Raw genomic sequence first — 57671 nt, forward strand, 5'->3', positions numbered from 1 at the left:
GGGTCTCCAGCTGAGATCAACTTACGTGCCGGTGATATCGCCAATATGGGGTTTGCCGAGGCGGCTGACATTCCTGTGGTGCTGTGCGGGGATATCGATCGCGGCGGTGTGATCGCATCGCTGGTGGGCACCCATGCGGTCCTTGAAGCTGCAGAAGTTGCACGGATCAAGGCTTTTTTGATCAATAAATTCAGAGGAGACCCCTCACTCTTTGAATCCGGTGTTACAGCCATTGAAGAGAAAACCGGCTGGAATTGCAACGGCGTAGTCCCATGGTTTGCCCAAATTATGGACCTGCCAGCAGAAGACGCGCTGGATCTTTCTATGAACGCTGACCGCGGCAAGCTCAAGGTTGCTGTTCCAGTGATCAGCCGTATCGCAAACTTTGACGATTTGGATCCGCTTCGAATGGAGGAGGATGTCTCCTTGGAGTTCATTCTTCCAGGAGAAGTTTTACCAGCTGATGCGGATGTGGTTTTGCTGCCAGGCACCAAATCTACTGTTGGAGACCTTGCGTTTTTGCGGGCGCAGGGCTGGGATATTGATCTTTATGGACACGTGCGCCGCGGCGGGCAGGTTCTTGGAATCTGTGGTGGTTATCAAATGCTTGGCAAGACAATCTCTGACCCGGATGGGGTTGAGGGCGATGTTGCAACCGTGGAAGGTCTGGGCTTGCTGGATGTGCACACCATCCTGACAGCGCAAAAAGAAACGACCCAAAAGAGCGGCGTTCATATCCCAAGCGGGCAGCGTGTTTCGGGCTATGAAATACATGTTGGACAGACAAGCGGCGCAGATTGTGCTCGGCCCTTTGTTGACTTGGGTGAGCATGTCGATGGCGCGATCTCACAAGACGGTTTGATTGCTGGTTGCTATCTGCACGGAATATTTGGTTCAGATACGTTCCGTACCGCTTTCTTGAATGGGTTTGGCGCAGCATCACAGTTGGGCTACGAGCATCGTGTGGAGCAGGCGTTGGATGCATTGGCAGAACACCTTGAAGACCACCTTAACCTTGATGAGCTTCTGGATATTGCAAGATCAAGAGTTTTATAAAAGCGCTGCTGCTGTGAGAAATACAGCCAATACCACGCATGAAATAGCCATCAATTTTAGTGCAGAATCAATATCATCTGCATTCGCGGTTTCGCGGCCCGTCGCGTTCATGAAGGGGTCTTCAACGCGATATCCATCATATTGACGCGGCCCGGCCAAAGCTATTCCCAATGCGCCTGCCATAGCAGCTTCTGGCCAGCCGGCGTTTGGGGATCGGTGGGTGTGGGCTTCTTTATGGATAGTGGCCAATGCAGCTTTGTAGGAGCAACGAGATATGTATGCAGCCAAGACAATAAGGAGGCCTGACAGACGGGAGGCAGGGAGGTTGATAAGGTCGTCAAACCGCGCTGAGGCCCAGCCAAAGTCTTCATAGGTTGCGTTTTTGTGCCCGATCATGCTGTCAGCTGTATTGACCGCTTTGTAAATAAACAAACCAGGTAGCCCAAGCGCAGCGAACCAGAAGATTGGAGCAACAACACCGTCGGAGAAATTTTCGGAGCATGACTCTATAGCTGCGCGACTGACGCCTGCTTCATCCAAGTACTCAGGATTGCGTCCCACAATCATTGAAACCTGTCTGCGCGCTTCCTGTAGGCCTGAATTTTTAAGCGCATCCCTTACTCTAGCTACATGTTGGTAAAGGCTTTTTTGCGCAATCAAAACCATGCCAATGAGAGCGATTAGGAGTTCTCCCAAAGGGACATATTCTAGCAATAACTGAAGTATGGCGCCTGAAAGTGCGGCTGTGCCTACTAATAAAACAAGAGTGAGAACACCGTTAATTTTGCGCACTCTGCGTGAATAGGCTGCCTTGTTAAAGGCATTGTCCATACATGAGATCGCCTTTCCAATCAGCGTAACAGGATGTGGCAATTTCGACCAAAGCCAGTCAGGATCGCCAATTACGGCATCGAGTAGGACCGCGAGTACGACGATCCAAAGCGTATTTTCAAAGACGAGCATGATTTTCGAGCATATTCAAAGAGGTTTTTAGTGCATTGGCAAATCTAAGGCGATTTTCTGCGCCCACGGGCAGCCCTAAACGCATCCAGTTTTTGTTATAATTAAATACACGGGTCCAGACCTGCTTTCGTGCAAGCGCTTCATGCAGTTGATGCGCTAAAGGGTACTCGATTAAGGTGTAAAGGTCGGTTTGCCCTACTATGGAGACTTGATGTTCGAAAAGCACTTGCCTGAAAAGATCTGTTTCGATTTTCAGGAGGGTACGCATCTCGGCTTGCCAAGTTATGTCAGAAAATGCGGCGTGGCCGACATCCAGAGCAGGACCAGAAATGGCCCAGCTGCCAAGTTGCTTCTGTAGTTTTTTGGTGATGCGTTGCGGCCCGACCAACGCACCAAGACGCAGCCCCGCAAGACCAAAGAACTTGCCAAAACTGCGCAGAACTAAAATTGGGAGGCTACCGAGTTCAGGAATGATCGAAGCCTCGGGATACAGATCCATGAAGGCCTCATCTACAATAAGAAAGCCGCCATTTTTCTGCTTTGATGCTGCAATCTCCAGCAATTCTTGTTTGGAAAATATGTGTCCGTCTGGATTGTTTGGGTTCACCAGTAATAGGTGGTCTGTATCGGTGTGGTGAATATCTTCGCGCCCGATGAGCTGCGTCTTTGCACCTGCAGTCTTCCAGCTCTCTTCATGGGATGAGTACGTTGGACTAACGATGGCGATTGAGGAGTTTGGAGAAAGTATTTGTGGCAATGCGGTAATGATTGCCTGTGTGCCCGGTGCTGCTGCCAGGCCAGTCTCGATTGGGACACTGTAAGCGGCGCGCGCTGAAGCGATCAGAGCTGCTTCCGCTCTTGCGTTGGGCAAGTCTGCGAGGCCGCGTGATGTTATGTGATTTAAAGCAGGGTAGGCGATAGGGTTGATACCAGTAGAAAGGTCCAACCAATCTTTTTCGGAACCGCCAAATTCGGCAGCTGCCTTTGAAAGATCTCCACCATGTTGCATACGCATCACCCCGCTCAAAACAGTGGTTATGTTTTAGCGGGGTGGCATCGCGATTGCTATGTATTGTGCTGCCAATTAGTGGGTTTCAACAGATGTTGCAAACGGTTGAGTGAGCGAGCTAGCAAGACATCGAACCTCGATTGACCTTGTTGATGTCTCCTCCTGCCCATTCCATGACCTTTGGGTCCATCGTTTTGAACCAAAGAGATGGAATCGCGGCCAAAGCAAAACAGCCAGGATATCCGCTTGGAAGGCGAGGTAAGTCTGAGAAGTTTCTCAAGGTCTGATAGGGGCGCAACGGGTTGGCGTGATGATCGGAGTGGCGCTGCAAATGAAACGTACTCAGGTTTGAGAATATATGGTTGGTGTTCCAGGAATGGCGGGGCTGACAGCGTTCGTATTTACCATTCTCATTTTTTTGGCGCAAAAGACCGTAGTGTTCTACATAGTTTGCCTGTGTTAGGCCGTACCAGCCAACGACACTTTGTATGACTAGGAACAGAAGTACTTGCCACCCAAATATTGCTGTGCAGATGGAAAAGACGATAAGTGTGAGAGCATATCCTTGAAGGATGTCATTCTTCAGCGAGAAGGTGCTGAGCCCTTTTTTCTGCAAGCGCTGTTTTTCATTCTCCCACCCTCTTGCGAAGGCGCCAGGGATTTCTCGCAGGGCAAAGGCATAGATGCTTTCTCCCATGCGAGAGCTTGCCGGATCTTCTGGTGTTGCCACATGAATGTGATGGCCGCGGTTGTGTTCAATGCAAAAGTGGCCATACCCAACCGTTGCAAGTGCCAGCTTGGCGAGCCACTGGTCTGTCTTATTGGTTTTATGACCAAGCTCATGAGCCATATTGATGGTGCCACCAGCGAATAATCCCTTTCCAAATGCGAACACGACGATCAGCCAAAGTGGAAGTTCATAAGTGCCGATGAGCCAGACAGAAGTGAATAATATGACCCACGCATAAGGGATAAGCCATCGCACCAGGCGGCTGTAGTAAGGGTCCTCTGCCATTTGTACTAGGACGTCGTCTGGTGGGTTATAGGGGTCTTCACCTAGGAGTGCGTCAAGAGCAGGGATGACGACAAAGAAGTAAATGATTGGAATGAACAGAACGGCATACGCCAAGGTGTATACATATAATGCTATCGAAACTAGGGTGATACTGCTACTGGCATATGCAATGAGCCAGTAATAGCGTTTGGCATCTTGGTATACTTCTGACTTTCCCGTGTTGTCATGTGTTTTGAAAACCATCGTCCCCTCCCAGATACAATGTTTACGTTAAGGTAATGTAGCAGTTATTCTGGGCAATTAAAATGGTGTTATTTCGGAGAGGTTGCTGGCATTTATAGTGCATTGGAATATTGCTGTGATATGAAAGTCTCGTTGTTTTATGTTTTGGTGCCCTCAGCGTTGGTGTTCTCTTCCAGTGGAAGATGACGTGACCAGGCTTTATAGCGCTTTTCCAGCTCTTCGTAGTTTTCGACGCAGCCGTTGCGAAGATCCGGGAAGTTAGGGCCGCGTTCCCATTCTCCGCGCTTAGTGCAGCGCTGCATCCAGTTTTTGCCGGAAGAAAGAAAGAGAGTTGGGCTAAGGCCCAAGGCTTTGAAGAGCCTACGTGTGACTATGCCGTGCTTCTTTAGAAGTATGTCGAGCTTTATCGCTTTGATTTTCCATGGAGTGAGTTTTATTGGGGCTGGTTTACCTGCCTCTACGATTGGAATTATCTCAGGAAGCTCTAGTCGGGATACCGGGTAAAACTCTTTGAAATTACCGGCAGATGAGGCTCGATTGGCGTTGGGTAATTTAGGGCGGTACCAGCTTGATGTTTTTTGACTTTTTGAGTCTGGGCTATCGACCTCGATAATTTGAAGCGAAAGAAGATTGCAGACAGGTTGAAAGTCTAAATTGGAGCCTTTAGGGATCAAGACAGCTCTACAATCCGGCCCTGGCTGATCAATTTGATATGCGTATTCCGCTGCTTGAGAGATAACTTTGGCGTTTAGGCGTAGCTTTGCTTCTATGCCGACCTGAAAACCATCTGTGCTCCTAACGAGCAGAATATCCCAGTTGGCCCACTCCGGGTATGCGATCCATTCCTCAGGAAGCTTACTGATAAAGTGCGTGCACATATCACTTTCTGATAGGAAGACAGCTTTGCTCCTTTTTTTCTTTCGGCGTGTTGGGGCTGAGCGTTTTTCTAGAGGCTCAATTGTATCGCTCATTTAAACCTGCCTCTAGACTGTCCGCGGTGCTGTGGTGTTTTGCCAGCTGAGTGTAATCATCAAAGCGTGCAGGAGCCATGTGGAAGCCATGTTACTGCACAGTTTCTCCTCGTTGTCCCTGAAAAGCCAAGTCTTATATGGTTGCATTGCCCAGCTGAAAGGTGCCGTTGATGGTGGCGGGGCCGCAAAGTCAAAAGATTAGTGTTGTGTATACCGCACGACGAAATTGCGCAGCATGTGCGCTGGGGCCGTTACATCCTCCCGGCGTGCAGAGGCAAGGAGGTCTTTGATTTCGCTGGGTTTAAAGTAGCTGTGGTCTTTGTACACATTTAGGCGAACTTCCAGGCCTGCGCTATCAAGCTCTGGATGGAACTGCGTTGCATAGACGTTTTTGCCATGACGGATGATCTGGAACGGGCATGCTGGGGAACTTGCCAGATGTATGCAATTAGGTGGTAAATCTTGTAGTGCTTCCTTATGGCAAACGTAGGTCTTAAAAGAGGTCGGCATGGTTGAGAGAAGGGGGTCGGAGCGCCCCTCCTGAGTGAGTGTGCAAGTCACAGCGGCGGGTTTTTCACCATACTTTGCTTTGCTGACCTCCCCGCCAAGAAAATGACCAAGAATGCCAATGCCGTAGCAACACCCAAGCAGAGGAAAATCGGTTCGGACTACGTCTGGCATCAGAGCTAGAGCAGCAGATTCGCAGCGCTGGTCGATTAGAGACTTCTTTTCATGAGGATCACTGACGCAACCTGGGCCTCCACCTAAAATTACACCTGAATATTGACCAAGGTCGATTTGGGGAGGTTTTTGAAGTTGATCCAGCCGCACGCGGTGAGTTTGGTGCGCTTTCAGCCCGGATTTGGCTAGAATAGCGAGGTATTCTCCATCAGAGGCATCGGTTTCAGGGCGCAGTTGCAATATCAGAAACGGCTTCATTTTATCGCGATCCCAACAGATTTGCTGAGCGTAATGGACCACAGGATGCTTTTAGGTTCAAGGGCTATCAGGTTTGCTCATCGGAAGAGTCAATGAGAGAGCCATCTGGTCCCCTTTAGAGCGCGAGTTGTCGCCTGCTTTGTTAGCGCTTGGGGTGCAAAGGTTCTATGCTGTTAGTGGAAAGCGCGGTAATGCACAGTACGACCATGCAGGTGCAAGGCATGTTGACTAATCGCCTTAAGATTCAAGAAGGGGAAAAAGATTGTTCGGCTGTGCTGCGCTACTGACATGATGCCCGCGCGGCTGACGAAATATGAAACATTTTGGGAAAGTTGGAGGCCTCTGCCGGAATCGAACCGGCGTACACGGATTTGCAATCCGCTGCGTCACCACTCCGCCAAGAGGCCAACAGTATGGTGTGGAACGGCTTTTCTGACATTTGAGCTTGATAGTCAAGCCGGTTATGCAACTTTCTCAGAAGTGTTTGGCAAAAGCTGTTTATAAACCGCTCTCTAGATGTGGGTTCTCAAAGTATCAGGGGCGCAATTTGAGGAGGGTGAATATTTCGCAGTCCACTTATCCTCCACCCCTGCGATAAATGATAGTATTTCTATAGGCTGGGAAGTCGCGTAAGTGCCTCATGGAGAAGCGTCATAACGCGATGAACTTCAGGTGTCCAAATATCTGCAGCCTTTGGGCGGGGCGTTCCGGGGGTGTTCTCTTTTGACGACAACTAGAAAGCGGTAATATGAGCAACACGGCACATTTAAACTTGCCGGTGATCGCGGCTGCGCAATCGCAAAAGCACGTCACACACAACGAAGCCTTAGCGCTGATTGATTTACTGGTTCAACTCTCAGTGATTTCAAATAGTGTGGGTGAGCCGCCTGCAGATCCGGTTGAGGGCGCACGCTATATTGTACCAGCGGGCGCAACGGGCGCATTTGCTGGCTATGAAAACCAGATTGCCGCTTTTGATACAGGCGCATGGCGGTTTATTGCGCCGGGCACGGGCTGGTGTGCATGGGTTGAAAGCGCCGGGGGGATGCAGGTTCATTCTAATGGCGCATGGGGCCTCTTATCGGCTGTGGCCGGGCTTGGCATAGATCCGGGCACGGGCGGGCTTGCCATTCAGCAAGAAAGAACCGTTTTAAGTGAAACGGATCACGGGGCACAAAGCCAGTTTGTCACCGTTGAAGAAGAGCTGAGCCTTGCAGGTAGCAGCGTTAACAGCACGGTTGTGATTCCTGATCGGGCATTTGTGTTTTGTGTCTCTTCGCGCACCGTGGAGGACGTCACCGGCGTGTGGCAATATCATGTGGGCATTGCCGGGGAAGCTGAAAAATTCGGCGGGTATCTTGGGATTGCAGAAGGCTCCACCAATGCAGGCGTGATCGGGCCGCAAGCCTTTTATGCAGATACGCCGATTGTGATTTCAGCGCATGGCGACACTGGGGCGTTTGTAGGTGGCAAGGTTCGCATTGCCTTACATTATTTCTTGCCGGTGATTCCGCAGGAATAAGTTGTATTTCTCGAAATATGACCGAGGCATACTAAAATATGTTGAACAGATGATGTACAGGCAGTTATCAATGGTATGTGATAGCTGGATAGCTTGGGAGGGAGAATTGCTGCATCACGTTGAGATCTATGTTTCTGATATTGAACGTAGTCATGCGTTTTGGAAACCGCTGTTTTCCCTTGCTGGCTATAAGGAAAGTGGGCGGTGGGGTGATGGCTTTACTTTTGAGAGCAGTAAGGGGGCTTACCTCACATTTGTGCAGGTTGCAGAGAAGTACGCGATACATCCTTATCACCGCTGTGGTGTTGGTTTGAATCACCTCGCATTTTCAGTGGTTGATCGAGCACGGGTAGATAGAATTCGGACTCATTGCTTGGAGTTGGATATCCCACTACTTTATGAGGATCGCTACCCTTTTGCTAATGGCGGAACAGATTACTATGCTGTGTTTCTTGAAGATCCCGACCGGATCAAAATCGAATTTGTCGCAAGATCAAGCGATAGATAAACAAAGTTGATGGATTGACAACGATTCTCTGACTGGCCGCTTAGCGGCTTTTTTTGTATCTACCGGGGGCCTTTGGCTCCCGTTTTTCGTTAGGGGGCAGGCATGAAAGATACCTTTCAATTGATTGTCTTGGACTTGCTTGGAAGTGAGGGCGGGTTTGCAAACAGATCGCGCAAAGCAGATCCGGGCGGCCCAACCAATTTGGGCATTACGCAGGCGATTTTGGAGGCCTGGCGCGGTCGTCCTGTGAGTGTGGAGGAGGTCAAAAACTTAAGCCGTGAGGAGGCTTTGAAGATCTACCGCGCGCAATACTGGGATAGCGTGAAGGGCGATCAGTTGCCGCGTGGGCTCGATTATGCCGTGTTTGACTTTGCGGTGAATTCGGGGCCTGTACGGGCCGCAAAGACCTTGCAGAAAATCCTTAAGGTCAAGGTTGATGGGGTTATCGGCCTGAAAACATTGCGAGCTGTAAAGGCGCACACTGTTACGTCTTTGATTAACCTGCTTTGCGCTGCGCGCCTCAAATTCATGAAACGGCTGAAGAACTGGCAGTTTAATAAAAATGGCTGGTCGCGGCGTGTGCGCCATGTGCAGGAAAGATCTTTAGAGCTTGCCAGCAACGTAACTCTAAAACGTGCGCCAATGCCTGTTTTGGATGCGCAGGTAAACGAGCAGGGGGCCAAAGCGCTTGACGAAGAAACCAGCGCGTTTAGTGCATGGCTTAGCCCTGACGGGATCACTCGTGCAAGCATGGCAGCTTCTGGCTTGTCTGGCATTTTAGCTGGTTCCGGCCCTCTGCAATGGGCCTTTGCGCTTGCTCTGGTGGTAAGCGTTGGGGTTGCCGGTTATCTGCTGATTACCAAAGAGCGGGCGGCTTGATATGGGAGCCGCTCTATCATTCTTGATTGGCACAAAAGCAGGGCGGGCGGTTGCGGCCGTTCTGCTTTTGTTGGTGCTTGCGGTCATTGCTTATCACCAGATCAAGCAAGGAGCGTTTATCGAGGCAGAGCATGAGGCTTTGCAAGGGACTGTGAACGCGGAACGGGAAAGGACGCAGGATGATGCCTATTTGCAGGGCCTTGAAGATTACAATTTGTGTCTTGAGTACCTTCGCAATTCCGGGATGCAACACACTGAGTGCGAACAATTGCGCGGGGTTCACAAAGAATAACCTTAGCGCGGCCGGGTTTGTTGCTTTAGTGAAGGCTGACCGCGCTGGGGCTGAGCGGGTAAGTGCTAATGACCGAAACGGACAGAGGCAGGGCTGTTGGAAATGACGGATTTTATTTTAGAGATATTCCACCGCCTGCAACTTTGAAAAACGGCAATCATTTTTGTTTTTGCCTTGATTGGTGCGTTGCTTCAAGAGGCAGGTTTTTGGCAATGAGTGGTTGCAATATCATGGCGTTTACGCTGGTTTCTCCTAGGCATTATTTGCATAGGGGAACTCTGGTGGCCGGTATCCGTTTAGCATCCATTCGAGCACACGGCAGGCGATGGGATTAGGCGGTCGCTTGCCACTTGTGTCCTCCCATCTGCGAACAGTGTGTTGATCAGTGTTTAAGATGCGACCTAGATCGCGCTGAGATAATTCTAGCTTTAACCGCGTTGCCTTGAATTCTGCCGGAGACATTGATTTACTCGCCTGCTTTGCCATTTGTCTCAGCATAGGGCGGCCGCAATGAGTGGTACAGCTATGAAAGTTCATGTTTAAGCCTTTTGCAGTTATCCGTTAAGTCGGGTGGTTGGGGGGCTTCTACTTCACACTTGGTGAGCGCAGGAGCAGAGCGCGCGCGGACCTTCTGCTTTTTTTGATCGTTATGGCTTACATCAAATCGGGTAGTCGGCGTTTGAAGATGTTGCGCAAGAAAACGTTACAGCGGAAGGCGAAAGGAAGAAGAACGACGCCTATTTGCAGGGCTTCAGGGGTTTCTGTGATGTTTTGGGGGCGATCGAATTTTACTCCGGGGAGCATTGATGTATAGGGTTCTGAAAACTATCAGGAATAATTGAGAGCTTGGGTGCTTTATCGTGTCTCCTCTGTTCGCGACCGTTGAAAAAGATTGTATTTGTGCTCCAAAATTCAAAAATGGAAAAACAACAGAGGGTACTCTTTACTTTTAAGCATGTGGCAGCTTGTGTTTACGGCGGTTGAGCGATATTTCTCAGCCAAAGAATCTTGCGAGACAGTGAGGACAGGATGGTCAATTTCGCGGAACAAAGAACTCTGATGGTCGACAATCAGCTGCGGACCAATGATATTACGGATCTGCGCATTATTGGCGCCATGGGTAAGGTGCCTCGCGAAAAGTTCGTTCCTGAAAAGTTTCAGGAATTGGCCTATATCGACGAAGACGTTTGTGTTGATGACGGCGGTGAGCGAAAAATGCTCAAGCCACACATTTTCGGTCGGCTTGTGCAGTTGGCTGAAATCTCAGACAAGGACGTTGTCCTGGTTGTGGGAGCTGCATCCGGTTACGGTGTTGCTGTTGTTTCTTATCTTGCTGAGTCTGTTGTTGGGTTAGAGGTTGACCTTGCTCTTTGCGAAGCGGCGTCTGCAAATCTTGAGCAGCTTGGTATCGAAAATGCAGCTGTGATTGATGGTCAACTCAGTGATGGTTACGCAGCTGACGCGCCCTACGATGTTATCCTTGTGAATGGTTCAGTTGATGAGCTTCCAGAAGCCCTGACTTCCCAAATGAAAGAGGAGGGCCGCTTAGTTGTGGTTGAGGGTGAGGGGAACGCAGGCGTTGCTAAGCTCTATACCAAGTCTGGGGCCAATGTTAGTTCTCGATTTGCGTTTAACGCGCATGCAAGTGCGTTGCCGGGATTTGAAAAACCAGAAGTCTTTGAGTTTTAAAAGCGCCATAAATTCAGAGTGCTTAAGGCGGGAGGTGACTTTCGCCTTTTTTGCTTTAGAGAGAAGTTGTGTAAAACAGCTCTGTACCCTGAAAAGTGATACGGATTACATCTTTTTAAACCGACTCAGGTTAGTGAGTAAATCTTCCTTTCGACCATTATTAAGCTGGTGGTAGCTACGCATGTTCTGCGATGTTGTAGAGATATCCACGTCTCAATCTTTGGCTGAAAAAACAGTAGTAAAATCTTAATGGTTCAATTACTGTAGCTTTTGGGGATTAAAACTCTGCGATCTGATTAAGTGAATGTTCCAAGGGGATGTTGCTGGTTCGGCGCAGAGATTATTTTTTTGCGGAAACGGTTTAATCGCCGGTTTTCGTGGACGCCGAATAAGGTATGCTTTCGGCGAAGGTGTTGGGTTTGCGGTTTGTTAGTTTGACCCTTGTTTGAGGCATAAAAAGTGGTTTCTCGGAAAACTTTAGCGGGTACAGTTGCTGTAATCAGTTTGATTGTAAGCGCTCAGGGCGCAAACGCTCTTTCAATGAAAGAAGCGTTGGCAGCGACCTATCAGAATAACCCGACATTGAATGCGTCGCGTGCACAGCTGCGTGTGACAGATGAAGGTGTCCCTCAGGCTTTGGCCGGATGGCGACCATCAATCATCGGTAGTGGTGAATACGGTTACCAGTGGCAAGAAGCTAATGGTCAAAACCGAAATCGAAATGAATACTCTCTATCAGTGCAGGCTACTCAGCCGTTGTTTCGTGGGTTTAGAACAGTAAACTCCACGCGGCAGGCGGAATCTATTGTTCGCTCACAGCGCGAGGAGTTGAGAACAGCAGAACAAACAGCTCTCTTCCAAGCTGCTACAGCATATATGGACGTGATCCGCGATACCGCGCTGGTCTCGCTTCGTCGAAGCGATTTGAAGTTCCAGGAAGAGCAAGTTCGCGCCTCGAAAGACCGCTTTAATGTGGGCGAAGGTACACGAACCGATGTTTCTCAAGCTGAATCGGGAAGGGCGCGTGCGCAATCAGCTTTGAATACTGCGCTTGCAAACCTGAACACAAGTCGTGCGGTCTTTCGTCAGGTCATCGGTATTGACCCGAAGAATCTGAGCGCACGGACAAATATTTCCAGCATGTTGCCGAGGAATGTGTCTTCAGCCATCTCTATTGGGCAAGAGGAGCATCCATCTATTCAGGCTGCTCAATTTTTGGTTGATGCTGCGCAATTTGCTGTGAAAACGAGTGAAGGTGTTCTTCTGCCTTCGGCAGATTTGCAGGGCACTCTTTCGTACGGTGATAACACTCTTCCAGGTGTTTCTGGGAAGCCGACGAAAACGGCATCGATCTTTGGTCGCGTGACTATTCCTATTTACCAAAATGGTAGTGAGTATTCTGTGGTGCGCCAGGCTAAGGAAGATCTGGGGCGTACGGAAATTCTGGTTGATGTGTCGCGAGATGGAATTCGTGCGCAGGCTATCTCTTCATGGGGCAATTTGAATGCTGCGATCGCGTCCATTACGGCAGCTGAAGCTCAGGTTGCTGCCGCGCGGCTCGCTCTTGAAGGTGTGATTGAAGAGCAGCGTGTTGGCCAGCGGACAACGCTTGATGTTCTTGATACACAGAGCGACTTGGTTGATGCGCGCGTAACCTTGGTAACCGCTCAGCGTGATCGTGTTGTTGCCGCTTACGCAGTGCTGTCTTCAGTTGGGCGCCTTGATTATGATAACCTTGCCCTCAGTGGTGCGCGTTATGATCCGACTGAACATTATCGCTTGGTTCGCGATAAATGGATTGGCTTGCGGACACCAGATGGTCGCTAGTCTTCATTGAGCATTCGTTTTTAGGAAGGGGGCATTCACTGCCCCTTTTTTGTTGACTGTATCCTGTTGAATGTTGGTTTTCCTTGTGGGAATTGGGTTTTTGCTTCGTTTGTACCTGTTAGGTGAGGAGGCTTTCCTCTTATATTCTGGTAAGTATTTCTTAATGAAGTGAGTCGGGAAACCGTCGGATTAAACGCTACTAGAAGTGGAGTAAATACATGGGAGCTGTCTCACAGGGTAACGAGCCTTCCATGGAGGATATCCTAAGCTCGATCCGTAAAATTATTTCGGATGACGAAGCGAATGGCGCAGAGCAAATGAAAGATGCTGCATTGAGTGAAGCTGACGCAGGTCGCGAATTGTCCCAGGATGATCTAGATAAGCTCTTTGATGATGCACCAGCGGAGATTGAGCCTAATCCTGCGCCTGAGTTGGAAGAGGGCGGAGCTAAAGAACCTGAAGTTCTCGAGCTTACGCAAGATGAGAAGATCGACGAGCTTTCCTCCACGTTGAAAATTGTCGAAGGCCTTTCTGATGAGGCTAAAGAAGGTGGTGGTGACATTAGCTTTCTTGAGGAGACAAACTCTGAGCCATTCGGGTTGAGCTCAGCAGAGCAGGACGATATTCTCGAGCCCGCTCAGGCCTCTTCTGATGACTTGACTGAAACGCTGATATCGAGTGCAACAGATCAGGTTGTTTCCAGTGCATTTAACGGCCTTGCAAACACCGTGCTGTCGAAAAATGCGAGAACCCTTGAAGATATGGTTGCCGAAATGTTGCGACCAATGCTGAAAGGTTGGTTGGACCAACATCTTCCGAGTGTGGTTGAGCGACTTGTGCGGCAGGAAATTGACCGGATTTCTGGCAAATAAAATGGTATTTACGGCCATTGGGCCGTAACTTGAACCCCTTATTTCGTAATATCAGTTTGTGTGAAACCTGAATGAAACCGTCAGGTGCTGTGAGCTATTGAGCGTTTGTGCGCTCAAATGTGTTCAATGGTCGCTTCAAAGGTTGACTTAGGCGAGTGCATCCGATTTACACCAGACAAACTCCACAAGTGGAAGATCTTTAGGTATGCTGGATAAAACATATGAGGCGGCCTCTGTTGAGCCGCGGATTTACGAGACCTGGGAACAGGCAGAAGCCTTTAAGGCAGGCGCAGGTGCAGAAGATGGTGCTGCGACCTATTCAATCGTGATTCCGCCGCCAAACGTGACAGGCTCGTTGCATATGGGGCACGCGCTGAATAACACGCTTCAAGATATCATGGTTCGTTATCAGCGTATGCGTGGTCGCGACGTTCTATGGCAGCCAGGTATGGACCATGCAGGCATCGCAACTCAGATGGTTGTTGAACGCCAGTTGGCGGCTGATGGCGGCAATATTTCTCGTCGTGACATGGGCCGGGAAGCCTTTGTTGAACGCGTTTGGAAGTGGAAGGGTGAATCTGGCGGGATGATCTTTAACCAGCTCAAACGTCTTGGTGCGTCTTGTGACTGGTCCCGTGAACGTTTCACCATGGACGAGGGCCTGTCCAAGGCAGTGCTGGAAGTCTTTGTTTCTCTTTATAAAGAGAACTTGATTTACAAGGACAAGCGCCTTGTGAACTGGGATCCCAAACTTCTGACTGCGATTTCCGATCTGGAAGTTGAGCAAACCGAAATGCAGGGTAACATGTGGCACTTCCGCTATCCGCTGGCGGATGGCGTGAGTTACCAGCACCCAATTGCGTTTGATGAAGACGGCAAGGCGACCGAGTTTGAGACCCGTGATTACATCGTGATCGCGACCACTCGCCCGGAAACCATGCTGGGTGATACAGCCGTAATTGTTCACCCTGATGATGAGCGCTTTAAAGAGCTGCAGGGCAAAGACATTATCCTTCCACTGGTTGGTCGCCGTATTCCGATCATTGCGGATGACTATGTGGATCTTGAAACCGGTACGGGCGCGATGAAAGTTACGCCTGCGCACGATTTCAATGACTTTGACATTGGCAAGCGCCATAATTTGCCTCAGATTTCCATCATGGATCGTGAAGCCAATATTGTTCTGCGTGAAGCAGAAGGCTTTATGGATGGTCTGGAGTTGACTGACGAGCTCAACAAGACACTGGAAATACTTGAAGGTGTTGAGCGCTTCAAGGCACGTAAGCTGATTGTTTCCACGCTGGAAGAGCGCGGGCTGCTGGATGAGGTTGTTGATCACGTTAACATGATTCCACATGGTGACCGTGGCGGCGTTCCGATTGAGCCTATGCTGACAGATCAGTGGTATGTTGATGCAAAGACTATGGCAAAGCCTGCTATTGCGTCTGTTCGTGAAGGCCGTACCAAATTCGTTCCTGCCAACTGGGATAAGACCTACTACGAGTGGATGGACAACATTCAGCCGTGGTGTATTTCCCGTCAGCTGTGGTGGGGGCATCGTATCCCTGCGTGGTATGGTCCAGATGGTAAATTCTTCGTTGAGCAGAGTGAAGAAGAAGCACTAGCAGCGGCTACCGAGTTCTATGGTAAGCCAGTTAAGCTTATGGAGCAAAATGACGCTCTTGCAGCACATGATGCTGGTGAAGCTGATTTTGTTGCCTTGTACCGCGATGAAGACGTGCTTGATACATGGTTCTCGTCGGCTCTGTGGCCGTTCTCTACGCTCGGTTGGCCGGACAAAACACCTGAGCTTGCACGCTATTACCCAACATCGGTTCTCGTGACTGGTTTTGATATTATCTTCTTCTGGGTTGCCCGGATGATGATGATGGGAAACCATTACATGAAGACCGAGCCCTTCGACACGGTTTACATCCACGCCCTCGTTCGTGACGAGAAGGGCGCTAAGATGTCCAAGTCCAAGGGCAACGTGATTGATCCGCTGGCGCTGATTGAAGAATACAGTGCTGATGCACTACGCTTTACGCTTGCTGCTATGGCCGCGCAGGGCCGCGATATTAAGCTCTCAACATCTCGTGTTGCTGGTTACCGGAACTTCACGACCAAGCTCTGGAATGTTTGCCGTTTTGCTGAGATGAACGAGTGTCACGCGGTTGAAGGCTTCGACCCTGCGCTTGTTAAGCAGACAGTGAACCGCTGGATCGTGACTGAAACAAGCCGCGCTATTCGCGAAGTCTCTGAGGCGATTGATACGTACCGCTTCAACGATGCAGCTGGTGGTGCATACCGCTTTGTGTGGAACACATTCTGTGACTGGTACGTTGAGCTAACCAAGCCTATCTTCTACAGCGATGATGAAGCGGCTAAGGAAGAAGTTCGTGCCACAACAGCCTGGGCTCGTGATGAGATCCTGAAGCTTCTGCACCCATTCATGCCTTTCATTACGGAAGAGCTTTGGATGCGTACGGTTGAAGATGGCGAGAACAAGCGTGAGAAGCTTCTGGCGCTTTCTGCTTGGCCAACGTCAATTGGTGAAGATGGAGAGGCTGCTGCGGAGATCAACTGGCTGATCGATATGATCGTCCAGATCCGCTCTGTTCGTTCTGAAATGAACGTTCCGGCTGGGGCCAAGGTTCCTGTTGTTCTGTGTGGTGCTTCTGAGCAGACTAAGGCTCGTCTTGGCATCCACGAAGCAGCGATAATGAAGAATGCACGCGCTGAGACAGTGACAACTGCAGATGAGATTCCGCAGGGTTCTGCTCAGATCGTTGTTGGTGAAGCGACAGTTTGCCTCCCGCTTGCTGGTGTTATCGATCTTGATGCGGAAAAGGCACGTCTTAGCAAGTCCTTGGACAAGATCGTTGGTGAACTTACCAAGATCTCCAAGAAGCTAGAGAATGAGCGCTTCCTTGAAAAAGCTCCGGAAGACATTGTTGCCGCGGAAAAAGAAAAAGTGGCTGAACTTGCTGAGCGCAAGGAAAAGATTGAAGCTGCTCTGGAACGTTTGGCTGCACTTGGCTGATGTCTTTTAGTGAGTGATGATTTTAAAACGCGGTTCTTCGGGGCCGCGTTTTTTTGTTGTGTTGGGTCTTGTCCTGCATCTGCATTGGCTTTGGGCTTGGAGGGCACGTATAAAGCGTGGGAAGCTCGGGTTTTACAACCGTGACTTATGGGCAACGCTTGTGGGTTAGCTGAGTTTCATCAACAATTGCCGCCTGTTTGCCACGTTACGGCCTTTTCCCCGCGCCATTCCAATGCTAAGCCCTGTACAAGTTGGGCGTTTGAATCAATAGCTGCTGGAAAGTTTAATGGATTTTACGATGCGTAGATATCTTGGGCGTGCTGCATTTTGTGCATTTGCGGCGTTCATTGGCGGGGCTGCATTTTCGCTACCTCTACAAGCTCAGACTCCGATCAAAAATCCTGTTGCTGTGTTTAAGGGGCTGGATAAAATTACCGGCCGTATCACAACTTTTGATGTCTATATTGATGAGACCGTGCAGTTTGGTGCGCTTCAAGTCACGCCGCGTGTTTGCAATTCCCGTCCACGGACAGAAGCGTCGCAAACCACAGCGTTTATTGAGGTCGATGAACTCACGCTTGATAGTAAAGTTCGCCGCATTTTCAGTGGTTGGATGTTTGCAAGTAATCCAGGCGTTCATGCGGTGGAGCACAGCGTCTACGATATCTGGCTGATTAACTGCAAGACAAAGACATCTGTGCCGCCACCAGAGGGTTACTCTGGCCCTGCGGTTGATCTTGTAGCGGAAGCTGACCCACTCGCTGGTGAGGACTTTGTCTCTTCGGGTGAGATTCCGGTCCCAAGACCAAAGCGACTGGCAATACTTCAATAAAGATACGGCCTCTTAGTTGGGGCCGTTTTTATTTTCGCGATGGGCAGGGCGTAATTCTTCAATGATCTGAAGCAGGCGTTTACCCGAGGTGCCTTGGGGGAGTGTGTTAAAATCGCCGTGAACAGTGAGTGCGTTGTCGAGCAGCTTTGCATAGTGGTCTTTTTGGACCTCTATCGCACCGAACTGTTTCAGGTGCGTTGTCACAAACTGTGCGTCGAGTAACCTGTACTTTCCATAGAGAAGTCGGCCATAAAGGTGCACAAGGGCGACTTTGGATGCATCACGCTCTAATGAGAACATGCTTTCACCAAAGAAGGCGCCACCCAGCGATACGCCATACAGCCCTCCGACAAGCTTATCAGTGGCGTTGTAGACCTCTATTGTTTGGCAGTATCCCATTTCAAACAGATCAGTATAGAGCTGTCGGATCTCGGTGTTGATCCAGGTCTCTCTGCGTGTTGATGTCGTTGATGCGCAAGCGGAAATCACAGCTTTGAAGTTTTTGGAGGTGCGAACAGTGAATTTGTCAGCGGATACGGTTCGTGCGAGACGTTTGGGGATATGAAATGAGTCGAGCGGCAAGATACCTCGCCGCTCGGGGTCAATCCAGAAAAGATCAGGAGAGTTAGCAGTCTCAGCCATTGGAAAGACGCCACAAGCATATGCTTTAAGCAAAATTTGCGGTGTAATCTGTAGTTCCATGCAAGACTGCTTAGACCTCTCTCGATCTCCTCAGTTTTCTTCTGAGTTCTGAGCTGCGATGTGTGCTTCCAAAAACTTCTCAAGCCAGTGGATATCATAGGCGCCGTTGGCGATATCCTGATTGTCGAGAAGCTCGGTAAACAGCGGCACAGTTGTATTGATGCCATCTACTACAAATTCGCTAAGTGCACGGCGTAGTCGCATCATGCATTCCACGCGCGAACGTCCATGAACGATCAGCTTACCGATCAGGCTGTCATAGTGCGGCGGAACTTTGTAGCCCTGATAAACACCAGAATCTACACGAACACCTAAGCCACCTGGTGGGTGGTAGTAGGTGATCGTTCCAGGAGAAGGGGCAAATGTCAGTGGGTGTTCGGCATTGATACGACACTCAATTGCATGGCCTGTGAAGCGCACATCTTCCTGATTGATTGAAAGGTTTGCGCCAGCAGCAATACGGATCTGTTCGATCACGAGATCTATGCCGGTTACCATTTCAGTTACAGGGTGCTCCACCTGCAAGCGGGTGTTCATTTCAATGAAGTAGAACTCGCCATTCTCGTAGAGGAACTCGATGGTACCAGCGCCGCGATATTTGAGCTTGCGCATTGCTACAGCACAAATTTCGCCTATGTTCTGGCGCTGCTCTTCATTCAGCGCAGGAGATGGACACTCCTCAAAAACCTTCTGGTGTCTACGCTGCAAGGAGCAGTCGCGTTCGCCAAGGTGGATTGCATTGCCCTGACCATCGCCAAGTACCTGAACCTCAATATGGCGAGGTTTGCCAAGGTACTTCTCCATGTACAGTGCATCATCACCAAAGGCTGCTTTGGATTCTGAGCGCGCTGTAGAGATTGCAAGATCTAGGTCTTCAGCGGTTGGTGCTACCTTCATGCCGCGACCACCGCCGCCAGCAGCTGCTTTCACGAGAACCGGATATCCGATTTCCGCAGCAATTGCATGAACGTCATCTTCTGGTGTAATGCCACCATCAGATCCCGGTACGACCGGAATGCCCAATTCAATCGCTGTGGTCTTAGCCTGGATCTTATCGCCCATCACACGGATGTGCTCTGAGGTTGGGCCGATGAAGGTAATGCCGTGTGCCTCAAGAATCTCGGCAAAGCGGGCATTCTCAGAAAGGAACCCGTAGCCTGGATGTACAGCATCGGCGCCAGTGATTTCACAGGCAGCCAGGATCTGTGGAATGTTGAGGTAACTGTCGCGCGCCACAGGCGGGCCAATACAAACACTTTCGTCAGCAAGGCGCACGTGCATTGCATCTTCGTCGGCTGTGGAGTGGACCGCAACGGTGCGAATTCCAAGCTCTTTACATGCCCGAAGAATACGGAGTGCGATCTCGCCGCGGTTTGCGATCAGGATCTTGGAGAACATTGAGACTTCGCCTGTTATTCGATGATGATAAGTGGTTCGCCGAATTCTACCGGCTGACCATCTTCAACCAGGATTGCAGTTACCGTACCCGACTTTGATGAAGGGATTTGGTTCATGGTCTTCATGGCTTCGACAATAAGAATTGTATCGCCTTTTTTCACCGCTTGACCAACTTCAACGAACTGCGCTGCGCCCGGCTCTGCTGCCAGATACGCTGTACCAACCATTGGTGAGGTTACGGCGCCAGGGTGGCTTGCAGGGTCTGCAGATACTGCGATCTCTACAGGAGCTGGTGCTACTGTGGCCGCTGCTACTGGTGCTGCCACCGGAGCTGCTGCAGCGTTAATTGTCAGCTGACGAGCGACCCGAACGCGGAGATCTTTATGTTCCACCTCGATTTCGGTCAGGTTGGTGTCGTCCAGCAAATTTGCGAGCTGGCGGATCAAGTCCTGATCAAATTTAGTTTCTTTCGTCATCTTTTTCATCGTCCAGTTCGAAATGCCCTGATATGTGAAAACAGGAGCCTTCGGTTTGGCCCTCAAAAAGCTATTTGCAGCAGGGACGGCCATTAAAAATCATTGAAAATCCGTCTGCATAGAGCAAATCTGGATTCTCTTGCTGAATGAACTACACACGCAGCCGGTTATTAACTGCGTAGATAGCCATAAACTCTTTAGTTGCAAGATGCTGTCATAAAAGAGCACGCATCTGGTCTGCCTAGGCTGCGCATAAGGCAATTTCATGTTGTTAAGCGCAGAAAGGCATCTGTCTCTCTGATTTACTCGAAAGTAAACCAAGGTAATCGCGCAAGCACGAGTGTTGTGTTCTCAAAAACTCTGTGTAACGAGTTAAGTTTAATTGACGTAATGGTAAAGTGTAGCCAGACAAATAAACATAACTGGCTTTCTTATATGATCAGAGCGAACCAAGGGGAAGACCTTTGTCCGCTCTGAGGTGAGTTCTTAAGAATAAAGCTTCGAAAATGGGTTAATAATCGCGCGGATGACCGGTCTACTCGCGTTCGGCAGCGATCTTTTCCTTCAACGCATCGTAGCCAACGGCTCCTACAATCACATCATCGCCCAGGATGTAAGAGGGGGTGCCTGTAATGCCGAGCTGCTCCGCAATTGTGAAAACCTCTTGAAAGGTTTCAGCTGCCTGGTTGGACTTCATGGACTTTTCAAGGCTGGCCCGTGAAATACCCAGATCCTCTGCGACCTTCAGGCTGCTTGCCATATTTGCGCGACCTGGTTGTCCCAAAAGCGCAAGATGGAAGTCCTCGTATTTGTCTGGAGCAACGTCAGAAACTGCGATCGCCACACGTGCTGCTTCCTGCGAAGGCTTGCCGAGAACTGGGAATTCCTTCAGGACAACGCGTAGATTCTTATCTTCATCAACCAAACGAACAAGATCAGACAAGGCGCGTTTGCAGTAACCGCAATTATAGTCGAACAGTTCAACGAGCGTTACGTCGCCGTCAGGGTTCCCGAGCACGACCTGGTAGTCGCTGTTGTATATCTCGTCGGAAAGGTTTGAAATTGAGGCTTTCCGTGCGCTTTCTTCTTCTGCAGCGCGCCGTTTATCAAGCTCTTGCAACGCGTCCAAAACGACTTCAGGATTTGCAACAAGGTATTCTTTAATAATTGATTCCACTTCAACGCGGTTTAGCGGCTCTGCTTGCGCAGAAAGGGTCGCTGGCAGCAGTGTTAGCGTTGCTGCGCATGTGATCGCTGCGCGGCGCATAAGTTTCTTCATGACGTCTCCTGTGCCCGTGTTCGGGTATTTGATTACTTATTTGTATGTCGGTTAACGGCGTCTTGCTTGAGGCATCTTTATTGACAGAATATCGTCGGCTTGCTGCCAGGCTGGCGTTCCAACCTTCAGCGCTTGTTGGGCGCGCTTAGCATAGCGTTGAGCGCTGCGGGTATCCCCGCGCGCCATGTGACTTTGTGCTGTTGCCAAATCGGCTCCTGCTTTGTCGCCAAGGCGGGCATTTGCAATTGCAAGCTGGGCATAACCAGTCATTGAGTATCTGTCTTTGCGCAGGGCTCTGGTCAGCAACCCTTTCGCTTCTTTGAGATAGCTCTTGTCGTTTGATGCGACCATCGCGAAGCCCAGCCAGATCTCGAAGTGCGGATTACCTGGGTAAAGCGCAAGTGCTTTGCGGAAGGGTGTAATCGCTGCTTTTGGCTTGCCACCTTCAAGAAGTGCCTGACCTTTAATCTCATAGAAATACGGATATTGGGGCCCTTTTGCGATCAAGGCATCAATTTTTTTGACGGCTCTGGATAGTTTGTCAGCTCTCATGCTGGCAATTGCGCGTGCATATTGCGCCGGCAGGCTTTTATCTTTTTCCGGGTAGGCCCGATAAACTGAGTTTTTATGGCTGGTGAAGGCCAGAAGTTTGGCCTTCACCATATCATGCTTAAGCTGAAGGCGCTGTGGATCCTTCTTATTAAAGTACTTACCTTTTTTCGCCCTGTTTTGTAGGGCGTTAAAGCGCTCGCGCGGCATAGGGTGGCTGAGAGCATATGGGTCTACATACTGCGCCGAGAATAGGGCCTGATCAGCCATCCGCTCAAATGTATTGAGCATTCCCTGGGCTGATACACCAACAATGTTGAGATAGCGAAGCGCGGCCTGATCAGCCGATGATTCTTCTGAGCGTCGGTACGACAAGAAATTGCGCTGCGCGAGTGACGACCCGCCAGTGATCGCTGCTGCACCGCCACGTGCGATGGAGCTGTTGCCTGTTGTTGCCCCAGCTACAGCTGCTCCGGCGCCTAAGATCATGCCAATGACTGACATGATCTGCGCATTGGAAGCTGCCTGTCTCATTCGAACAAGGTGGTTGCCTGCAATATGGCCGGTTTCATGAGCGATCACGCCAATGACTTCGCTAGGTGTTTTCGCATCCATTATCACGCCCAGGTTGATAAACATCCTGCGGCTGTCTGGTACAAATGCATTGAAGCTCTTATCATTGACCAGAACGATCTCTACCTGGCCTGCTGGGAGTCCGGCAGCACGGAAGATTGGTTTGGCGTACTCACGCAGCAAGTCTTCGGTTTCGGCATCACGTACAAGGGGGAGACCCTTCTTTTGTTGAGCTTGAGCCGTGGTGATCGCCGCATTAGGTACAATTAGAGAAAGTGCGGTGGCGGAAATGAGAAAAATGCGCGCAAACTTTGTTGCTTGTGATTTGACTGGGCCAAACATTCGTTTCAATGCACGGTTTTTAAATTGCACGTCAAGTCCCCTTAGTTGGCCTAGCCGGCGCAGAGCAGTTTGCACTTAAAGTAATACATAGACTTTCAAATAAGCCTTAACCACCCAAGATAGGCAGTTATTAGGCAAAATTGCTAGGTAGCTCTGGAAATAAAGCACAGGCTCTTAAAAGAAGAAATAAGAGGGAATTCATTTGTCAGTATTAATGGGATCAAAACGTAGTGAAGTGCTGCCGTTTCAAGCTATGGAAGTTTTGAATGCTGCAAACCGCTTGGAGCAACGCGGGGAGCATGTGCTGCATATGGAAGTCGGGCAGCCCGGATCACCGCTGCCTGACCAAGTTTTGCGGGTCGCGCAGGATTATCTGTCCTCTGGGCGTTTGGGGTATACTGAAGCGCATGGCATTCCCGCACTTAAAAAAAGCATCTCCGGTTACTACCAGCAGACTTTCGGGCTGGAAGTACCTGAATCTCGGATCTTTGCAACGACAGGCTCATCTGCGGGGTTTAATCTTGCATTTTTGGCAGGGTTCGATCATGGAGATAGGGTTGCAATCACATCACCAGGCTATCCAGCTTATCGCAATATTATTGAGGTGCTTGGGCTGGAATGTGTTGAGATTGAAGTTGGACCGGAAACCAGGTGGTCCCTTACTCCAGAGATTTTGGAGCGTGTCCACCGGGAGACGCAACTAAAGGGAGTTCTGGTGGCTAGTCCGGCTAATCCAACGGGAACGATGATGTCACCTGACGCCCTGAAGGGGCTGGTCGAGGCCTGTGATGAGCTCGGCATTTTGTTTATCTCCGATGAGATCTATCACGGCCTTGCCTATGAGATGAAAGAGGAAACAGCTCTTCGCTTCACTCAGAACTCGATCGTGGTCAATAGTTTTTCCAAGTACTATTGCATGACTGGCTGGCGCATTGGTTGGATGGTTTTACCTGAGGCACTGGTGCGCCCGGTTGAGCGTATTGCGCAGAGTCTTTACATCTCGCCGCCGGAGTTGGCGCAGGTAACAGCTTCTGCCGCGTTTGAGGCTGTTGAAGACTATGAAAAAATCAAAGCTAATTATGCAGCAAACCGAAGAGTGTTGCTAGATCACCTGCCAAAACTTGGGTTTGACGTCGTGCCTGTGGATGGCGCGTTGTACGTCTATGCAGGTGTCTCTAAGTTGACCAACGATTCCTTGGGGTTCTGTCAGAAAATGTTGGCAGAAACTCACGTTGCCACAACGCCCGGTGTGGATTTTGATTTGAGCAGGGGTCACCAGTATATGCGCTTTTCCTTTGCTGGCGATCAAGCTGACATCAAGTTGGCAGTGGAACGATTAGAGCACTGGCTCTCCTAGCTGAAAGCAAAAAAAAGCCCGCTCAATTGAGCGGGCTTTTTTATATGTCTTGCATCTTTACTAGAAGAAAGAGCGTCGTTGCCACCAGCCAGTACGGCGTGGGGATTCTTCGTCACCGTCAACGGCAACGGTTTCGCCTTCGACAACCTTATGTGATGTCACAACCGGCTTAGGAGTGCTCTGCGACTTCGTCGAAGCCTTAGTAGACACTGTAGCCTTGGCAGGCTCCTCGACCTTGGCAGGTTCTTCCGTAACCTTGGCGATGACCGTCGCAGGAGACTTCTCTTCTTTCACTGGTTCAGCAGCTTTTTCAACCGGTGCACTCGCAGATGCTGGCGTTGCTGCGGGTTCTGCAACCTTTGGTTCGCTTGCAACCGCAACGTTTTGTTCTGCAACCTTGGCGGTTACTTCAGGCTTAGTTTCAGTCACACTTGCCGTTGTGTCTTTTGCTGGGGCCTCATCAGCTTCTGGAGCCTTTGGGGTTTCAGCTGAGGCTTCGGCGGCAGCGGATCTTGTCCGACGGCGTCTGCGCGGCTTGCGGGCTTCCGCTTTTGGCTCTTCAACAGCAGGTGTCGTTGTGGTGTCTTCAGCGGCTTCAGAGACGGCTTCTTCAGTTGTTTCTGACTTTACCTCAGCGATAATTTCTTCAACACTGTCAGCAGTGCCTTCAGCTGCGCGTTCTGTTTCTTCAGTGTTTTCATCCGAAGAGGTTCTGCGACGAGAACGACGGCCACCGCGACGGCCACGTCTGCGTTTACGGCGCCGGTCTTCTTCATCCTCAGTTATATCTGAAGAAACGGCTTCTTCGGCGCCTTCCTCTGCTGTTGCTTCTTCATCAGCCGGAGCGTCTTCTGATGGCTCAGATACTTTCGGTTTCTGTTCAGCATCGTTCTTATCGTTACTTGTGCGACGACGACGGCGACGACGGCGACGACCGTCATTGCTTTCCTCTTCAGCAACTTCCTGTTTTGGCTCTTCAATCACTTCTTCAGCGACATCTTCCTCTTCTTCCTCAATAGGAAGGATCGTGTCTGGCTGTACAGATGCAGGAAGTGGCTGGGTGCGTTCGCTTGGTGTTGCCAGCTCGCCGCGTTCCAGAGTGAAGTGCTGTTCAGTGACAGTGTCATCTCCCAGAATGGAAACTTCCAGGCCGAAGCGTCGCTCCAGGTCCATCAGGTGATGGCGCTTCTGGTTGAGGATGTACATCGCCACTTCATTTGGCGTACTCAAGCTCAGGTTGTGGGTGGAACCACGCAGCAGCTGATCTTCCAAAGAACGCAGGATATGCAAAGCAACCGACTCTACAGAGCGCACGATGCCTGATCCGTGACAGTGCGGGCAAACCACTGATGAACTTTCAAGTACGCCGGTGCGGATGCGCTGACGTGACATTTCAAGCAAACCAAAGTGAGAAATGCGGCCAACCTGAATGCGCGCTCGGTCAGATTTTAAGCATTCCTTCAGGCGACGCTCAACGGCACGGTTATTGCGGTTTTCCTCCATATCAATGAAGTCAATAACCACAAGACCGGCAAGGTCGCGCAGGCGAAGCTGACGGGCGATTTCTTCTGCCGCTTCAAGGTTGGTTGCCTGAGCGGTGTCTTCAATGTTCTGCTCGCGAGTAGCCTTGCCGGAGTTTACATCAATCGCGACCAAAGCTTCTGTCTGGTTGATTACGATGTAGCCGCCAGACTTAAGCGTCACTTGCGGTGAGAACATCGCATCAAGCTGCGCCTCTACACCGAAGCGGGTGAAGATTGGCGTTGCATCGCGATATGGCTGAACATTTTTGGAATGACTTGGCATCAGCATACGCATAAAGTCTTTCGCTTCACGGTAGCCTTCTTCGCCAGAAACCATAACCTGATCGATGTCTTTGTTGTACAGATCGCGGATGGAGCGCTTGATAAGGCTGCCTTCCTCGTAAACGAGGGTAGGGGCTGCTGAATCAAGTGTCAGTTCACGAACGTTTTCCCAAAGACGCAGGAGGTATTCGAAGTCACGCTTAATTTCTGCTTTGGTTCTGCTTGCGCCAGCCGTGCGCAAGATCACGCCCATGCCGTTTGGCACATCCAGATCACCAGCGACCTGTTTGAGGCGTTTACGATCCGTTGGCTTGGTAATTTTACGGGAAATCCCGCCACCGCGATCTGTGTTTGGCATCAAAACAGAGTAACGACCTGCCAGTGAAAGGTAGGTGGTTAGAGCTGCGCCTTTGTTTCCGCGCTCTTCTTTGACGACCTGAACGAGCAGGAGCTGACGGCGTTTGATAACTTCTTGAATTTTGTAGTTGTCACGTAGGCGGCGCGGGCGTTCAGAAACCTCGGTACGGGCTTCGTCTTCACTCTCGTCAGCGCTAGCATCTGAGGTGTCTTCACTCGATTCTGCAATAGCAGATTCAGAACCGTCGTCCTTCGCTTCATCTTGTGAGGCGGTGTCTTTTGATTCTACGGACGCAGCTTTAGCACGTTGTCCAGATCGTTTTGACTTGTGACGGGTGTCGGTCGCATCTGTGGTGCGATCGTCGTCTTCGTCAGGGGCGTCAGCCTCGATATCCTCGATGCTATCATCGTGGAAAGGAGCGTCCATGCTGGCAAGCGCTTCAGCTTCGTGCTCAGCTTCTAGTGTACTGGTTTCAGCTTCGATGAGTTCAGCAATAACTTCTTCAGAAGCTTCGGCCGCTTTTGTTGCGGCGGCGTTTTGGATTTCAGCTTCGCGCTTTGCTTCATCGCGCTCTCTGCGCTCGCGTTCGCGCTGATTAGCAGCGGCTTCAGCAGCAAGCTGAGCTTCAAGAGTTTCCCGATCTTCCTTTGGAAGCTGGTAGTAGTCAGGGTGGATCTCGCTGAATGCAAGGAAGCCGTGCCTGTTACCACCGTATTCAACAAATGCTGCTTGGAGAGAAGGCTCTACCCGCGTGACTTTTGCTAAATAAATATTCCCACGAAGCTGCTTTCTGTTTGCCGCTTCAAAGTCAAATTCCTCAATCCGATTTCCACGTACGACTGTAACCCGGGTCTCCTCCGGGTGGGTCGCATCTATCAGCATCTTGTTTGCCATGAAGTGAGTTCCTTAGGACCAAACCCTGAAGACGGCGCGAGTGGCGCTGAAATTTATACATCGTCAGGTCGGTCAACTTGCTATGTAAGTTACTAGTAGAAAGGGGGAGACGGCGGCGCGCATGAGCACGGGAAGAAGGGACCGACTGACACGTCGGCGCACTGCTTCTTTCAGTGTGTTCATTTGTATTTGCGCGTAGCTTTGACAAACCGTTCGCCCTTAATGATCTCTTTCGCCCGCCCTTTAAGGCGGTAAACTAAAACTAGAAGCGCTTCTTCAGCCTTCCAACTTGTAAACGTCTGTTCCTGCGTCTAGCTGCATCACCTCACCGAAAATTCGGGGATAATGTACATATCCAGACCGACAGAAAATCTGTTCACAACCCGCCATAACCAAAAATGTCACGGCAAAAATCTGTCTTGTTTCTCGAGCGGACTGCTCTTCTAGCTGGCTTATACCGTATCCTCATCAACAAACCGGAAACGGCACAAATGGCTCATATGGGCATTTGAAGCATTTCGAACAGCTCGAAAACTGCGAAAATCTCAGGATTTAAGCTTCAAAAAATATGTAGCACAACTTTGAGGAACAGTTCCAAATCGAAGTCCTAATAAACCTTTTACGATCCAACGAGACAGTTGGCAAGCTTGGGAAAATCGATCTGGTGATGTGTTGCTACGAAAGCCGTAGTTGTTAATCAATGCTTAATGACGGGTTTGGCGGGGTGACTTTCGGTTATTGGTGATTTAATCGTTCCAGTTGATTTAAACTAAATTGCCAGTGTTTGTACGAAGGGGAGTAAAAGGTGGGTCTGATCATTCGTATTGCCAAGTTTTATGCTCTCAGCTTTTTTTGCCTTTCGGTTGCTCTCTTTACCGCGCTTCCAACTATCAGCGCTGCATCCGCTCAAAATGCGACCTCTGTTGTTTCAGATGCACGGGTTGCTGGTGACATGTCCAGAACACGTTTCATCTTGGATATGGATGCGGAGGTCGGATACAGCCTTTCTTTTTTATCGCGCCCTTACCGGCTGGTTATTGATCTTCCTTCGGTCGACTTCGAGTTTCCCAGAGAGTTTGCGCCAAGAGGGCGGGGGTTGGTCAAATCCTGGCGATATGGGGCTGTCTCTAAGGGGCGCTCTCGGGTCGTGCTGGATCTTAATTCTCCTGTTGCGCTGGATAAGACGTTCTTATTGCCGGGAGTTCAGGATCAGCCGACGCGCTTGGTGATTGACTTGATTGAAACTTCTCCAGATGAGTTTGATGCCGCCGTTGGTCGCTCCGTTTCGCATACACTTCCAGTTGGGGCTGCTGCGTCTGTCGCTAAAGTGGATGCTGCGGAAGCGAAGGCGCCTCGCGTTGAGAATCGGCTTCCAGTGATCGTTGTTGATCCTGGGCACGGGGGCGTAGATTCTGGTGCTGTGGGCAGTAATGGGACTTTGGAGAAGGCGATCGTCTTAAATTTTGGCCGGTTCTTAAAGCAAAAGCTGGAAGAGCTTGGTCATTATCAGGTCTATTTAACCCGCGATGAAGATAGGTTTATTTCGCTCGGAAACCGAACGAGAATAGCGCGCGCTCAAAATGCGGACCTGTTTATCTCTATTCATGCAGATTCGATCACGTCTGGTGCTGAAACCACTCGCGGGGCTTCAATCTACACCTTGTCTGAGAAGGCATCTGACCGAATGGCGCATGCTCTGGCACGCAGAGAGAACTATTCGGACGTGATTGGCGGTGTGAATTTTTCTGATGAGCCAGATGAAGTGACCGACATACTCGTGGAGCTTACCCGACGCGAAACAAAGAATTTTTCTATCCATTTTGCACGATTAGTGGTTGAGGAACTTAAAAGCGCCACAACTGTTATTAAGAATCCTCTTCGTTCTGCGGGGTTTCAAGTGCTCAAAAGTCACGATGTTCCGTCAGTTTTAATAGAACTTGGATTTCTTTCCAATAATTTGGATGAGAAAATGCTAGGTTCTGATGAGTGGCGGGAACGCGTGTCTGATGCAATTGTTCAGGCGACGAATAGCTTCTTTCAGGCTAGAATCGCGCAGCAATAGTTGTTTGTTATGTTTGCTTTTGAGTGGGCTTTTGTCGCTGCTGTGGTTAAAGAAATACTAAGCTCTTGCCTCAGCTTTGCCATAATGAAAAGCGATTGGGTGCCAAACTGTAACACACAAGTGTGGATTCGGTGCTGCTGCATGAGCTAAGGGCAAGATCTCTTGACCCCATAAAAGAAATGCATCAGGAACGGCTTTTAAAGTCGCTTCTGATTGGCTGACTTCATGACTTGAACATTCTTAGCGGGAAAGCAAACGAGCCCGAATATGAGATTATTTTTGAAGTTCATTGGATATCTCTTTGGGATTTCAGTTGTTCTGGGGCTGATTGCAGCTGCCGGACTGTGGATTTATCTCAATGACATAACCAAGGATCTGCCGGACTATACGGCGTTGAAGGATTACGAACCGCCGGTAATGACGCGTGTGCATGCCGCTGACGGTAATCTTATGTATGAGTTTGCCCGTGAACGGCGTTTGTTCATTCCTATCCAGGCTATCCCTGACCGTGTGAAACAAGCGTTTTTGTCTGCTGAGGACAAAAACTTCTACGACCACATTGGGATTGATCCTTGGGGCATCGGCCGTGCGATTGTTACAAACTTGCGCAATAGTGGCTCGGGGCGTCGTCTCGTTGGTGCGTCAACTATTACGCAGCAGGTTGCAAAGAACTTCCTTCTTTCGAGTGAGCAGAAATATGAGCGCAAGATCAAAGAGGCGCTTCTTGCTCTGCGTATTGAGCAGGCATTTACGAAGGATGAAATCCTAGAGCTTTACCTCAACGAGATTTATCTCGGAGTTGGTGCTTATGGGGTTGGTGCGGCCTCGTTGATCCTCTTTGACAAATCTGTTCATGAACTGACCTTGGAAGAGATTGCCTATCTCGCTGCCGTTCCTAAGGGACCTTCTAACTACCATCCATACCGATACCGGGACCGCGCGATTGAGCGACGTAACTGGGTTATCGACCGGATGGTGGAGAACGGTTATGCGAGCGTTCAAGAAGGCATCGAAGCTAAAGCGAAGCCTTTGGATGTTAAACTGCGCGCAACTGGTAACCTCGTAAAAGGTTCTGAGTATTTTTCTGAGGCAGTTCGGCGTCAGCTTGCTGCGCGATACGGTGAGGAAAAGCTCTACGAAGACGGACTTTCAGTCCGCACGTCGCTTGATCCCGATATGCAGTTGAAAGCGCGCGAGGCCTTGCGTGATGGTCTGGTCCGTTTTGATCAGCAGCGCGGTAAGTGGCGTGGCCCGATTTCTAAGATTGAAATAGCTTCCAATGACTGGGGAGCGGCTCTGGACAAAGTCCAAACTCTTAACGATGTTGGTGAGTGGACGAGTGCGGTTGTTCTTTCTGTGAGCAACCAAAAGGCTGTAGTTGGCCTCCGACCGAAGCGGCTTGTTAACCGGCAGCTTTCGACCGAACGCGTTCGTGCTGAGATTCAGCTGGGTGATATGAAGTGGGCTCGGGTCAACGGCAGAGCGCCTCGTAACATTCAGGAAGTGCTAAGCTCTGGCGACGTGATTTATGTCCAGCGGTTGAAAAGCGGGAAATATGTTCTGAGGCAGGTTCCTGAGGTTTCTGGTGCACTGGTTGCAATGGATCCTAACACTGGGCGTGTGCTTGCTCTTGTGGGTGGCTTCAGCTTCAATGACAGCCAGTTCAACCGTGCCACTCAGGCATGGCGTCAGCCCGGATCCGCGTTTAAGCCATTTGTTTACGCCGCAGCGCTTGATAACGGTTATACCCCGTCCTCGGTGGTTCTTGATGCACCGTTTGAGCTTGAGCAAGGCGGTAGCCAGGGTACCTGGCGTCCGAAAAACTACGGCGGAAAATACTACGGTCCATCTACCTTGCGTACAGGGATTGAGTTGTCCCGTAACGTGATGACAGTTCGCCTCGCTGAAGATATGGGCATGGACCTTGTTGCAGGATATGCACGCAGCTTTGGTATTGACGACAATATGATGCCTGTGCTTTCCATGTCTCTTGGGGCAGGGGAAACCACTGTTATGCGTATGACAGCTGCATACTCGATGTTGGCTAATGGTGGCCGCCGCGTGCAGCCGACATTGATCGACCGGATACAGACTCGTCACGGTGAGACTGTCTATCAAAATGATCAGCTTGTTTGCACAGATTGCTCGGAAGAATATTGGGACAATCAGCCTGAACCGCATCTAATTGATACGCGTGAGCAGGTGCTTGATCCGATGACGGCTTACCAGATCACTTCGATGATGGAAGGTGTTGTCAAGCGCGGTACTGCAACTAGCGTAAAAGCGGTTGGGCGCCCCGTTGCAGGTAAAACTGGCACAACGAACGATGAGCGCGATGCTTGGTTTGTTGGCTTTACTCCTGAGCTCACTGTTGGCGTCTTCGTTGGTTATGATACGCCGCGTCCAATGGGGCGTGGGGCTACTGGTGGTCAGGTCGCGGCTCCTATCTTTACAGCGTTCATGAAGGATGCTTTGAAGGATGTTCCGCCGCTGGAGTTCCGTGTTCCAAACGGTTTGCGTCTGGTCTCGATCAATCGGCGTACCGGGTTGCTTGCAAATTCAGGTGATCCAGGGACTATCCTAGAAGCGTTTAAGCCTGGGACATCGCCTCCGGAAAGCTATTCGATTATTGGCTTCCAAGATGAGATTGGAATCCAGCAGGAACTTTCACCTGAAGCCGGGCGCGCGGTTATGTCTGGGACAGGCGGTCTTTACTAAAACTCTTGATGGGCTGGTCGTACAAGGTGTGCGACCAGCCCACAGTTTCTGTGGTCTGCCTGATTGCAGAAATGACCTGCTGCGACTATGTTCGCAACACACGCAGTGTTATTGACTGCAAGATTGTTTTTCAAAATAGTGAGGTATCCGATGCGCGCCGAAATGGAGGCCATCGTCGACGAAATCAAGCAGGCTATAAGCCTGCTGAGGAGGCATCTTTGACTGGGACGTTGCACTTGTCCGTCTAGATGAACTCAACGCGCTTTCTGAGGACCCAGCTCTTTGGAATGACCCTACCAATGCTCAAAAATTGATGCGTGAACGCCAGCAGCTTGATGACGGCATCGGTGGTGTGCGCAAGCTGGAGCAAGATCTCGTCGACAATCAGGAATTGATTGAAATGGGCGAGATGGAGGATGATCAGTCTGTTGTTGACGAGGCTGAGAGTTCTTTGCGGGTTATGCTTGAGCAGGTCAATAAGTTGCAGCTGCAGTCATTGCTGTCTGGTGAAGCTGACGGAAACGACACCTATATCGAGATTAACTCCGGTGCAGGTGGTACTGAAAGTCAGGATTGGGCCAGCATGCTGTTGCGCATGTATCGTCGTTGGGGTGAGCAGCACGGCTATAAAGTTGAGCTGATGGAATACAACGATGGCGAAGAAGCTGGGATTAAATCGGCGACCTTACTTATCAAGGGCGAGAATGCCTACGGCTGGATGAAGACTGAAGCCGGTGTGCATCGTCTGGTTCGTATCTCTCCTTACGACTCAAATGCGCGGCGTCATACCTCCTTTGCGTCTGTCTGGGTTTACCCGGTTATTGATGACAGCATCAATATCGAGGTCAACGAAAGTGACTGTCGCATTGATACCTACCGCGCGTCTGGCGCCGGTGGTCAGCACGTCAACACGACGGACTCAGCTGTGCGCATAACGCATAATCCGTCTGGTATTGTCGTGCAGTGCCAGAATGAACGTTCACAGCATAAAAACCGCGCGACAGCTTGGGATATGTTACGTGCTCGGCTTTATGAAGCTGAGTTGCAGCGCCGTGAAGAGCAGGCGAGCAAAGATGCTGCATCCAAGACTGATATCGGTTGGGGGCATCAAATTCGCTCCTATGTTTTGCAGCCATATCAGTTGGTCAAGGACTTGAGAACCGGTGTTGAGAGTACGGCACCACAAGACGTGCTGGACGGCGCTCTAGACAAGTTCATGGAAGCGACCTTGGCTCATAGGGCTTTTGGTAATGCCCCTGCAGCGATTGAGGACCTAAGCTAGGTCTTTTTCATCTCGCTAACTTTAAAAAGCCCCGGAACTTAGTTTCGGGGCTTTTTTAGCAATGGGCGGGAAGGCTTATGGCAGGTTAAGCGCGATCTTGGTATTGTGTGATGGCCTGAAAATTGCTGCTAATCTATCGCCGGTGCGTATGAAACGCATTGGATCGATTGGGCTTCCGTTTAGGCGTACTTCATAATGAAGGTGCGGACCTGTTGAACGACCCGTGCTGCCTACCGTTCCAACGATGTCGCCAATGTTTACTCTCTGCCCTTTGCTCACCAGTATTTTCTGCATGTGGGCGTAGCGGGTGACGAGACCGTTGTCGTGGACAATCTCTACAGAAAGCCCGTAGCCCCCGTTGTATTTTGAAAGTGAAATTATCCCAGAGCCTGTGGCCTTTATTGGTGTATTTCTTGGGGCCTTAAAGTCTATACCCGTGTGGATGGCAGTTCTTCCCAAAAACGGGTCCGTTCTCGCCCCGTACGTGCTGGATATGGTGAAGTTGGGAAGGGGCCGTGCGAACGGAAGAGCGTTAACTTTTGTGTTGAGCTGAATTCTTTGTTCGATGATCTGCCGTGCTGCTATCATGCTGCTGCTGAGGTCACTTGTTTGGAGGTCTTGGTACACCCCGCCAGTGGACGATTGGAGGTAGGTAAATGTTGTTTGCGCTACTCCGGCATTTTTAAGTAGAGTACTAACGCGTTTTATATCATCGAGTGCAGCTTGTGTGTAAGCTGCAAGTAGCTGCTGAGCCTGCCTTTGTTTTGTGTTGAGCGCAGCTGATGGAGTGTTCTGCTGAGCCATAGGCTTGGTTGGTGCTGTCAGCGTTTGCAGAAGACCGGAGGCAGCCATACTGCGTGGCTTTTGAGTGTATGACAGTGTTGTGATGGGGGCTGAACTATTGTTAGCTCCCTGAGGTTTTCTTTTCGGAGAGGGGGGAGCGAGCGAAAGAAAGAGGTTCGAGCTTTCTGCGAGATTGACGAGTGCTTCTATTTCCAAGACCTGTTGTAGTGCTTCTTGTTGATCTTGACTGTTAGCACTGTCCTGCTTTGCCTCACGTTGCCCTATTCGACCACGGAGTTCGCTTAGCTGAATTTTTAGGTCTTGTATTTCGCTTTGGTAGTTTTTTAAGAGTGCTCTTTCTCTGGATAAGGTGGAGTTAAACTTTATCTCGCTGAGCGATTGCTGAAAATTGCTTGCCAAAACTGCGGAGACCACTGCGGACATTGTAAGACCGGAGAGCCAGTAAGCCATCGGTGGAATTACCGATAGCTCAGCTTTGATGCGTGAGAGCCATGCGGGGCTATCTAACTTTAATTGATTGTAATTGTTCGAAAAATCACTGCAGCTAGAAAGTTTCATCGGATGACCACTTGCTCAGTTTGCCCGCTGGTGATGATTTGTTAAGTTCAATTAAAGTTAGGTATGGTTAATAAAGTCTAAGCGTTGTGTGTCGCCAAGCTCGTTTGGGCAATGTCATCAGGTGAGTTTGATAAGCGGGCGATAAAAGCCTGGCGTCAAGCCGGCTTCAGATCTAGCCCTGTCATTGAATGGGGGTTTGAGCAGCCCCTTAAAGTGTTTTCTTACCAACTGATGGAAGCAAGGTTCAGGCCGTACCCGTTGGCGATCACACATGAACCGAAACCACTTTGCGCCAAATGCAACGTGCCCTTTTTCATCACGGTAGATAACATGCAAAACACTAGCGGTGTCTTCGTCGCCACTTGCAATTGCCTTGTCGATCATTGACGGGGTGATGTCCAGGCCTCGTGCTTCGAGCACCAACGGGATGATCGCGAGGCGAGCTGTCAGGTCATCACCAGTTGATTGGGCAGCTTGCCACAGGCCGTCGTGCGCGGGCAGGTCGCCATACGTGTGGCCTAGTTTTGCCAAGCGATCCTGAATGAGAGTGAAGTGTTTGGCTTCCTCTAATCCCACGCGCACAAAATCATCATAGTAGGAACGTGGCATCGGGACATGAGTGAAGCGGCCAATAAGGTCCCAGGTTAGGTCAATCGCGTTTAACTCTATATGAGCAAGCGAGTGAAGAAGGGCAACTTTGCCATTTTTACCGCCTATCGCCCGCTTGGGCATATTACGAGGGGGAAGAAGCTGTGGTTTCAATGGGCGCCCAGGACGCTCGGGCATAGGTTTTTCTGCGGTCCCTCTGGAGATGGAGAGGGCACCTTTAAACCATTTGTTAGCCATGTAGTAAGCTAGAGTAACCTTAAGATCGAGGTCCGGTGTTGCTAGGATCTGACGAGCTCCGTCCTTTAGAGACTTTACGCTCGTGTTCTCTGGGAGATTAAGATGCGCCTGACCTGCAAACGCATCTGATTCATTCTTGCCCGGTAGTTTTGGCATTGTTTATTTGCTCAGATTTTCCAGTTCTTCCAAGACCTTCTCGACGTGTCCGGGAACGCGGACTTTGCGCCAAATCTTGACAATCTTGCCTTCTTTATCTATGAGAAATGTGGAGCGTTCAACGCCCATGTACTTCTTTCCGTACATGTTTTTCTCTACCCAGACGCCGTAGGTGTGGCAGACTTCTTTCTCGGTGTCTGCCCCAAGTGTGACAGTTAGTCCGTGTTTCGCCTTAAACTTGTCATGCTTTAATGTTGTATCAGGCGAGATACCGATGATTTCAGTGTGGTGTTTTTTTAACTCTGCCGACTGGTCGGTAAAGGCTATTGCTTCTTTCGTACAACCAGGTGTGTCATCCTTTGGATAAAAATAAAGGACGACAGGCTGGCCTATATGTTCTGATAGGGTGAATTGTCCTTGCGAATCTGTGGCAATAGTGAAGTCTGGTGCGTGCATCCCTTCCTGCGGTAAGGAAGGTGTAGCATCTTTCGTATCAGGCATGATCCATTTGCTCCTGGGACGTCTCGTTGGTCTCTTCGGACTGGCTTTTTTGATAGATGGTGTTTGTTATTGAATATTTTTTCAAAGCGCCATTGATCACGCAATGCTAGCGCAAGTTACGATTCGGACAAACTCGTAAGGACTGTTAAAACAGGGAATAAGATTCTGGCCGTTGATGTTGGGAACACAGTTGAGCTTGAGAGCTCTTCTTTAACACGCCGTTTAAAGCGCCGCGTGGGCTGGGGTGTTGTTTGCGTCATTCTACTTTTAGCGATTGGGATTGGTAGTTACCGCGTCATGAGCGGACCGGTTTCCATACCGTATCTCGTAGATTGGGCCATTCGTCAGTTTGAAAACAAAGCGCTGAATGTGACTGTTGGCAGCGCAAAATTTGATTTGTTTGGAGAAAATGGCAGCCGCATTCTCCTAGAAGATTCGCTCATTCATATTAAGGGTCGAACGGCGGCGACTGTTTTGCTCCCTAAAGCTGAAATTGGCATCAATTTATCCGGTCTTTTAACGGGCAACCTTGAAGTCACAAGCGTTGCGCTGGAGCGTCCCTCTGCGACAATCAAGCTCGTAAGTGGTTCGGAACCACTGCCGCGCGTTGAAAACCGTGTCGTTGCTATCGACAAGTTTAGTGTGATTGCTGTTGAGGAGCTGAAGCGTTGGCACCTTGAAAAGGTGGCAATTAAGTACGGTCGGCTCGTTATTAATGCGCAGGGCGAAGAGTTTGTCGCTGACGGGATTGATGCAAACGCAGTGCTTTTGGACAATTTGTCTTTTGCGGTGAATGCAAAAATTGCAGGTCGTGAGGGTGACTGGTTTTGGGATTTGAAACGAACCGTTACGCCTGAAACGGGTGTGCGAGATATTTCGGTTACTCTTCGAGAGGCATCTCTACGGGATTTGTTGCCTACACATAGTTTTGCACAGGGTGATAAACTGGCTGATACGCGGTTGTTTATTGATGCGAACGCAGAGTTGTGGGCGACAGGCGAGTTTGTTGATGCAAATATGAGTGTTCGCACATCGCCTATCTTTATCCGCACAAGTCCCGATGATTCGATCACGATTGACGAAGCATTTCTTGACCTTAACTTACAACGAGACAATCCAGACATCGTGATTGGACGCTCTTACGTGCGCCGTCAAAATACACGTGTTGTGTTTGGAGGTATTTTACAGCCACCTGTAACGGAGGGCGCTGAGTGGAATTATTCGCTTGGTTCCCGAGAGATAGTACTTGCACCTTCAGATGTTAAATCGCCGCCGCTTGTGTTTCCTGATGCCTATGCTTCAGGCACGTTTGACCCGCAGAACACACTCCTTACTATAACGCGTGCAAGGGCGGTTGGTCTTGATGCCGATATCAATGTTGCTGGCTCGTTTTATTATGGTCAGCCGGGCCCGTCTTTAGCGCTTTCCGTTTTTAGTCCGAGCTTGAGTTTCGGTGAACTGCTACAAGTCTGGCCGAGTGTTACTGCGCCAAAGACACGTAAATGGCTGGTCGACCACCTAGGGGTTGGCCGGGTCGATAATGCTTCTTTGGATGTTGCTGTTGGCCCGGAAGCATTTGATGGAGACCGCAGCACACCTGCTTGGCAGGGTGATGGTATTGTTGCGACGTTTGATGTGATTGACGGCTCTGTGAAGGCGCTGAACTCACTTCCAATGGTGAGGGACATCACCGGGTCTGGTAAGGTCGAGAACGAGACCTTCACGATTTCAGGCAGTGACGGTCATTTTCGCATGCAGGACGGAAATATTGTCAAGGTTCCTGAGGTCCAGTTTACGGTCAAAGAACTAGCAGCTCCTGAAGTAAAGCCAGCAGAGCTTTCGGTGTTGTTGACTGGGCGCGCTGATGACCTTGGAGTGCTTGCGGATTCAGAGCCAATTAATGCGTTGGAAGACTTAAAAGTGGTGCCTGCTGACCTTTCTGGTACTGGTGAGGTCCGGGTCGAGGCAGTTTTCCCTCTTGCTAAAGACCTTAAGGTAAAAGACGTTGTTTGGCGTACCAATTTAGTTCTCAAGGACTTCACTAGCAAAGCGAAGATCTCCGGTCAGGTCATAGAGAACGCTAACCTCATTGTTCAGGCAGATACAGAACAGACCCTGATTTCAGGCAAGGGCAAACTCAATGGCTTCCAGTCTGAAATTGATTTGAGCACGAGCCGTGGCGGTGATGGAGCTGATGATCGACAGGGTGTTAAGTTTGTTGCGAAGGCAAAAGACTTAAAAGAGTACGGGATCGATCTACAAGGTTACGTCAAGGGGCCTGTCAAAGTCAGCTATGAGGATACCGCTGGCACACAGGTGTTCGAGCTGGACCTTTCCAAAGCTGCGATCACAGTGCGTGAGGTTGGTTGGAGCAAGGCTGCGGGTGTTCGAGCCACTGCTCGGTTCCGCGTTACCACCTCAGGGAATGCAAAAACACTACATAACCTCTCGTTCCTTTCAGAAGGAGTTGAGGTGCGTGGCAATGTAAAGATTGATGGAGCTGGAAAACTGGTTCTTGCGGATTTCTCTGCTTTCAATTTACGCCCCAGTGATAACGCAAAGATGACTGTTCGGCCTCGTCGGGGTGGTGGTTACAAAGTGGTCTTGAATGCAGAGCGGTTTGATGGACGATCTCTCTTAGGATCAATTAGCGCCAATAAGTCATCAGTGGGTGCTCAAAAAGGTGGCGACCTGACGGCCGTTGATCTCACGTTCAAGCGTTTGACTGGGTTCAGGGGCGTGCAGGCGCAAAATGTTCGTGTGGATGGGTTGTTGCGTGGCGGAAGCCCTGTGAACCTGGCTGTCAACGGCTCAACTTCGAGCCGAGGGAAGTTTAGCTTGTCGCTTGGTGGTTCGGGTAATCAACGTTTTGCAAAAGGGACGTTTAACAATACCGGTGAGTTTTTGAGGTTTATGGATGTCTTCCCGCGTATGCGCGGTGGGATTGGGAAACTTGACGTTAAGATGCCGAACAACACGAACTGGTCTGGTCAGCTTACAGTCAATAACTTTTCGATCACCGAAGACCCTGCAATTAAAGCTTTGAAGGGGATTGAGCCGAAAAAAGTTAAAGGTTCTCGTGATGGTGCGGTGTACTCTGCAGCTGTGAACTCAGGTGAGGCCTCCTTCCAGAAGATGAGGATACAGTTTGAGCGGAACGGTAATATCTTCAATGTCTCCAAGGGAACCTTAAGCGGTGCGATTATTGGCGGTACGTTTAGTGGGACTGCTAATCTAAAAAGCCGTCAGCTTGATATTACTGGCACGTTTGTTCCTGCTTACGCGATCAATAACCTGTTTGCCAAGCTTCCTGTAATAGGCCTTATTTTGGGCGGTGGGAATTCTGATGAAGGATTGTTCGGCGTGACCTATAAACTGGACGGGACCTTTGAAAAACCAAAGTTTAAAGTCAATCCTGTGTCAGCTATTGCTCCTGGTGTGTTCCGGCGTATTTTTGAGTTTAAATAAGCAATCCTTTCAAGGGGTTTTGACCTTTTAATCTGAGATGAGCCAATAAAAAAGCCGGGCATTGTGCCCGGCTTTTTTATGATCTTTGTTGCTTACAAAATGCAGCCTACCTTTTAATGACAATAGGTGGGCTGCTTTAAGTCTATGTGCCAGCACGGCCTTCTAACAATATTTTATGCAAGCTTTTGGTTGCCGACTTAGGCGGGCTTTACGAGGACGTGTTTTTTCTTGCCAAGCGAGAGCTTGATGACACCATCGTTAGTGAGGTCGGCGATGGTGATCGTGCGTGTATGGTCCTGTTCGGCCTTGTCGTTGATGCGGACGCCGCCGCCCTTCAAATTACGACGCGTCTCGCCGTTAGAGCTGCAAAGACCAGCCGTTACATAAAGACCTAAAACCCCGATGCCCGCTTCAAGTTCGGCTTGCGGAACTTCAATTGTTGGCAAACCAGCAGCGTTAGCGCCTTCCTCAAAAGCTTTGCGGGCGGTTTCAGCAGCTTTCTCAGCTTCTTCACGGCCATGCAGAAGAGCAGTTGCTTCCGTTGCCAGTACTTTCTTAGCATCGTTGATTTCGGTGCCTGAGAGCGCTCCCAGGCGTTTAATCTCATCCATCGGTAGAACGGTGAAGAGCTTAAGGAATTTTTCAACGTCAGCGTCTTCTGTGTTACGCCAGAACTGCCAGTAGTCGTAGGGGCTTAGCATGTCAGCGTTGAGCCAAACTGCACCTGCTGCGGTCTTGCCCATTTTGGCGCCGGATGCTGTTGTCAGCAGTGGTGTGGTAAGCGCAAACAGTTCTTTATCTGCAAGGCGGCGGCCAAGGTCCACGCCTGAAAGAATGTTGCTCCACTGATCGGAGCCACCCATCTGTAGGCGACAGCCAGTACGGCGATGGATTTCCAGATAGTCATAGCCTTGCAACAGCATATAGTTGAACTCAAGGAACGAGAGATGCTGTTCACGTTCCAAGCGCAATTTGACGCTATCGCGCTGAATCATCTGATTGACGGAGAAGTAGCGGCCGACGTCGCGCAGGAAGTCCATGTAGTTGAGTTTCAACAACCAATCAGCGTTATCCATCATCATTGCATCAGATGGTCCATCGCCGAATGTCAGGAACTTTTCGAAAACTTGTTTAATGCCGTTTTTGTTGTCCTCGATGTTTTCATCGGTCAGAACTTTGCGGCTTTCATCTTTACCGGTTGGATCACCAACGCGGGTCGTACCGCTTCCCATAAGGGTGATGGCGCGGTGTCCGCTTTGTTGGAACCAATGCAGCATCATGATTTGGACGAGGGAACCTACGTGCAAGCTGCTCGCGGTGCAGTCAAAGCCAATATATGCGGTGACGGTCTCGCTTGCGCACAGCTCGTCCAGCCCATCAGCATTGGAGAGTTGGTGCAGGAATCCGCGTTCTTCCATTGTCCGCATAAATTCGGATTTATAAGAGCTCATTGGTCAAGCCTGTTCAATTTACTGAATAATTCAAAGTTGAAAGGTCTATACCTGAGTTTTGGGCGGGATTCACTCGTTTTTTAGGGTAAGAACAAAACGAATAGTGTGAATTGGCTAGGCGAGGCCAAAAGAAAACCCCGTGTCCTTCTCGAAGGGCAAACGGGGTCTTGCTTTTTTGGGTGGATCGCCGTGATTTGCCTTTTCAAGGGCTATACTGGGGCGTTTGATTTGACTTCCGCCCGCGTGCGTCCGGTTTCGATCCATGCTTACCGCTTGATGACGCGCAGTCGCTCAAGCTGTTGTCATTTTCGATATATACAGGCCTTTGCAGAGGGATTTACTGAATGCCATATAGCTTCATTAAAGCCTTGCAACCCACTGATTTGGTGGATTCATCCAGTTCTCCTCTTGTTGACCTATAATATAAGTAGGAAAGCAGTGATGTGGTTTCAAGGGCGGGGATGAAATTTGTTATGCGAGGGCATAACTGCCTACATTGCAATGAATGCAGAATCGTGTTCACCAAGTGTCAGCGGGAATGACGCCTTGGACGTAAGTGGGCCATGCGGAGCGGTTACAGGGCAGTAAAGCCATATACTTAAACGTGATTTCGTGCAGGCCAGAGATACGAATTTGTTTTGCGTTGAAATGCGCGTTGGTTTGAGCGGAATGCGTTTTTCTTGCGTTTTTGCGTGGGCGCTATCAATTCCATTGTCAAAGAAAAACAAAACCCCCGGAAATTTCTCTCCGAGGGTTTTGCTGCATAATCCAGAATAGGATTAGACAGAGTAGTACATGTCGAACTCAACTGGGTGAGGGGTCATGTCTGTGCGCATGACTTCTTCCATCTTCAGTTCGATGTAAGCGTCGATCTGGTCGTCATCGAATACGCCGCCTGCTTTGAGGAACTCGCGGTCTGCATCGAGGCATTCCAGAGCTTCACGCAGGGATGCTGCAACAGTTGGGATCTCGGAGAGTTCTTCTGGTGGCAGATCGTAAAGGTTCTTGTCCATTGCATCGCCAGGATGGATCTTGTTTTTGATGCCATCAAGGCCAGCCATCAGCTGAGCTGAGAATGCCAGATACGGGTTTGCTGTTGGATCTGGGAAGCGAACTTCTACGCGCTTGCCTTTAGGCGAGGTGGTGAATGGAATACGGCAAGAAGCAGAACGGTTGCGTGAAGAGTACGCCAACAGAACTGGAGCTTCGTAGCCTGGTACCAGACGCTTGTAGGAGTTGGTGGACGCATTGGTGAATGCGTTCAGCGCTTTTGCGTGCTTAAGGATACCGCCGATGAAGTACAGAGCGTTTTCAGAAAGGTCAGCATACTGGTTACCAGAGAAGGTTGGCTTACCATCTTCCCAAAGGGAGAAGTGACAGTGCATGCCTGTGCCGTTATCACCGAAAATTGGCTTTGGCATAAAGGTTGCTGACTTGCCGTAGGCATGAGCAACCTGATGAACCGCATACTTATAGATCTGCATGTGGTCGGCCATGGTGGTCAGGGTCTGGAACTGCATACCGAGTTCGTGCTGAGCTGCTGCCACTTCGTGGTGGTGCTTTTCAACTTTTACGCCCATGTCAGTCATCACTGACAGCATTTCAGAACGGATGTCCTGGCAGCTGTCGATTGGTGGTACTGGGAAGTAGCCGCCTTTGGTGCGTGGACGGTGGCCCAGGTTGCCGGACTCATACTCGCTGTCCATGTTGGACGGCAGTTCAGAGCAATCCAGCTTAAAGCCGGTGTTGTATGGGTCTGCTGCGAAGCGAACGTCGTCGAAAATGAAGAATTCAGCTTCTGGGCCAACGAAGACAGTGTCACCAGCGCCACATGCTTTCACATAGGCTTCTGCGCGTTTTGCAGTCATGCGTGGGTCACGGTTGTAACCTTCGCCTGAAACAGGGTCCAGAACGTCACAAAAGATGGACATGGTGGATTGTGCGAAGAATGGGTCGATATGTGCTGTTTCTGGATCAGGCATCAGCATCATGTCGGATTCATTGATTGCTTTCCAGCCAGCGATGGAAGAACCGTCAAACGCAACGCCTTCAGCGAACATGTCTTCGTGTACTTGGGAAATATCCATGGTAACGTGCTGCAGCTTGCCGCGTGGATCGGAAAAACGCAGATCCACGAACTTCACGTCTTTTTCCTGGATTTCTTTCAAGACATCAGCGGAGGTTGTCATAACTTCCTATTCCTCTTATTAAAATCGCCAGTGGCGTCGTGTTGTAAACTGGGAGACCAAGCCTGTGGGATTACTCCCCCCAATGCTTTAGTCCTCGTGATTATCGAGTGAATTTTTTGCTTAAACGGCGTCTTCGCCAGTCTCGCCGGTACGAATGCGAATGGCTTCTTCAATACTGGAGACAAAAATCTTGCCATCGCCGATGCGACCGGTCTGTGCGGCGTCGCGAATGGCTTCAACAGCTTTTTCTACAAGTTCATCGTTGAGTACAATTTCCACTTTTACCTTCGGTAGAAAGTCCACCACGTATTCTGCACCGCGGTAGAGCTCGGTATGGCCCTTCTGGCGCCCAAACCCTTTTGCTTCGGTAACTGTGATCCCTTGAAGGCCAACTTCCTGAAGTGCTTCTTTCACTTCATCCAGTTTGAACGGCTTAATGATCGCCTCAATTTTCTTCATGGTCGTCACACTCTCGATTCGTCTTGTATCTGCTGTGTCCGTTTGCCTGCCATGCGCATTGACTGACAAACGGATGTGCAAAAAATTCGTGCTTCAAAACTTACGGAAATATGAATGCAGAAAACGTGCCAGTTTTGAAATATTCGTAAAAAGCCACTAAAACGGGCAGTTTGCCCCCTAAATATTAAGTGAAGAGCTGTTCTGAAATATATCTGCTGCTTAATTGATGTGCGTTATGGTTAAAAACTAGGCAGGGTACGATTTGTTTATCTCGCTAGAAACTAGGTGTTGGTGCAGTGCGCAAAGCGGGGTTATGGTTGTGCTAGCAAGAGCCAGGGAGTTGAGTGATGAGATTGGTTTCTCTCGACCATGTTGTGCTTACTGTTCATGATATTGAACAGACCAGTCGATTTTATCAGGACGTGCTTGGCATGGAGGAGATCGTCTTTGGCGGGGGGCGCCGCGCTCTCCATTTCGGGCAGCAGAAGATTAATTTGCAACCTGTTGACGTGAGCCAGGAGCCGTTGGCTCAGGCGCAGGTTCCCGGAACCGCAGACTTATGTTTCCTTGTCGAGAACCTTGATGCAGCGATTGCCCGCTTGAGTGCAGCTGCCATTGTGATCGTGGAAGGGCCTGTTTTTCGAACAGGTGCGAGTTCTCCGTTGCTTTCTATTTATATCCGAGACCCGGATGGCAACCTGATTGAACTTTCGCAGCCTCAAGATGTTGTGATCGCTAGTGATGAGCGCGCAGATACTGCTGGGAAGAATAAACAAAACAACCGCCCCAAATCTAATCGGTGACTTAAGGCCATGCAGGTCAAGGCTGTTGCCATGTTCTGTTTGGTTTGGATTGTGAGTTTATTGGGGGTGAGGCGAATAAATGTGCCTGCGTTGCTTTGTGGATGTTGCTGAGATGGCCGTCTATGCGATGGATAGTGGGTCATGTCGCAGGGCAGGGCTGCTTCCTTTGTTATTGAACGCATGAAATGGACATCAAAGCGCCGTGTTACCAAGCAGAGTATGATGAGCTGGATTTCTAACGTTAGCATGCCTTGAGTTTCTCTCGGCCTCAGGACTACGAAATTGGAGAGCTTTATGTATGAGTTGTTGACGCCGTTGCAGATGAAGAAAGCGGATCGTCTGACAATTGAGGGGGGAACCTCTGGTCTTACGCTGATGCATAATGCGGGCAAGGTGGTTTTGGAGGCCTTGCAGGAGATTTTATATCCGCATTCTCGGATTCTCGTGCTCTGCGGGCCTGGCAACAATGGCGGTGATGGTTTTGTTGTTGCGCAGCTGGCAAGTGATGAAGGGTTTGATGTTCGCGTGGCGCTGGTGTGTGATCCGGCAGCGCTGACAGGTGATGCTGAGCTTGCCTATGATGAAATGAGCCTTGATCTGACTTCTCTGGAAAATATGAGATCTTTGATGGAGGAGGTTAGCGACGACGATGTTATTGTTGATGCATTGTTTGGCGCAGGGCTGAGCAGGCCGCTAGACTATGAGATTTTGCAGTTAGTACAGCGTATTAACGCCAGCTCTGCCCAGTGCGTTGCTATTGATCTGCCATCAGGTGTGAGCGGTAAGAGCGGCGAAGTGCAGGGAGAAGCCGTCCATGCAGACATAACTGTGACCTTCTTTCGGGCGAAGCCGGGGCATTACCTTTTCCCTGGGCGCGCACATTGCGGCGAGATTATCATTGAGCAGATTGGCCTGGAAGATGATGTGCTCTCCAAGGTGGGGCCGACGGCCTTTTATAACTGCGATAAGATTTGGGGTGATATTCCCGATATGCCCGCGGTGGCCGGCCATAAATATAACCGGGGTCATACTCTGGTGGTGAGCGGGCCGAAGTTTGCAACGGGTGCGAGCCGACTTGCAGCGCGTGCGGCGCAGAGGGCGGGCAGTGGGCTTGTTAGTATCGTTGCACGAGAGCAGGCTGCGCATGTTCATGCTGCCCACCTGAATAGTATTATGATCTGTCTGGCGGATCGGATTGCGGACTTTGAGCGGATCCTAGAGGATCAGCGCCTTAACTGCGTTGTGATTGGTCCAGCTGTCGGGGTTGGGCGCGAAACGCAGGAGCGTGTCGTTCAGTGCTTATTAGATGAGCGCGGTGTTGTGATTGATGCTGACGCGCTGATGTCTTTTGAGCCAAAGCCCGAGATCTTGTTTGAGTATATTGCACAGGCGCAAACTGGCGCGCGCGTTGTTCTAACTCCGCATGAAGAGGAGTTCCGAAGATTGTTCCCTGATTTGAATGAGGCAACATCAACCGCTTGCAAAGTGGAAAGAGTGCAGCAGGCGGCGGCGCGTGCTGGTGCTGTCGTGGTCTTGAAGGGTGCAGATACGGTGATTGCGGACCCGGCAGGTGCCGTCGCGATTAATGCAAGTGGTACGCCATGGCTTGCCAGCGCTGGCACAGGGGACGTGCTGGCGGGTATCATTGGTGGCTATCTGGCTCAGGGGCTTAGTGCTTATCAAGCTGCTGCAAAAGGGGTCTGGGTTCATGGCCGCGCTGCGGAGTATGCTGGAGACGGGCTCATTGCAGAAGAAGTCATCGATCATATCCCTGATGTGATCACCGAATTGGTTGAATATGTGGAGGGGTTTTGACGCGGCTATTGAAGGTGCTGTGCGATGCTTGCTCAGCCCGATTTTGTTTTGATGCCGTAATCTGGATCGCCGTTGTTTTACGGAAGGGGCTGACTAAACGCTGCTCTGAGCGGAAGAGGGCGTTACTCATTGATAAAAAAACAAAAGTTTAAAAAGAGAGATATCTGCTCGATCTAAGCGATTTGTACCTTCAAAAGCCGTAATGCACAGTTTCATAGGTACAAATCGCGTGGAAAACCGAGAACTGGGCATAAACAGTGCATTAGGTGGTTGACTTCTATCGGGTTCCCATTTAGCTACCCCTCCAACGCGGCTGTGGCGAAATTGGTAGACGCACTAGATTTAGGTTCTAGCGGGAGACCGTGGGGGTTCGAGTCCCTCCAGCCGCACCATATCCCCGGTGATACGGTGCATAGATAAACGACCGTAGCTTATCGGAAACGGAAAAGTTGAGGGCGTTGTCGAAGTTCGGTTTATGCTCACCTTTTCGTCAGGCGGATAAGAGCTAAGGGATTTTCTCCCGAAGCGTTTTCCCCTCTTCGAAACGGGTGTTATGTTTACCGTGCTGGGACAAACCATATTGGTTTGTCGGTACGCGTCCTAAATCAAGGACGAAGCAAAGACCATGCAGGTATCAGAAACCCTGGCCGAGGGCCTAAAGCGCGAACTCAAAGTCGTTATCCCGGCGACGGATCTGGCGACCCGCCTCGATGAATACCTTAATGACATGAAGTCAAAGGTAAACATTAACGGCTTCCGTCCGGGTAAAGTTCCAGTTGCACATCTTAAGCGTCTTCATGGCCGTCAGGCGATGGGCGAACTGATCGGCAACCTGATCAACGAAACCACCACCAAAACAATTGAAGAACGCAAAGAAAAGCCGGCTCTTCAGCCTGAAATCGATCTTTCTGACGATGACGCTGAAAAAGTTTTGGCTGGTGAAGCAGATCTTGCTTACACCATCTCTTATGAAGTTCTGCCTAAGTTCGACATCGTAGATTTCTCTACTATTGAACTTGAGCGCCCGATCGTTGAAATCTCTGAAGACGAAGTTGACGAGCAGGTCAAACAGATCGCAGAAAGCAACCGTCCATTTGAAGCGCGCGAAGATGGTGCTGCTGCTGAAGACGGTGACCGTGTGACAATGCACTACCTGGGTAAGCTTGACGGCGAGCCATTTGAAGGTGGTGAAGATGAGAACGGTCAGCTGGTTCTGGGTTCTGGTCAGTTCATTCCTGGCTTCGAAGAGCAGGTTGTTGGCATGAAAGTTGGTGGCAAGAAAGTCATCGACGTGACCTTCCCTGAAGAATACGGCGCAGCAAACCTTGCTGGTCGCGCAGTAACCTTTGACATCGACGTGAAGGGCATTGAAGCTCCAGGCGACGTTTCCATTGATGATGAAATGGCAACCAAGCTGGGTCTTGAGTCTCTGGAGAAGCTGAAAGAAATCGTTCGTGGCCAGATTGAAAGCCAGTTCGGTGCAGCTACCCGCCAGAAAGTAAAGCGCGAGCTTTTGGACAAACTGGACGCTGAGTACACCTTCGAGTTGCCTGAAAAACTTCTGGAAACAGAATTTGACGGCGTGTGGAAGCAAGTTGAAGCTGACATGCAGCAGGCTGGTAAAACCTTCGAAGACGAAAAAACGACCGAAGAAGAAGCTAAAGTTGAGTACCGTAAGATCTCTGAGCGTCGTGTACGCCTTGGTCTGGTTCTTTCTGAAGTTGGTGAGCAGAACAAAGTTCAGGTTACCGATGAAGAAGTACAGAAAGCTCTGTTCGATCGTGTTCGTCAGTTCCCAGGTCAAGAACAGCAGGTGTTTGAGTTCTACAAGAACAACGAACAGGCTTTGGCTTCCCTGCGTGCCCCAATCTACGAAGAGAAGGTTGTGGACTTTATTCTTGAGCTTGCAAAAGTTTCTGACAAAGTCGTGTCCAAAGACGAGCTCCTGGCTCAGGACGAAGACGAAGCATAATTTGGGAATTTTGCCCAAGGATTTCAAGAAGGGGGCCTTGTGCCCCCTTTTTTATTCTGCGCCTCTTGAAATTTGAGGTGGAAAGCCGAAATATCTGAAGCTGTCTTAGTCTGTCAGAGCTTATGTGCTCTTTCAGGTCCCCTGCATTTGGGCTAAGAATAATAGGCTTTATGGAAACACTCCATAAACCTTGTGGCTTTACCTTTTGGCAAGTGCCTTTAAGACAAGGGCGACATCCCATGGGTGGGCATGTCGTTTTTTTCGACATAAGTTTCTTGCAGACTGACCGGTTTACCGGATAAGTTACCGAGCTTGTTTAAGCTTTCTGCATATTTAAAATGGATGACGCATGACCGATCCTGTAGAGTACTACACGAACAGCCTGGTGCCGATGGTTGTGGAGCAAACCAACCGGGGCGAGCGGGCCTATGACATCTTCTCACGGCTGTTGAAGGAGCGTATTATCTTCCTCACCGGTCCTGTGGAAGATACAGTGGCGACGCTGGTCTGTTCCCAGTTGCTTTACCTGGAAGCGGAAAACCCGAACAAAGAAATTGCACTTTATATCAATTCTCCGGGTGGCGTAGTGACTAGTGGCCTTGCTATATATGACACTATGCAGTTTATCCGGCCGAAGATTTCGACCCTTTGTATCGGACAGGCTGCTAGCATGGGCTCGTTGCTTCTGGCTGCTGGTGAAAAGGGTATGCGCTTTTCTTTGCCAAACAGCCGGGTCATGGTTCACCAGCCTTCTGGTGGGTTCCGTGGTCAAGCTGCAGATATCATGCTGCATGCACAGGAAATTTTGAAGCTGAAGCGTCGATTGAATGAGATCTATGTATCGCATACTGGTCAGACACTTGAGGCTGTGGAAGAAGCGCTTGAGCGCGATAACTTTATGAGTGCAGATGCGGCGAAAGAGTTCGGTCTGATTGATAATGTTATTGAAAATCGCGAGAGCTTAAACGTCGTTGAACCAGCATAAAACTGGTTTATAATAATTAACTCGCACGCAAGTTTTTTTAACAGGGAATGAACTTTGCGTGCGAGCCTTAAAGGAATGTTGATTATTGCGCGCCAAATATCGCATAAGTGAGTGGCCGTTAGTGATTTCCAAAGCTTCCCTCTGGAAGCGGAGCACAAAACGCGATAAGTCAGATAAGTCAGTAGAACGTCGAAACGAAAGTTTCGCTGTCGAGTTAAGAAATCTAGGAGGGGCCGGTTCCCTCGAAACGATGCGGGGTTATATCTCATGAGCAAAGCCAGCGGCAGCGACAGCAAGAATACGCTTTACTGCTCGTTTTGCGGAAAAAGCCAGCATGAGGTCCGTAAGCTGATCGCAGGTCCGACTGTATTTATCTGTGATGAATGCGTCGAACTTTGCATGGACATTATTCGCGAAGAGAACAAATCTTCGCTGGTAAAGTCTCGTGATGGGATCCCTACACCTCAAGAAATTCGTGGCGTTCTTGATGATTACGTGATTGGTCAGGGCCGAGCCAAAAAGGTTCTGTCAGTGGCGGTTCATAACCACTACAAGCGCCTGAATCACGCGTCTAAGAACAACGATGTTGAGCTGGCCAAGTCCAACATTTTGCTGGTTGGTCCTACCGGATGTGGTAAAACCCATTTGGCGCAAACACTCGCACGAATTCTGGATGTTCCGTTTACGATGGCTGATGCAACCACGCTTACTGAAGCTGGTTACGTTGGTGAAGACGTTGAAAATATTATTTTGAAGCTGCTTCAGTCGGCAGACTACAATGTAGAGCGCGCTCAGCGCGGTATTGTCTACATCGATGAAGTCGACAAGATTACGCGTAAAGCTGAAAATCCTTCCATCACCCGTGACGTTTCTGGTGAAGGTGTGCAGCAGGCACTGTTGAAGATCATGGAAGGCACAGTGGCTTCCGTTCCTCCGCAAGGTGGAAGAAAGCATCCTCAGCAAGAGTTCTTGCAGGTTGATACAACCAACATCCTCTTCATCTGTGGCGGTGCATTTGCTGGTCTGGACAAGATCATTTCAGAGCGTGGCCGTTCAACATCCATTGGCTTTGCTGCTTCGGTGCTTGCACCTGAGGACCGCAAAACTGGTGAGCTGTTTTCTGAGCTGGAGCCGGAAGATCTTCTCAAATTCGGTCTTATCCCTGAATTTGTTGGTCGCCTGCCAGTGATTGCAACTTTGGAAGACCTTGATGAAGACGCACTGGTCTCTATCTTGGGTGAGCCAAAGAATGCGCTTGTTGCTCAGTATCAGCGTTTGTTCGAGATGGAAAACGTTGAGCTGGCCTTCCACGAAGACGCGCTTAAGGCAATTGCTCGCCGAGCGATTGATCGTAAAACGGGTGCACGTGGTCTGCGGTCTATCCTTGAGGCTATTCTGCTTGAGACCATGTATGAGCTTCCTGGCCTGAAAGGCGTTAAGGAAGTTGTTATTTCTGCTGAAGTCGTTGATGGCGATGCACGCCCTTTGTACATTTATGAGGATCGTGCAGAAAATTCAGCAAACAGCGCTTAAGGCGTATGTGACTGATGAGCCGGTAGGCTTCGCTCGCAGGTATTGAGTTTAAATTGGGCGGTAACTTGAGAAAGAGTGCCGCCCATTTTTTGTCTCATGCTTAGTGCATGATGCGGCGTGTGAGTGATTTGCGTAATTGCGGACCATGGTCATACCAGTTGGTTCTTCCTCTTAAGTGTTAAGGATGATCTGAGGGCGTTGGAAGCTCCTGGAAACGGGAAAAGAGCTTATAATATCAACAGATCGCTGAAAGACTTGGAGTGGGAGTGCTTGACACTTGGAGGCGGTGTCTCCACCTAATAGGTCTAGTCCGCAGCATGGCGAATTTGTTCGTGCCCGTTTGGGGCGAGTGAATTCGGCCTTCTAAATTCTACGAATGCCCTTTGGGCTTTGTTTGATTGGTGTGTTGCGCTTTTTCGCGGCTTTCGTTGGAAGGCCGCAATTTGAAAGGAATAGAGATGGCTGACAATGACATGCGCCCGGTAGAGGAAGCGGAAAATACTGTTTTTCCAGTTCTCCCACTGCGCAACATCGTCGTATTCCCTCATATGATCGTGCCGCTGTTTGTAGGGCGCGAGAAATCAATCCGCGCTCTGGAAGAGGTCATGAACTCTGACAAGCAAATTTTGCTTGCTACTCAGATGAATGAGGCGGATGACGACCCAGATACTGATCAGATTTACAAGGTCGGTACTCTTGCAACAGTTTTGCAGTTACTAAAACTGCCAGATAATACTGTAAAGGTTCTGGTTGAGGGCGGTGCGCGCGCCGAAATCGGCAGCTTCACTGACCGTGAAGACCTTTATGAAGCGGAAGCCGTCATTCTCGATGAGACTTCAGGTGATGAAATAGAAATTGAGGCCCTTGGCCGTTCGGTGATTGCGGAGTTTGAAAACTACGTAAAGTTGAACAAAAAGGTGTCTCCTGAAGTTCTTGGCGCGGTTAATCAGATTGATGACTTCTCCAAGCTTGCAGACACGATTGCCTCCCACCTTGCTGTGAAGATCCAGGACAAGCAGGAGCTGCTCAGCGTTGTTTCCGTCGCAGAGCGCCTTGAGAAGGTGCTGGGCATGATGGAGAGCGAGATCTCTGTCCTGCAGGTGGAAAAGCGTATCCGTTCACGCGTGAAGCGCCAGATGGAAAAGACCCAGCGCGAGTACTATTTGAATGAGCAGATGAAGGCCATTCAAAAAGAACTTGGCGACGGTGAAGAAGGCCGTGACGAGCTGGCTGAACTGGAAGAGCGTGTTGAGAAAACACGGTTATCCAAAGAAGCACGCGAAAAGGCCAATGCCGAGCTGAAAAAGCTGAAGCAGATGAGCCCGATGTCTGCTGAAGCGACTGTGGTTCGCAACTATCTTGACTGGTTGATCGGTATTCCTTGGAACAAGAAGTCCAAGGTTAAGCATGATCTGGAGCTGGCGGAAAAGGTGCTGGATACAGATCACTTTGGTCTTGAGAAGGTCAAAGAGCGCATTGTGGAATACCTTGCAGTGCAAAAGCGTGCCAATAAGTTGCGCGGACCTATCTTGTGTCTTGTTGGTCCTCCAGGCGTTGGTAAAACCTCTTTGGGTAAGTCCATTGCTAAGGCAACCGGGCGTGAGTTCGTTCGTATGTCGCTTGGCGGCGTGCGTGATGAGGCTGAAATTCGCGGTCACCGCCGTACTTACATCGGCTCCATGCCGGGTAAAGTCGTTCAGTCCATGAAAAAGGCTAAGAAATCCAACCCGCTTTTCCTTCTCGATGAGATCGATAAAATGGGAATGGACTTCCGCGGCGATCCATCTTCCGCACTGCTTGAGGTGCTAGATCCTGAGCAGAACGCTAGCTTTATGGATCACTACCTTGAAGTGGAATACGACCTTTCCGACGTGATGTTCGTGACCACGGCCAATACGCTGAATATTCCTGGCCCCTTGATGGACCGTATGGAGATCATTCGTATTGCCGGTTACACCGAAGACGAGAAGATCGAAATCTGTCGTCGTCACTTGCTTCCAAAAGCGATTAAGAACCACGGTCTGAAAGATGGTGAGTTCGAGGTTTCTCAAGAAGCTTTGCGCAAGGTTATCCGTCTTTACACCCGTGAAGCGGGCGTTCGTAACCTTGAGCGTGAAATGAGCACGCTGGCACGTAAGGCTGTGAAGGATATTCTGACTTCTGATAAGAAGTCTATTGCCGTCAATGAAGAGATCGTTGAGGAATATCTTGGTGTGCCTCGGTTCCGCTTTGGCCAGGTTGAAGAAGAAGACCAAGTTGGTGTTGTTACCGGTTTGGCATGGACCGAAGTTGGCGGCGAGCTGTTGACTATTGAAGGTGTCATGATGCCAGGTAAGGGCAAGATGACTGTGACAGGGAACCTGCGTGATGTGATGAAAGAGTCCATCTCAGCTGCAGCGTCTTATGTCCGCTCTCGTGCTGTTGACTTTGGTATCAAGCCTACGTTGTTCGATAAGCGTGAGCTGCACGTGCATGTGCCAGAGGGTGCGACGCCTAAGGATGGCCCATCTGCAGGTATCGCGATGGCAACCACTGTGATTTCCGTGATGACAGGCATTCCGGTTCGCCGTGATGTTGCTATGACCGGCGAAATCACACTGCGTGGTCGCGTGCTGCCAATCGGGGGCTTGAAAGAGAAGCTTCTGGCTGCTTTGCGCGGTGGTATCAAGACGGTTATGATCCCTCAGGATAATGCCAAGGACTTGGCTGACATCCCTGATAATGTGAAGAACGAGTTGGAAATTATTCCTGTCGCTCGTATGGACGAAGTGCTCGAACATGCTCTAGTTCGGATGCCTGAAGCCATCGAATGGAGCGCTGAGGAAGAAAAATCTACCACCGAAGCACTGGTCAAAGATGACAAGTCATCCGGTGTTGTAGCCCATTAAATTGGTCAGCTGCTTGTGGAAACAAAAGCCTCGGACGAGTTCCGAGGCTTTTTTTGGTTGATACTACACAGAAAATGGCTGTTTTCTGCCGTTTATAGCTTGATTTGCTGGCAATTTAGAACGAATGTCCGATTTAGGAGTGCAGTGCGAATCTACGCATTCCCCACGTTATTTTAGAAAGGGACTGTCATGAACAAGAATGATCTGATCGGGGCCGTTGCAGAAAAAACTGGCCTGACCAAAGCACAGGCAGGCGAAGCAGTAGAAGCATCTTTCGAGGCAATCACTGAAACCCTGAAGAGTGGTGATGAAGTTCGGATCATTGGGTTTGGCAATTTCTCAGTTTCCGCTCGTGCGGCTACTGAAGGCCGTAATCCACGCACAGGCGAAACAATCCAGATCCCAGCTTCGAAAACACCGAAGTTTAAGGCTGGTAAAGGCCTGAAGGACGCGGTCAACGCCTAATTGGGCTTGTTCGTTATAGCTTAAAAGCCCTTGTTGTTCATTGAGCAGCAGGGGCTTTTTCGCATCTGGGCCTGTGTCTGGACGTGAATTTTGCGGTTTGGACAAGCTGTTGTTTAATCAGGTAATTCACAGAAGGCATGGTCTCTATAAGTTTTTTGCTGGTAACGTCGTTTTTTTTGAAAACAGGACTTGCCAACGATAGGGGAGGCAGCTAAATAGCTCCCCACGCCACACGGCGTACCACCCAATGCGGGGGCGATTAGCTCAGTTGGTAGAGCGCTTCGTTTACACCGAAGATGTCGGGAGTTCGAGTCTCTCATCGCCCACCATTCTCTTTTAAGGGAATGTACAACGCGTCCGGATGGGCGATTAGCTCAGTTGGTAGAGCGCTTCGTTTACACCGAAGATGTCGGGAGTTCGAGTCTCTCATCGCCCACCATTCCCCTTTTATAAAATGACGATAGTCTCCCGGATCCCCGCGGAGGCTTTTTTTATGTTCTGCTATAGCTCAGCCTTCGGGTGTGGTTGCACGCAAAGGGGAGGGGCGGGTTATTGGTTTCTCAAAGTTATAAGGTGAGGCGCTAATTCTTGCGAAAAGCAAAGGGTGATTTCAGGATCTTCTCGCTAAGCTAGGGGTAGTAGCCTGCGGAGTTAAATCTATGGGTTGTTGTTGCTGGGGCGGTTCCCTAGGATAATGGCGGGTTTGACTGATTGCATTTTTAGCTCCTTGGCTTCAAAGATGCATAACTTCGCGGAGTTTTAGCTGAATGAGTGGTTCAAGTCACAAGCATCCCATTTGCCCACCGTTGGTGTGGCATACTCTCGGAACAATTCTTCTGGCTGGTATCGTTGCAGATGTGAGCTGGGAAATCTGGGCGCGGTTCATTACCCCGTTTTGGGTGGGCGGGCCGCTTCAGCCTGCTGCGCTGGTGCAATCGGTGTTTGGTTTTCGAGATCTCTTCCTTGCAGAAGTCATTCATGCGGTGGTTGGTGTTGTGTTTTACCCCATCGGATACCTTTATATCGCTCGTCCTCTGGCGCGCGTGATTATTCCGCCGCTGCCATGGTGGTTTGTCGGTTTGTGCTTTGGTGTCGGTTTATGGGTCTTTGCGCTTTATATCATGGCGCACATTTTTGCTGGTCTGCCACCGTTCCTTGGCTTCATTCAGCTCACATGGGCCTCACTTGTTGGGCATATGATCTTTGGGTTTATGACCGCGTGGGTCGTGCGTGTTCGTGAAGGCTGGTAGCTTTCAGCTCGATCTTCACGCTTGCTTTGATAAGAAAGGCAGCCTTCCTTCTATGGGGCTGTCTTTTTTGCTTGTATCCCAAGTAAGTGGCGCTTTGCAGGTCCATGGCTGAAAGTGTGCGGGTGGGTGCCTGAGCGCCTTGGTTGATGCGAGTGGTGTTTTTTTAAGTGAGCGTAAGTGGTTTTGGTGTTGGGCGCGAGGAGGTTGCTGCTACTCTTTGCCTTAACCCTATGAAAGTTACGGGTCTTTCTTCAAAAAAACGCATTTCTTTGATGCCTACAAATACCTAATTTGTATTTTTTGGAGAAGGTTTGTAGTTTCCGCGTTCTTCAAAAATGATTTTTTCGAATGCTAAGCAAAAAATCAATGCGCGCAGAAGGGGATAAAGCGTAATGTGAGGGGCTTGTTTTCCACATCTGAACGCTCAATTAGTCCAAATATCACAGTGAAAACAGGTTATTCAGGAAAAACTCGTGAACCGCCTCCAACTTCGCTTGACTTGGACCCGTCCCCGCCGTACATCAGCGCCACCAACAACGACACAACGTTGCTGACCCAAGCGGGTGTAGCTCAGTTGGTTAGAGTGCCGGCCTGTCACGCCGGAGGTCGCGGGTTCGAGTCCCGTCACTCGCGCCATTCTTTTTAAAAGGATGGTGCGGCGCTTTGTAGTGTTGTTGAAGGTACGTTTGGATTGAGCGGGTGTAGCTCAGTTGGTTAGAGTGCCGGCCTGTCACGCCGGAGGTCGCGGGTTCGAGTCCCGTCACTCGCGCCACTTCCTTTTAGGAGGTGTCGGTTTGATCCAAACACTAAGTTGCAGCTGCGGGTGTAGCTCAGTTGGTTAGAGTGCCGGCCTGTCACGCCGGAGGTCGCGGGTTCGAGTCCCGTCACTCGCGCCACTTCCCATCGGGAAGATGTTGCTGTAACGAAGACATAATGAGAGTTGCGGGTGTAGCTCAGTTGGTTAGAGTGCCGGCCTGTCACGCCGGAGGTCGCGGGTTCGAGTCCCGTCACTCGCGCCACTTTCATTAATGATCTCGAAAAGCGCGGTGTTCACCTTAATTGGTGCGCCGCGCTTTCGCGTTGTGGTTTTACTTAGGATTTACTGCATTTTCTTTTCGCTGAAATGAATTGAATCCTCTCGGAGATTTGGCGGGCTATAAAATCCGAGGGAAGGGGTGTTTGGCTCTTTCGTCGCCCTTGTTTTGCTCAATTTCTGAGTCAAAACTTAGTTCTCATGGTTATTGTCCTGCGACTCTTCAATATAGACATTTAGGCTATTTACGTATTAATGCGCAGTTCTTTTGAGCTCCTTTGCTTCCTGTTTCTAGATCTTGAGTAGTTTTCCCAAGCAATTGTTAGAAATCGTCATTTTTCTATGCAAATATGAGGGTAATACTCATAAAATATATCTCTAGGTTTTTAGCGGTTTTTTTGTCCTGCATGGCGGCGATTATGATGTTCTCGTGGCGTAAGGCACTCTTAGCGACCCGATTTACTCCGTTGTAAGGTCTTGCGCAGATTGTGGGGCTAAGCTAATCGTGCGTTGCGGTGCGACTAGATACACCGGATTCTAGGGTGGCCTTCCTGATGTTACGCCCTACTTTCTGCAGTGTATGCAGTGCACCAAGAGTTTTATTGGTCGCATGACCTGTTACGTCCAGGGACGGATATTCAAATGGAAGACCTCCTCAGGGAGTACATCCCTATTGTCGTCTTTATCGGTGTTGCCCTCGTTATTGGCCTCGCGCTTCTGATTGCCCCGTTCATTGTTGCTTTTAAGAATCCAGATTCTGAAAAGCTCTCTGCCTACGAGTGTGGCTTTAACGCTTTTGATGACGCACGTATGAAGTTCGATATCCGGTTTTATCTGGTGTCGATCCTCTTCATTATTTTCGACCTCGAAGTCGCCTTCCTTTTCCCGTGGGCGGTTGCCTACGGTGCGCTGGGTTGGTTTGGTTTCATCTCAATGATGATCTTCCTGGGCGTGCTCACAATTGGGTTCATCTATGAATGGAAGAAGGGAGCGCTGGAATGGGATTGATCTCTGACGGCTCCAAGCCTGCTGTTTCACAA

At 49.9% G+C, this 57671-nt stretch carries 41 protein-coding genes, 8 tRNA genes and 1 pseudogene (2 of these 50 running past the window's edge); 32 read left to right on the top strand and 18 right to left on the bottom strand.

Annotated elements, in window-relative coordinates; genetic code table 11:
• Positions 1-1056 carry the 3' portion of a cobyric acid synthase gene (locus BMZ51_RS11435; RefSeq protein WP_068001190.1) on the top strand. 387 nt of this gene lie to the left of the window's left edge, so 1056 of the gene's 1443 nt are visible here — the last part of the coding sequence; its start codon lies off the left edge, out of view; the stop codon is at positions 1054-1056.
• On the opposite strand, the gene cbiB is transcribed toward BMZ51_RS11435, so the two are convergent.
• From cbiB to BMZ51_RS11465, 6 genes are all read right to left on the bottom strand, one after another.
• Positions 1051-2019: an adenosylcobinamide-phosphate synthase CbiB gene (gene cbiB / locus BMZ51_RS11440; RefSeq protein ID WP_068000931.1), complete on the bottom strand. Its 969-nt coding sequence runs from the start codon at positions 2017-2019 to the stop codon at positions 1051-1053. The two genes, BMZ51_RS11435 and cbiB, sit on opposite strands and share 6 nt — an antisense overlap.
• Positions 2006-3034: a threonine-phosphate decarboxylase CobD gene (cobD, locus tag BMZ51_RS11445; protein WP_208979437.1), complete on the bottom strand. Its 1029-nt coding sequence runs from the start codon at positions 3032-3034 to the stop codon at positions 2006-2008. The genes cbiB and cobD overlap by 14 nt, the downstream gene beginning before the upstream one ends.
• Positions 3035-3146: 112 nt before the next feature.
• Positions 3147-4286, bottom strand: coding sequence for an alkane 1-monooxygenase (locus tag BMZ51_RS11450; RefSeq protein ID WP_068000935.1), 1140 nt, complete (start codon positions 4284-4286; stop codon positions 3147-3149).
• 137 nt (positions 4287-4423) lie between these two features.
• Positions 4424-5257: a hypothetical protein gene (locus BMZ51_RS11455; protein ID WP_068000940.1), complete on the bottom strand. Its 834-nt coding sequence runs from the start codon at positions 5255-5257 to the stop codon at positions 4424-4426.
• A 198-nt stretch (positions 5258-5455) separates the two neighbouring features.
• A complete protein-coding gene (locus BMZ51_RS11460; RefSeq protein WP_068000943.1) occupies positions 5456-6196 on the bottom strand; it encodes a glutamine amidotransferase in 741 nt (246 codons plus the stop codon).
• Between the two features lie 333 nt (positions 6197-6529).
• A tRNA-Cys gene (locus tag BMZ51_RS11465) sits at positions 6530-6603 on the bottom strand.
• 341 nt (positions 6604-6944) lie between these two features.
• On the opposite strand from BMZ51_RS11465, the gene BMZ51_RS11470 reads away from it, so the two are divergent.
• The 9 genes from BMZ51_RS11470 to BMZ51_RS11515 all read left to right on the top strand — a co-directional run bounded on the left by BMZ51_RS11470 (position 6945) and on the right by BMZ51_RS11515 (position 17660).
• Positions 6945-7718, top strand: a complete 774-nt coding sequence (locus tag BMZ51_RS11470) for a DUF2793 domain-containing protein (RefSeq protein ID WP_068000946.1) — start codon at positions 6945-6947, stop codon at positions 7716-7718.
• Between the two features lie 106 nt (positions 7719-7824).
• Entirely contained in the window at positions 7825-8226 is a 402-nt protein-coding gene (locus tag BMZ51_RS11475; RefSeq protein WP_068000948.1) for a VOC family protein, read from the top strand.
• 102 nt (positions 8227-8328) lie between these two features.
• Positions 8329-9105 carry a glycoside hydrolase family 108 protein gene (locus BMZ51_RS11480; protein ID WP_068000951.1) on the top strand — a complete coding sequence of 259 codons (777 nt, stop codon included), beginning with the start codon at positions 8329-8331 and terminating at the stop codon, positions 9103-9105.
• A gap of 1 nt (position 9106) precedes the next feature.
• A complete protein-coding gene (locus BMZ51_RS11485) occupies positions 9107-9397 on the top strand; it encodes a hypothetical protein (protein WP_068000955.1) in 291 nt (96 codons plus the stop codon).
• A gap of 1029 nt (positions 9398-10426) precedes the next feature.
• Complete coding sequence (locus tag BMZ51_RS11495) at positions 10427-11086, top strand: protein-L-isoaspartate O-methyltransferase family protein (protein WP_068000957.1); 660 nt, start codon at positions 10427-10429, stop codon at positions 11084-11086.
• A 459-nt stretch (positions 11087-11545) separates the two neighbouring features.
• Positions 11546-12913 (top strand): TolC family outer membrane protein, encoded by a 1368-nt coding sequence (locus BMZ51_RS11500; protein WP_068000960.1) that lies wholly within the window; start codon positions 11546-11548, stop codon positions 12911-12913.
• 218 nt (positions 12914-13131) lie between these two features.
• Positions 13132-13785 carry a PopZ family protein gene (locus BMZ51_RS11505; RefSeq protein WP_068000963.1) on the top strand — a complete coding sequence of 218 codons (654 nt, stop codon included), beginning with the start codon at positions 13132-13134 and terminating at the stop codon, positions 13783-13785.
• 205 nt (positions 13786-13990) lie between these two features.
• A complete protein-coding gene (locus tag BMZ51_RS11510; protein ID WP_068000966.1) occupies positions 13991-16828 on the top strand; it encodes a valine--tRNA ligase in 2838 nt (945 codons plus the stop codon).
• A gap of 286 nt (positions 16829-17114) precedes the next feature.
• Positions 17115-17660, top strand: a complete 546-nt coding sequence (locus BMZ51_RS11515; RefSeq protein ID WP_068000969.1) for a DUF2155 domain-containing protein — start codon at positions 17115-17117, stop codon at positions 17658-17660.
• Between the two features lie 12 nt (positions 17661-17672).
• On the opposite strand, the gene aat is transcribed toward BMZ51_RS11515, so the two are convergent.
• The 5 genes from aat to BMZ51_RS11540 form a co-directional block, all read right to left on the bottom strand.
• Complete coding sequence (gene aat, locus BMZ51_RS11520; protein WP_068000972.1) at positions 17673-18362, bottom strand: leucyl/phenylalanyl-tRNA--protein transferase; 690 nt, start codon at positions 18360-18362, stop codon at positions 17673-17675.
• A 30-nt stretch (positions 18363-18392) separates the two neighbouring features.
• Positions 18393-19760, bottom strand: coding sequence for an acetyl-CoA carboxylase biotin carboxylase subunit (gene accC, locus BMZ51_RS11525; RefSeq protein ID WP_068000975.1), 1368 nt, complete (start codon positions 19758-19760; stop codon positions 18393-18395).
• A gap of 14 nt (positions 19761-19774) precedes the next feature.
• A complete protein-coding gene (accB, locus tag BMZ51_RS11530) occupies positions 19775-20245 on the bottom strand; it encodes an acetyl-CoA carboxylase biotin carboxyl carrier protein (RefSeq protein ID WP_068001196.1) in 471 nt (156 codons plus the stop codon).
• Positions 20246-20771: 526 nt separating this feature from the next.
• Positions 20772-21515: a DsbA family protein gene (locus BMZ51_RS11535; RefSeq protein WP_068000979.1), complete on the bottom strand. Its 744-nt coding sequence runs from the start codon at positions 21513-21515 to the stop codon at positions 20772-20774.
• Positions 21516-21566: 51 nt separating this feature from the next.
• The gene (locus tag BMZ51_RS11540) at positions 21567-23009 is read right to left on the bottom strand and encodes a M48 family metalloprotease (RefSeq protein ID WP_068000981.1); all 1443 of its coding nucleotides are present in this window, start codon (positions 23007-23009) and stop codon (positions 21567-21569) included.
• Positions 23010-23193: 184 nt separating this feature from the next.
• Here BMZ51_RS11540 and BMZ51_RS11545 point away from each other — a divergent pair, with 184 nt between their 5' ends.
• Positions 23194-24336 (top strand): pyridoxal phosphate-dependent aminotransferase, encoded by a 1143-nt coding sequence (locus tag BMZ51_RS11545; protein WP_068000984.1) that lies wholly within the window; start codon positions 23194-23196, stop codon positions 24334-24336.
• A 60-nt stretch (positions 24337-24396) separates the two neighbouring features.
• Here BMZ51_RS11545 and BMZ51_RS11550 read toward each other — a convergent pair whose 3' ends face one another.
• Complete coding sequence (locus BMZ51_RS11550; protein ID WP_068000988.1) at positions 24397-27393, bottom strand: Rne/Rng family ribonuclease; 2997 nt, start codon at positions 27391-27393, stop codon at positions 24397-24399.
• A gap of 805 nt (positions 27394-28198) precedes the next feature.
• On the opposite strand from BMZ51_RS11550, the gene BMZ51_RS11555 reads away from it, so the two are divergent.
• From BMZ51_RS11555 to prfB, 3 genes are all read left to right on the top strand, one after another.
• Positions 28199-29455 carry an N-acetylmuramoyl-L-alanine amidase gene (locus tag BMZ51_RS11555; protein ID WP_068000990.1) on the top strand — a complete coding sequence of 419 codons (1257 nt, stop codon included), beginning with the start codon at positions 28199-28201 and terminating at the stop codon, positions 29453-29455.
• Positions 29456-29722: 267 nt separating this feature from the next.
• Positions 29723-32173, top strand: coding sequence for a penicillin-binding protein 1A (locus tag BMZ51_RS11560; RefSeq protein ID WP_068000994.1), 2451 nt, complete (start codon positions 29723-29725; stop codon positions 32171-32173).
• Between the two features lie 150 nt (positions 32174-32323).
• A protein-coding gene (prfB, locus tag BMZ51_RS11570) for a peptide chain release factor 2 (RefSeq protein WP_139201382.1) occupies positions 32324-33455 on the top strand; the annotation gives its coding sequence in 2 pieces (ribosomal slippage) (positions 32324-32392 and positions 32394-33455; 1131 coding nt in all).
• A 75-nt stretch (positions 33456-33530) separates the two neighbouring features.
• Here prfB and BMZ51_RS11575 read toward each other — a convergent pair.
• The 3 genes from BMZ51_RS11575 to bcp all read right to left on the bottom strand — a co-directional run bounded on the left by BMZ51_RS11575 (position 33531) and on the right by bcp (position 36320).
• On the bottom strand, positions 33531-34817 hold the full coding sequence (locus tag BMZ51_RS11575) for a M23 family metallopeptidase (RefSeq protein WP_082825539.1): 1287 nt from the start codon (positions 34815-34817) through the stop codon (positions 33531-33533).
• A gap of 117 nt (positions 34818-34934) precedes the next feature.
• Positions 34935-35819 (bottom strand): ferritin-like domain-containing protein, encoded by an 885-nt coding sequence (locus BMZ51_RS11580; RefSeq protein WP_068001000.1) that lies wholly within the window; start codon positions 35817-35819, stop codon positions 34935-34937.
• Positions 35820-35822: 3 nt separating this feature from the next.
• A complete protein-coding gene (gene bcp, locus BMZ51_RS11585; RefSeq protein WP_068001003.1) occupies positions 35823-36320 on the bottom strand; it encodes a thioredoxin-dependent thiol peroxidase in 498 nt (165 codons plus the stop codon).
• A gap of 297 nt (positions 36321-36617) precedes the next feature.
• On the opposite strand from bcp, the gene BMZ51_RS11590 reads away from it, so the two are divergent.
• A complete protein-coding gene (locus BMZ51_RS11590) occupies positions 36618-39788 on the top strand; it encodes an AsmA-like C-terminal domain-containing protein (RefSeq protein WP_068001202.1) in 3171 nt (1056 codons plus the stop codon).
• Positions 39789-39985: 197 nt separating this feature from the next.
• Here BMZ51_RS11590 and tyrS read toward each other — a convergent pair whose 3' ends face one another.
• From tyrS to BMZ51_RS11610, 3 genes are all read right to left on the bottom strand, one after another.
• A complete protein-coding gene (tyrS, locus tag BMZ51_RS11595) occupies positions 39986-41239 on the bottom strand; it encodes a tyrosine--tRNA ligase (protein ID WP_068001006.1) in 1254 nt (417 codons plus the stop codon).
• Positions 41240-42018: 779 nt separating this feature from the next.
• On the bottom strand, positions 42019-43428 hold the full coding sequence (gene glnA, locus BMZ51_RS11605) for a type I glutamate--ammonia ligase (RefSeq protein WP_068001012.1): 1410 nt from the start codon (positions 43426-43428) through the stop codon (positions 42019-42021).
• 120 nt (positions 43429-43548) lie between these two features.
• Complete coding sequence (locus BMZ51_RS11610; protein ID WP_068001015.1) at positions 43549-43887, bottom strand: P-II family nitrogen regulator; 339 nt, start codon at positions 43885-43887, stop codon at positions 43549-43551.
• A 344-nt stretch (positions 43888-44231) separates the two neighbouring features.
• Between BMZ51_RS11610 and BMZ51_RS11615 the strand changes: the two are divergent.
• The 17 genes and pseudogenes from BMZ51_RS11615 to BMZ51_RS11695 form a co-directional block, all read left to right on the top strand.
• Positions 44232-44600, top strand: a pseudogene (locus BMZ51_RS11615) (VOC family protein); the annotation flags it as partial.
• Positions 44601-44984: 384 nt separating this feature from the next.
• Positions 44985-46505 (top strand): bifunctional ADP-dependent NAD(P)H-hydrate dehydratase/NAD(P)H-hydrate epimerase, encoded by a 1521-nt coding sequence (locus BMZ51_RS11620; protein WP_074882053.1) that lies wholly within the window; start codon positions 44985-44987, stop codon positions 46503-46505.
• Positions 46506-46814: 309 nt separating this feature from the next.
• A tRNA-Leu gene (locus BMZ51_RS11625) sits at positions 46815-46897 on the top strand.
• Positions 46898-47130: 233 nt separating this feature from the next.
• Positions 47131-48477 carry a trigger factor gene (tig, locus tag BMZ51_RS11630; RefSeq protein ID WP_068001022.1) on the top strand — a complete coding sequence of 449 codons (1347 nt, stop codon included), beginning with the start codon at positions 47131-47133 and terminating at the stop codon, positions 48475-48477.
• Between the two features lie 349 nt (positions 48478-48826).
• Positions 48827-49462: an ATP-dependent Clp endopeptidase proteolytic subunit ClpP gene (clpP, locus tag BMZ51_RS11635; RefSeq protein ID WP_068001025.1), complete on the top strand. Its 636-nt coding sequence runs from the start codon at positions 48827-48829 to the stop codon at positions 49460-49462.
• A gap of 267 nt (positions 49463-49729) precedes the next feature.
• Positions 49730-50995 carry an ATP-dependent Clp protease ATP-binding subunit ClpX gene (gene clpX, locus BMZ51_RS11640; protein WP_068001027.1) on the top strand — a complete coding sequence of 422 codons (1266 nt, stop codon included), beginning with the start codon at positions 49730-49732 and terminating at the stop codon, positions 50993-50995.
• Positions 50996-51453: 458 nt separating this feature from the next.
• Entirely contained in the window at positions 51454-53883 is a 2430-nt protein-coding gene (gene lon, locus BMZ51_RS11645; RefSeq protein ID WP_068001029.1) for an endopeptidase La, read from the top strand.
• A gap of 189 nt (positions 53884-54072) precedes the next feature.
• Positions 54073-54348 carry an HU family DNA-binding protein gene (locus tag BMZ51_RS11650; protein WP_008546789.1) on the top strand — a complete coding sequence of 92 codons (276 nt, stop codon included), beginning with the start codon at positions 54073-54075 and terminating at the stop codon, positions 54346-54348.
• A gap of 253 nt (positions 54349-54601) precedes the next feature.
• A tRNA-Val gene (locus BMZ51_RS11655) sits at positions 54602-54677 on the top strand.
• A 34-nt stretch (positions 54678-54711) separates the two neighbouring features.
• Positions 54712-54787 (top strand) — tRNA-Val (locus BMZ51_RS11660).
• Between the two features lie 328 nt (positions 54788-55115).
• Positions 55116-55598, top strand: coding sequence for a hypothetical protein (locus tag BMZ51_RS11665; RefSeq protein ID WP_068001032.1), 483 nt, complete (start codon positions 55116-55118; stop codon positions 55596-55598).
• Between the two features lie 559 nt (positions 55599-56157).
• Positions 56158-56234: transfer RNA gene (locus tag BMZ51_RS11670), tRNA-Asp, on the top strand.
• Positions 56235-56293: 59 nt separating this feature from the next.
• Positions 56294-56370, top strand: a tRNA-Asp gene (locus tag BMZ51_RS11675).
• A 47-nt stretch (positions 56371-56417) separates the two neighbouring features.
• A tRNA-Asp gene (locus BMZ51_RS11680) sits at positions 56418-56494 on the top strand.
• Positions 56495-56540: 46 nt separating this feature from the next.
• Positions 56541-56617, top strand: a tRNA-Asp gene (locus BMZ51_RS11685).
• Between the two features lie 656 nt (positions 56618-57273).
• Positions 57274-57639, top strand: coding sequence for an NADH-quinone oxidoreductase subunit A (locus tag BMZ51_RS11690; protein ID WP_068001035.1), 366 nt, complete (start codon positions 57274-57276; stop codon positions 57637-57639).
• Positions 57630-57671: the start of a NuoB/complex I 20 kDa subunit family protein gene (locus BMZ51_RS11695; RefSeq protein WP_068001038.1), read on the top strand. It continues 543 nt past the right edge of the window; 42 of the gene's 585 nt are visible here — the first part of the coding sequence; its start codon is at positions 57630-57632; its stop codon lies off the right edge, out of view. The genes BMZ51_RS11690 and BMZ51_RS11695 overlap by 10 nt, the downstream gene beginning before the upstream one ends.

Source organism: Pseudovibrio axinellae, assembly GCF_900110875.1.
In the GTDB taxonomy this organism is placed as follows: domain Bacteria; phylum Pseudomonadota; class Alphaproteobacteria; order Rhizobiales; family Stappiaceae; genus Pseudovibrio; species Pseudovibrio axinellae.

Excerpts from the sequence above, each read along its gene's own strand:
- tyrS (WP_068001006.1), bottom strand. The coding sequence starts at position 41,239 with ATGAGCTCTTATAAATCCGAATTTATGCGGACAATGGAAGAACGCGGA.
- cbiB (WP_068000931.1), bottom strand. The coding sequence starts at position 2,019 with ATGCTCGTCTTTGAAAATACGCTTTGGATCGTCGTACTCGCGGTCCTA.
- BMZ51_RS11575 (WP_082825539.1), bottom strand. The coding sequence starts at position 34,817 with ATGAAACTTTCTAGCTGCAGTGATTTTTCGAACAATTACAATCAATTA.
- BMZ51_RS11510 (WP_068000966.1), top strand. The coding sequence starts at position 13,991 with ATGCTGGATAAAACATATGAGGCGGCCTCTGTTGAGCCGCGGATTTAC.
- accB (WP_068001196.1), bottom strand. The coding sequence starts at position 20,245 with ATGAAAAAGATGACGAAAGAAACTAAATTTGATCAGGACTTGATCCGC.
- BMZ51_RS11665 (WP_068001032.1), top strand. The coding sequence starts at position 55,116 with ATGAGTGGTTCAAGTCACAAGCATCCCATTTGCCCACCGTTGGTGTGG.
- lon (WP_068001029.1), top strand. The coding sequence starts at position 51,454 with ATGGCTGACAATGACATGCGCCCGGTAGAGGAAGCGGAAAATACTGTT.
- BMZ51_RS11450 (WP_068000935.1), bottom strand. The coding sequence starts at position 4,286 with ATGGTTTTCAAAACACATGACAACACGGGAAAGTCAGAAGTATACCAA.
- BMZ51_RS11495 (WP_068000957.1), top strand. The coding sequence starts at position 10,427 with ATGGTCAATTTCGCGGAACAAAGAACTCTGATGGTCGACAATCAGCTG.
- BMZ51_RS11505 (WP_068000963.1), top strand. The coding sequence starts at position 13,132 with ATGGGAGCTGTCTCACAGGGTAACGAGCCTTCCATGGAGGATATCCTA.
- BMZ51_RS11580 (WP_068001000.1), bottom strand. The coding sequence starts at position 35,819 with ATGCCAAAACTACCGGGCAAGAATGAATCAGATGCGTTTGCAGGTCAG.
- aat (WP_068000972.1), bottom strand. The coding sequence starts at position 18,362 with ATGGAACTACAGATTACACCGCAAATTTTGCTTAAAGCATATGCTTGT.
- BMZ51_RS11560 (WP_068000994.1), top strand. The coding sequence starts at position 29,723 with ATGAGATTATTTTTGAAGTTCATTGGATATCTCTTTGGGATTTCAGTT.
- clpX (WP_068001027.1), top strand. The coding sequence starts at position 49,730 with ATGAGCAAAGCCAGCGGCAGCGACAGCAAGAATACGCTTTACTGCTCG.
- BMZ51_RS11485 (WP_068000955.1), top strand. The coding sequence starts at position 9,107 with ATGGGAGCCGCTCTATCATTCTTGATTGGCACAAAAGCAGGGCGGGCG.
- BMZ51_RS11480 (WP_068000951.1), top strand. The coding sequence starts at position 8,329 with ATGAAAGATACCTTTCAATTGATTGTCTTGGACTTGCTTGGAAGTGAG.
- BMZ51_RS11620 (WP_074882053.1), top strand. The coding sequence starts at position 44,985 with ATGTATGAGTTGTTGACGCCGTTGCAGATGAAGAAAGCGGATCGTCTG.
- BMZ51_RS11515 (WP_068000969.1), top strand. The coding sequence starts at position 17,115 with ATGGATTTTACGATGCGTAGATATCTTGGGCGTGCTGCATTTTGTGCA.
- BMZ51_RS11650 (WP_008546789.1), top strand. The coding sequence starts at position 54,073 with ATGAACAAGAATGATCTGATCGGGGCCGTTGCAGAAAAAACTGGCCTG.
- tig (WP_068001022.1), top strand. The coding sequence starts at position 47,131 with ATGCAGGTATCAGAAACCCTGGCCGAGGGCCTAAAGCGCGAACTCAAA.
- BMZ51_RS11690 (WP_068001035.1), top strand. The coding sequence starts at position 57,274 with ATGGAAGACCTCCTCAGGGAGTACATCCCTATTGTCGTCTTTATCGGT.
- BMZ51_RS11550 (WP_068000988.1), bottom strand. The coding sequence starts at position 27,393 with ATGGCAAACAAGATGCTGATAGATGCGACCCACCCGGAGGAGACCCGG.
- clpP (WP_068001025.1), top strand. The coding sequence starts at position 48,827 with ATGACCGATCCTGTAGAGTACTACACGAACAGCCTGGTGCCGATGGTT.
- cobD (WP_208979437.1), bottom strand. The coding sequence starts at position 3,034 with ATGCGTATGCAACATGGTGGAGATCTTTCAAAGGCAGCTGCCGAATTT.
- BMZ51_RS11535 (WP_068000979.1), bottom strand. The coding sequence starts at position 21,515 with ATGAAGAAACTTATGCGCCGCGCAGCGATCACATGCGCAGCAACGCTA.
- BMZ51_RS11470 (WP_068000946.1), top strand. The coding sequence starts at position 6,945 with ATGAGCAACACGGCACATTTAAACTTGCCGGTGATCGCGGCTGCGCAA.
- BMZ51_RS11455 (WP_068000940.1), bottom strand. The coding sequence starts at position 5,257 with ATGAGCGATACAATTGAGCCTCTAGAAAAACGCTCAGCCCCAACACGC.
- accC (WP_068000975.1), bottom strand. The coding sequence starts at position 19,760 with ATGTTCTCCAAGATCCTGATCGCAAACCGCGGCGAGATCGCACTCCGT.
- BMZ51_RS11610 (WP_068001015.1), bottom strand. The coding sequence starts at position 43,887 with ATGAAGAAAATTGAGGCGATCATTAAGCCGTTCAAACTGGATGAAGTG.
- BMZ51_RS11590 (WP_068001202.1), top strand. The coding sequence starts at position 36,618 with ATGAGCGGACCGGTTTCCATACCGTATCTCGTAGATTGGGCCATTCGT.
- BMZ51_RS11545 (WP_068000984.1), top strand. The coding sequence starts at position 23,194 with ATGGGATCAAAACGTAGTGAAGTGCTGCCGTTTCAAGCTATGGAAGTT.
- BMZ51_RS11460 (WP_068000943.1), bottom strand. The coding sequence starts at position 6,196 with ATGAAGCCGTTTCTGATATTGCAACTGCGCCCTGAAACCGATGCCTCT.
- glnA (WP_068001012.1), bottom strand. The coding sequence starts at position 43,428 with ATGACAACCTCCGCTGATGTCTTGAAAGAAATCCAGGAAAAAGACGTG.
- bcp (WP_068001003.1), bottom strand. The coding sequence starts at position 36,320 with ATGCCTGATACGAAAGATGCTACACCTTCCTTACCGCAGGAAGGGATG.